This window comes from Pseudomonas sp. JC1203, assembly GCF_056175065.1.
Map to the genome: position 1 here is coordinate 1 of NZ_JBWCAM010000007.1, position 57671 is coordinate 57671.

At 66.9% G+C, this 57671-nt stretch carries 43 protein-coding genes (1 of these 43 running past the window's edge); 21 read left to right on the forward strand and 22 right to left on the reverse strand.

Annotated elements, in window-relative coordinates:
* Nucleotides 1–56 precede the first annotated feature (56 nt).
* The 4 genes from AC0SZ7_RS12165 to AC0SZ7_RS12180 all read right to left on the reverse strand — a co-directional run bounded on the left by AC0SZ7_RS12165 (nucleotide 57) and on the right by AC0SZ7_RS12180 (nucleotide 4756).
* Nucleotides 57–2261: a xanthine dehydrogenase family protein molybdopterin-binding subunit gene (locus AC0SZ7_RS12165; protein WP_475504631.1), complete on the reverse strand. Its 2205-nt coding sequence runs from the start codon at nucleotides 2259–2261 to the stop codon at nucleotides 57–59.
* A 9-nt stretch (nucleotides 2262–2270) separates the two neighbouring features.
* The gene (locus tag AC0SZ7_RS12170) at nucleotides 2271–3254 is read right to left on the reverse strand and encodes an FAD binding domain-containing protein (protein WP_475504632.1); all 984 of its coding nucleotides are present in this window, start codon (nucleotides 3252–3254) and stop codon (nucleotides 2271–2273) included.
* Nucleotides 3254–3925, reverse strand: a complete 672-nt coding sequence (locus AC0SZ7_RS12175; RefSeq protein ID WP_475504633.1) for a (2Fe-2S)-binding protein — start codon at nucleotides 3923–3925, stop codon at nucleotides 3254–3256. The genes AC0SZ7_RS12170 and AC0SZ7_RS12175 overlap by 1 nt, the downstream gene beginning before the upstream one ends.
* An 84-nt stretch (nucleotides 3926–4009) precedes the next feature.
* A complete protein-coding gene (locus AC0SZ7_RS12180; RefSeq protein ID WP_475504634.1) occupies nucleotides 4010–4756 on the reverse strand; it encodes an SDR family oxidoreductase in 747 nt (248 codons plus the stop codon).
* A gap of 107 nt (nucleotides 4757–4863) precedes the next feature.
* Between AC0SZ7_RS12180 and AC0SZ7_RS12185 the strand changes: the two genes are divergently transcribed.
* The 3 genes from AC0SZ7_RS12185 to AC0SZ7_RS12195 all read left to right on the forward strand — a co-directional run bounded on the left by AC0SZ7_RS12185 (nucleotide 4864) and on the right by AC0SZ7_RS12195 (nucleotide 9212).
* Nucleotides 4864–5778 carry a LysR family transcriptional regulator gene (locus AC0SZ7_RS12185; protein WP_475504635.1) on the forward strand — a complete coding sequence of 305 codons (915 nt, stop codon included), beginning with the start codon at nucleotides 4864–4866 and terminating at the stop codon, nucleotides 5776–5778.
* A 220-nt stretch (nucleotides 5779–5998) separates the two neighbouring features.
* Nucleotides 5999–7390 (forward strand): amino acid permease, encoded by a 1392-nt coding sequence (locus AC0SZ7_RS12190; RefSeq protein ID WP_475504636.1) that lies wholly within the window; start codon nucleotides 5999–6001, stop codon nucleotides 7388–7390.
* A gap of 553 nt (nucleotides 7391–7943) precedes the next feature.
* Nucleotides 7944–9212 (forward strand): MFS transporter, encoded by a 1269-nt coding sequence (locus AC0SZ7_RS12195; protein ID WP_475504637.1) that lies wholly within the window; start codon nucleotides 7944–7946, stop codon nucleotides 9210–9212.
* A 6-nt stretch (nucleotides 9213–9218) separates the two neighbouring features.
* On the opposite strand, the gene AC0SZ7_RS12200 is transcribed toward AC0SZ7_RS12195, so the two are convergent.
* The 3 genes from AC0SZ7_RS12200 to AC0SZ7_RS12210 are packed head-to-tail and all read right to left on the reverse strand — an operon-like array spanning nucleotide 9219 to nucleotide 11711.
* On the reverse strand, nucleotides 9219–9986 hold the full coding sequence (locus AC0SZ7_RS12200) for a PAS domain-containing protein (protein WP_475504638.1): 768 nt from the start codon (nucleotides 9984–9986) through the stop codon (nucleotides 9219–9221).
* Nucleotides 9953–10588, reverse strand: a complete 636-nt coding sequence (locus AC0SZ7_RS12205) for a response regulator (protein WP_475504639.1) — start codon at nucleotides 10586–10588, stop codon at nucleotides 9953–9955. The genes AC0SZ7_RS12200 and AC0SZ7_RS12205 overlap by 34 nt, the downstream gene beginning before the upstream one ends.
* On the reverse strand, nucleotides 10560–11711 hold the full coding sequence (locus AC0SZ7_RS12210; RefSeq protein WP_475504640.1) for an ATP-binding protein: 1152 nt from the start codon (nucleotides 11709–11711) through the stop codon (nucleotides 10560–10562). The genes AC0SZ7_RS12205 and AC0SZ7_RS12210 overlap by 29 nt, the downstream gene beginning before the upstream one ends.
* Before the next feature lie 168 nt (nucleotides 11712–11879).
* Here AC0SZ7_RS12210 and AC0SZ7_RS12215 point away from each other — a divergent pair, with 168 nt between their 5' ends.
* Genes AC0SZ7_RS12215 through folD form a run of 9 tightly spaced genes read left to right on the forward strand, consistent with a single transcriptional unit; the run spans nucleotide 11880 to nucleotide 22807 of the window.
* The gene (locus AC0SZ7_RS12215; protein ID WP_475504641.1) at nucleotides 11880–12383 is read left to right on the forward strand and encodes a dimethylamine monooxygenase subunit DmmA family protein; all 504 of its coding nucleotides are present in this window, start codon (nucleotides 11880–11882) and stop codon (nucleotides 12381–12383) included.
* Nucleotides 12380–13321, forward strand: coding sequence for a PDR/VanB family oxidoreductase (locus AC0SZ7_RS12220; protein WP_475504642.1), 942 nt, complete (start codon nucleotides 12380–12382; stop codon nucleotides 13319–13321). Before AC0SZ7_RS12215 ends, AC0SZ7_RS12220 begins: the two co-directional genes overlap by 4 nt.
* A 12-nt stretch (nucleotides 13322–13333) precedes the next feature.
* Complete coding sequence (locus AC0SZ7_RS12225) at nucleotides 13334–14350, forward strand: heme-dependent oxidative N-demethylase family protein (protein WP_475504643.1); 1017 nt, start codon at nucleotides 13334–13336, stop codon at nucleotides 14348–14350.
* A gap of 30 nt (nucleotides 14351–14380) precedes the next feature.
* Nucleotides 14381–15511, forward strand: a complete 1131-nt coding sequence (locus tag AC0SZ7_RS12230) for an aminomethyl transferase family protein (protein ID WP_475504644.1) — start codon at nucleotides 14381–14383, stop codon at nucleotides 15509–15511.
* A gap of 10 nt (nucleotides 15512–15521) precedes the next feature.
* Nucleotides 15522–16388, forward strand: coding sequence for a formyltetrahydrofolate deformylase (gene purU, locus AC0SZ7_RS12235; RefSeq protein ID WP_457362326.1), 867 nt, complete (start codon nucleotides 15522–15524; stop codon nucleotides 16386–16388).
* A gap of 24 nt (nucleotides 16389–16412) precedes the next feature.
* Nucleotides 16413–17780, forward strand: coding sequence for an NAD(P)-binding domain-containing protein (locus AC0SZ7_RS12240; RefSeq protein ID WP_475504645.1), 1368 nt, complete (start codon nucleotides 16413–16415; stop codon nucleotides 17778–17780).
* Nucleotides 17781–17784: 4 nt separating this feature from the next.
* Entirely contained in the window at nucleotides 17785–20124 is a 2340-nt protein-coding gene (locus tag AC0SZ7_RS12245; protein ID WP_475504646.1) for a DUF1989 domain-containing protein, read from the forward strand.
* 60 nt (nucleotides 20125–20184) lie between these two features.
* Complete coding sequence (locus AC0SZ7_RS12250; RefSeq protein ID WP_475504647.1) at nucleotides 20185–21864, forward strand: APC family permease; 1680 nt, start codon at nucleotides 20185–20187, stop codon at nucleotides 21862–21864.
* Between the two features lie 58 nt (nucleotides 21865–21922).
* Nucleotides 21923–22807, forward strand: coding sequence for a bifunctional methylenetetrahydrofolate dehydrogenase/methenyltetrahydrofolate cyclohydrolase FolD (gene folD / locus AC0SZ7_RS12255; RefSeq protein WP_475504648.1), 885 nt, complete (start codon nucleotides 21923–21925; stop codon nucleotides 22805–22807).
* Nucleotides 22808–22813: 6 nt separating this feature from the next.
* Here the strand turns inward: folD and AC0SZ7_RS12260 are convergent, their stop codons facing one another.
* The 5 genes from AC0SZ7_RS12260 to AC0SZ7_RS12280 form a co-directional block, all read right to left on the reverse strand.
* Nucleotides 22814–23410, reverse strand: a complete 597-nt coding sequence (locus AC0SZ7_RS12260; RefSeq protein ID WP_475504649.1) for an undecaprenyl-diphosphatase — start codon at nucleotides 23408–23410, stop codon at nucleotides 22814–22816.
* Between the two features lie 277 nt (nucleotides 23411–23687).
* A complete protein-coding gene (locus tag AC0SZ7_RS12265; protein WP_475504650.1) occupies nucleotides 23688–24953 on the reverse strand; it encodes a neutral/alkaline non-lysosomal ceramidase N-terminal domain-containing protein in 1266 nt (421 codons plus the stop codon).
* Nucleotides 24950–26512 (reverse strand): tannase/feruloyl esterase family alpha/beta hydrolase, encoded by a 1563-nt coding sequence (locus tag AC0SZ7_RS12270; protein WP_475504651.1) that lies wholly within the window; start codon nucleotides 26510–26512, stop codon nucleotides 24950–24952. Before AC0SZ7_RS12270 ends, AC0SZ7_RS12265 begins: the two co-directional genes overlap by 4 nt.
* Before the next feature lie 21 nt (nucleotides 26513–26533).
* Entirely contained in the window at nucleotides 26534–27832 is a 1299-nt protein-coding gene (locus AC0SZ7_RS12275; RefSeq protein ID WP_475504652.1) for an ATP-binding protein, read from the reverse strand.
* 166 nt (nucleotides 27833–27998) lie between these two features.
* Nucleotides 27999–28739 carry a GntR family transcriptional regulator gene (locus AC0SZ7_RS12280; protein ID WP_475504653.1) on the reverse strand — a complete coding sequence of 247 codons (741 nt, stop codon included), beginning with the start codon at nucleotides 28737–28739 and terminating at the stop codon, nucleotides 27999–28001.
* A gap of 115 nt (nucleotides 28740–28854) precedes the next feature.
* Here AC0SZ7_RS12280 and pcaB point away from each other — a divergent pair, with 115 nt between their 5' ends.
* From pcaB to AC0SZ7_RS12295, 3 genes are all read left to right on the forward strand, one after another.
* Nucleotides 28855–30210 carry a 3-carboxy-cis,cis-muconate cycloisomerase gene (gene pcaB / locus AC0SZ7_RS12285; protein ID WP_475504654.1) on the forward strand — a complete coding sequence of 452 codons (1356 nt, stop codon included), beginning with the start codon at nucleotides 28855–28857 and terminating at the stop codon, nucleotides 30208–30210.
* A gap of 69 nt (nucleotides 30211–30279) precedes the next feature.
* Nucleotides 30280–31578, forward strand: coding sequence for a cation:dicarboxylate symporter family transporter (locus AC0SZ7_RS12290; protein WP_475504655.1), 1299 nt, complete (start codon nucleotides 30280–30282; stop codon nucleotides 31576–31578).
* Between the two features lie 282 nt (nucleotides 31579–31860).
* Complete coding sequence (locus tag AC0SZ7_RS12295) at nucleotides 31861–32274, forward strand: PA0061/PA0062 family lipoprotein (RefSeq protein WP_475504656.1); 414 nt, start codon at nucleotides 31861–31863, stop codon at nucleotides 32272–32274.
* 13 nt (nucleotides 32275–32287) lie between these two features.
* Here the strand turns inward: AC0SZ7_RS12295 and bcsC are convergent, their stop codons facing one another.
* The 10 genes from bcsC to AC0SZ7_RS12345 all read right to left on the reverse strand — a co-directional run bounded on the left by bcsC (nucleotide 32288) and on the right by AC0SZ7_RS12345 (nucleotide 47272).
* Nucleotides 32288–35764: a cellulose synthase complex outer membrane protein BcsC gene (bcsC, locus tag AC0SZ7_RS12300; RefSeq protein WP_475504657.1), complete on the reverse strand. Its 3477-nt coding sequence runs from the start codon at nucleotides 35762–35764 to the stop codon at nucleotides 32288–32290.
* Complete coding sequence (gene bcsZ, locus AC0SZ7_RS12305) at nucleotides 35752–36867, reverse strand: cellulose synthase complex periplasmic endoglucanase BcsZ (protein WP_475504658.1); 1116 nt, start codon at nucleotides 36865–36867, stop codon at nucleotides 35752–35754. The genes bcsC and bcsZ (AC0SZ7_RS12305) overlap by 13 nt, the downstream gene beginning before the upstream one ends.
* Before the next feature lie 4 nt (nucleotides 36868–36871).
* Nucleotides 36872–39160 carry a cellulose biosynthesis cyclic di-GMP-binding regulatory protein BcsB gene (bcsB, locus tag AC0SZ7_RS12310; RefSeq protein ID WP_475504659.1) on the reverse strand — a complete coding sequence of 763 codons (2289 nt, stop codon included), beginning with the start codon at nucleotides 39158–39160 and terminating at the stop codon, nucleotides 36872–36874.
* Nucleotides 39157–41751 carry a UDP-forming cellulose synthase catalytic subunit gene (bcsA, locus tag AC0SZ7_RS12315; protein ID WP_475504660.1) on the reverse strand — a complete coding sequence of 865 codons (2595 nt, stop codon included), beginning with the start codon at nucleotides 41749–41751 and terminating at the stop codon, nucleotides 39157–39159. The genes bcsB (AC0SZ7_RS12310) and bcsA (AC0SZ7_RS12315) overlap by 4 nt, the downstream gene beginning before the upstream one ends.
* On the reverse strand, nucleotides 41748–42470 hold the full coding sequence (gene bcsQ, locus AC0SZ7_RS12320; protein ID WP_475504661.1) for a cellulose biosynthesis protein BcsQ: 723 nt from the start codon (nucleotides 42468–42470) through the stop codon (nucleotides 41748–41750). Before bcsQ (AC0SZ7_RS12320) ends, bcsA (AC0SZ7_RS12315) begins: the two co-directional genes overlap by 4 nt.
* Nucleotides 42467–42709, reverse strand: coding sequence for a cellulose biosynthesis protein BcsR (bcsR, locus tag AC0SZ7_RS12325; protein ID WP_475504662.1), 243 nt, complete (start codon nucleotides 42707–42709; stop codon nucleotides 42467–42469). The genes bcsQ (AC0SZ7_RS12320) and bcsR overlap by 4 nt, the downstream gene beginning before the upstream one ends.
* Nucleotides 42679–44304: a cellulose biosynthesis protein BcsG gene (gene bcsG, locus AC0SZ7_RS12330; RefSeq protein ID WP_475504663.1), complete on the reverse strand. Its 1626-nt coding sequence runs from the start codon at nucleotides 44302–44304 to the stop codon at nucleotides 42679–42681. The genes bcsR and bcsG overlap by 31 nt, the downstream gene beginning before the upstream one ends.
* The gene (gene bcsF, locus AC0SZ7_RS12335; RefSeq protein WP_475504664.1) at nucleotides 44291–44482 is read right to left on the reverse strand and encodes a cellulose biosynthesis protein BcsF; all 192 of its coding nucleotides are present in this window, start codon (nucleotides 44480–44482) and stop codon (nucleotides 44291–44293) included. The genes bcsG and bcsF overlap by 14 nt, the downstream gene beginning before the upstream one ends.
* Nucleotides 44479–46020 carry a BcsE family c-di-GMP-binding protein gene (locus AC0SZ7_RS12340; protein ID WP_475504665.1) on the reverse strand — a complete coding sequence of 514 codons (1542 nt, stop codon included), beginning with the start codon at nucleotides 46018–46020 and terminating at the stop codon, nucleotides 44479–44481. Before AC0SZ7_RS12340 ends, bcsF begins: the two co-directional genes overlap by 4 nt.
* Before the next feature lie 436 nt (nucleotides 46021–46456).
* Entirely contained in the window at nucleotides 46457–47272 is an 816-nt protein-coding gene (locus tag AC0SZ7_RS12345; protein WP_475504666.1) for a sugar phosphate isomerase/epimerase family protein, read from the reverse strand.
* Nucleotides 47273–47479: 207 nt separating this feature from the next.
* Between AC0SZ7_RS12345 and AC0SZ7_RS12350 the strand changes: the two genes are divergently transcribed.
* From AC0SZ7_RS12350 to AC0SZ7_RS12375, 6 genes are all read left to right on the forward strand, one after another.
* Nucleotides 47480–49216, forward strand: a complete 1737-nt coding sequence (locus AC0SZ7_RS12350) for an FAD-dependent oxidoreductase (RefSeq protein WP_475504667.1) — start codon at nucleotides 47480–47482, stop codon at nucleotides 49214–49216.
* A gap of 1030 nt (nucleotides 49217–50246) precedes the next feature.
* Entirely contained in the window at nucleotides 50247–51344 is a 1098-nt protein-coding gene (gene bcsQ / locus AC0SZ7_RS12355; protein ID WP_475504668.1) for a cellulose biosynthesis protein BcsQ, read from the forward strand.
* Nucleotides 51341–53578 carry a UDP-forming cellulose synthase catalytic subunit gene (bcsA, locus tag AC0SZ7_RS12360; RefSeq protein ID WP_475504669.1) on the forward strand — a complete coding sequence of 746 codons (2238 nt, stop codon included), beginning with the start codon at nucleotides 51341–51343 and terminating at the stop codon, nucleotides 53576–53578. The genes bcsQ (AC0SZ7_RS12355) and bcsA (AC0SZ7_RS12360) overlap by 4 nt, the downstream gene beginning before the upstream one ends.
* The gene (gene bcsB, locus AC0SZ7_RS12365; protein ID WP_475504670.1) at nucleotides 53575–55842 is read left to right on the forward strand and encodes a cellulose biosynthesis cyclic di-GMP-binding regulatory protein BcsB; all 2268 of its coding nucleotides are present in this window, start codon (nucleotides 53575–53577) and stop codon (nucleotides 55840–55842) included. The genes bcsA (AC0SZ7_RS12360) and bcsB (AC0SZ7_RS12365) overlap by 4 nt, the downstream gene beginning before the upstream one ends.
* Nucleotides 55839–57029, forward strand: coding sequence for a cellulose synthase complex periplasmic endoglucanase BcsZ (gene bcsZ / locus AC0SZ7_RS12370; protein ID WP_475504671.1), 1191 nt, complete (start codon nucleotides 55839–55841; stop codon nucleotides 57027–57029). The genes bcsB (AC0SZ7_RS12365) and bcsZ (AC0SZ7_RS12370) overlap by 4 nt, the downstream gene beginning before the upstream one ends.
* Nucleotides 57011–57671, forward strand: partial view of a cellulose synthase subunit BcsC-related outer membrane protein gene (locus tag AC0SZ7_RS12375; protein WP_475504672.1) — the start only. 3281 nt of this gene lie beyond the right edge of the window; only the first 661 of its 3942 coding nucleotides appear in the window; it begins with the start codon at nucleotides 57011–57013; its stop codon lies off the right edge, out of view. Before bcsZ (AC0SZ7_RS12370) ends, AC0SZ7_RS12375 begins: the two co-directional genes overlap by 19 nt.

Here is a 57671-nt window from a genome sequence, read left to right on the forward strand (position 1 = left end):
GGCCCCAACCGCTCGCTGGCAAGCCAGCTCCCACAAAGACAGTTGCTGCTACGGGGTTACACCGCCATCAGCTTTTCCTTGGTGATGGGCAGGCTGCGGATGCGCTTGCCGGTGGCGTGGAAGACCGCGTTGGCCACCGCCGCCGCCAGCCCGGTGACGCCGATCTCGCCGATGCCGCGGGCGCCGAACTCGCTCAGGTTCAAATCCGGGAAGTCCAGCAGGGTCACGTCAATGTCCGGCTGGTCGGCGTGCACCGGCACGACGTACTCGGCGTAGTTGTTGTTGGCCGGCAGGCCGGTGCGTGGGTCGAACTCGCCGGCTTCGAACAACGCCATGCCGATGGCCATGACAATCGCCCCCTCCACCTGATTGCGCGCGGCCAGCGGGTTGACCACCTTGCCGACGTCGATGGCGCTGACCACCCGCGCCACCCGCAGGCGCGAGATGCCCGGGTCCCAGCGCACCTCGACGAAATGTGCGCCAAAGGAGCGGAAGGAGAACTCGCCCGACTTGGCGCCGCTGTGGAAGAAGCCCTCGGCCCGGGCCAACCGCTGGCGCTCCAGCACCTGGGCGAAACTGGCGCGCTGTTCACCGTCGACCAGTTGCCCACCCTCAACCTGCAGGTGCTCGGCGTCGGCACCGGCAAACACCCCGCCCGGGGCCACCGCGTACTCGCGCAATTGCGTCAGGGCCTGGCGCGTGGCACCGGCCAGCGCCGGCATCAGGCTGGCCGTCAGCCAGGAGCCGCCCGACAGTGCGCCGGGCGGCAGTGCCGAACTGCCCAGCTCCACGTCGATGCGGTCAAGCGGCAGCCCCGTCAGTTGCGCCACGGTCTGCGCGGCAATGGTGTAGGTGCCGGTGCCAATGTCCTGCACGCCCGACTGCACCAGCGCGCGGCCATCGGCGCGCAGAATCACCCGCGCCTCGGTGGGCATCTGGAACGCCTCCCAGTTGCAGGCGCCCACGCCGTAGCCAATGATTTCATCGCCCTCACGCATCGAGCCGATTTCGCCATTGCGCCGCTCCCAACCAAAGCGCTGGGCCGCCTGCGCCAGCGCTTCGGGCAGGTGGTTGCCGGAAAATGGCAGGTTCAAGGCTTCATCGCGGGTGGCCAGGTTCAGCTTGCGGAACGCCACCGGGTCCATGCCCTGCAGCAAGGCCATCTCATCAATCGCCGACTCCAGCGCGAACAGCCCGGGCGCCGCACCCGGGGCGCGCATGGAGGTGGGCGTGCCACGGTTGAGTGGGCTGTTCTTGTGCGACACCAGCACGTTGGGGCATGAGTACAAGCTACTGGTGACCCCACCGCAGGCCTCGGTATAAGCATCCAGGGTGGAGGTGCTGTTGACAGACTCATGCCGGATGGACAGCAGCTTGCCGCTGGCATCGGTCGCCAGGCGAATACGCTGCTGCGTCTCGGGCCGGTGGCCGACTGTGGTGAACATCTGTGCGCGCGGCAGCATTAGCTGCACCGGCCGCTGGGTGGCCTTGGCGGCCATGCAGGCGGCCACCGAGTGCGGCCAGGGCCACAGCTTGCCGCCAAACCCCGAGCCTATGAACGGCGCGCGCACCTCGACCTTGTCCGGCGGCAGGTCAAACACGTTGGCAAGCATGTTGCGGTGGTTGACCACGCCCTGGGTGGCTTCGTACACGTATAGCCGGCCGTCCTGCCACCAGGCGGTGGTGGCGTGCATTTCCATCGGGTTGTGCACCTCCACCGGCGTCGTGTAGGTCTGGTCCAGTTGGTGCGCCGCGCCTTCATAATCGGCCTGCGGGTCGCCACGGCTGTGGCCGCGGCCACCGTCCTTGGCGCCATGCAGGCGCAGGGCGTCGGCCAGGCTCCTGGTCGCCTCGCCCTGCTCATAGTCGACCTTTACCTGGTAAGCCGCGGCGCGCGCATGCTCGAAGGTATCGGCCACCACCAGCGCCACGAACTGCCCCGGGTAATACACGCCGTCGTCCTCAAACGGCAGCCGGTGCTCGTCGACCTTGCTGGCGGTGAGCACGTCCTTGAGGGGCGTGTTCGGCGTGCGGTGCAAGGGCCCGACATTGCCGTGGTGCAGCACGCTGACCACGCCCGGCATGGCCTTGGCCCGTGCATCGTCGATGCGCAGCACGCGGCCGCAGGCAATGGTGCTGTACACGCCATAGGCAAACAGCAGCCCGGGCATGGGGTGGTCGGCAGCGTAACGCGCCGCGCCACTGACTTTCTGGCGGCCATCCACGCGGGGCGTGGCGGTACCGATGATGGTCTGGCTCATGAGCAGCTCCTAGGCGGTCAGGTCTCGCAGGTTGCGCACGATGGCCTGCTGGCCCAGCGGAATCTTGAAGGCGTTGTGTTCATAGGCGTGGGCATCCTTCATGGCGATTTGCGCCACGCGGGTGAAGGTGTCCAGCGTCGCCTGCTGCCCCACCAACGCCTGTTCGGCTTCCCGTGCCCGCCAGGGCTTGGTGCCCACCCCGCCCAGGGCGATGCGCGCCTGGGTAATGAGCTGGCCATCGAGCACCAGCACCACTGCGCTGGAGGCCAGGGCGAACTGGTACGAGGTACGGTCGCGCAGCTTCAAATACGCCGAGCGGCTGTTGGCCAACGGTGCATCCAGGGTCAGGTGGGTGATCAGCTCGTGCGGTTGCAGGGCATGTTCCTGCCAGGGCGTGTCGCCGGGCAGCAGGTGGAAGTCGGCAAAGTCGACCTCGCGTACCCCTGTCGCGCCCTGCACGGTGACGTGGGCGCCAATGGCCGCCACCGCCACGCACATGTCCGAGGGGTGCGTGGCAATGCAGTGCTCGCTGGTGCCCAGCACCGCGTGCACGCTGCGGTTCAGCCCGCCGATGGCCGCGCAGCCGCTGCCCGGCTGGCGCTTGTTGCAGGGCGAAATGCCGTCGCGAAAGTAGTTGCAGCGCACCCGCTGCATGATGTTGCCGGCGGTGGTGGCCTTGTTGCGCAACTGCGTCGAGGCACCGGCCAACAGCGCTTGCGACAGCACCGGGTAATGCAGGCGCACCCAGGGATGGCGGGCCAAATCGGTGTTGCTGACCAGCGCGCCGACCCGCAGGCGGCCGTCGGGCAACGGCTCGATCTGCTTGAGCGCCAGGCGGTTGATATCGACCAACTGGTCGGGTTGCATCACGTCCAGTTTCACCAGGTCGAGCAAAGTGGTGCCGCCGGCCAGGTACATCCGCTGGCCGGTGCCGGAGGCAGTGCGCACGGCGTTGGCCGCAGAATCGGCTCGGGAATAGTCGAAGGTACGCATCAGACCGCCCTCCCCATCTTCGCCCGCGCCGCCTGCACGGCCGCGAGGATGTTCTTGTAGGCGCCACAGCGGCAGATGTTGCCGCTCATGGCTTCGCGCACGCTGGCGTCGTCGGCGGGTAAGTTCGGGTCATCGAGAATGGCCACCGCGCTCATGATCTGCCCCGAGGTGCAGTAGCCGCACTGGTAGGCATCGTGCTCCCAGAACGCTTGCTGCACCGGGTGCAGCGCGCCGTCCTTGGCCAGCCCCTCGATGGTGGTGATGCTCTCGCCGTCGTGCTGCACGGCAATGGACAGGCAGGAATTGATCGCCACGCCGTTCACCAGCAACGTGCAGGCACCGCACTGGCCGTGGTCGCAGCCCTTCTTGCTGCCGGTCAGTTGCAGGCGGTCGCGCAGCACATCCAGCAATATCGCATTGGCCGGCACGTTGAGGCTGTGCCATTGGCCGTTCACCTGCAGCCTGATGCGTTGCTCGCCTGCCACCGGCGCATCGGGGTCGTTGACCTCGGCAGCCGGCGCCACACCGTGGGCCAGCGCTGGTGGTATCCAATGGGAAACGGTGGCGGCGGCGATGCCCGAGGCGCCGAACTTGAGAAAATTGCGCCGCGAGGCCTGTGGCGCCGCGTCGGTATGCAGGTCGGCCGGTGGCCTGTTCTTCTGGTCAGTCATCAGGTTCACCCTCACGTGGGTTGCATCACATTGCAGCTGACTACTGAAGGGCCAGCGGGTTCGATCCAGTGGCCCAGCGGTGCTTCAGAGCTCCTGGTGGGTCGGCCGGAACAGGATTTCGTTGATGTCGACCTCCGGCGGCTGGCTGATGGCGAACGCCACGGCCCGGGCGAACGACTCTGCAGGGATCGCGTACTCGTTGTAGAAATTCTGGATGTGCCCGGCGATATCGGCCTCGGTGATGCTGGCGGGCAGGTCGGTGTCGATCGCACCCGGGGAGATCACCGTGGTGCGGATGTCGTAGGGCTTGACCTCCTGGCGCAGGCCTTCGGAAATCATCAGCACGGCGCTCTTGGTCGCCGCATACACGGCGCTGCCCGGGCGCACCTTGTGGCCGGCCACCGAGGAGACGTTGATGATTTGCCCGGCTTTCTGCTGGATCATGTGCGGCAAGGCTGCGGCAATGCCATGCAGCACGCCCTTGATGTTGACGTCGATGGTCTGGTTCCAGTCCTCGATTTTCAGGCGCTCGAGCGGCGAGTGGGGCATGATCCCGGCGTTGTTGATCATCACGTCGATGCGGCCGAAGGCGCTCACGGCCTGGTCCACCAGGGCCTTCACGGCCACGGCGTCGGTGACGTCGGTGGCCACGGCCAGGGCTTCTGCGCCGCTGGCGCGCAGCGCCTGGGCCACGGCTTCGATACGCTCCAGGCGGCGCGCTGCCAGCACCACCCGCGCGCCCTGCGCGGCCAGGTGGCGGGCGGTGGCTTCGCCCAGGCCGCTGCTGGCGCCGGTGATGACCACGACCTTGGCGGAGATGTTGTTGCTCATGGAGTTGCCTCTGCGTGAGTGACGATAGGATGGTCATCAGCATAGGTTGATGGTAAAACCTCAACAATCCGTGCCATTGCGCACGATGTAATGAGGATTTTTCATCAATGCAACGCGCCGGCCTGTCCGAACTCAACGCCTTCGCGGCGATCGCCGAATTGAAGAGCTTCCGCGCCGCCGCCGCCAGGCTGGGCGTGTCGCCCTCGGCGCTGAGCCACACCATGCGCAACCTGGAGGCGCGCCTGGGTTTGCGCCTGCTGAACCGCACCACCCGCTCGGTGGCCTTGACCGAGGTGGGCGAGCGCCTGTTGCGCCGGATCATGCCGGCGCTGGCCGACCTGGATGAAGCGGTGACCGAGGTGGTGTCGACGAGCAACCGCCCTTCGGGCTCGGTACGCATCAGCGCCGCCGAAGCCGGCGCGCGGCCGATCATCCGCGAGGTACTGCCCGAGTTCCTGGCCACCTACCCGGACATTCATGTGGAATTCGTCATCGACACCCGCTTCGTCGACATCGTCGCCGATGGCTTCGACGCCGGCATCCGCGTGCACGAAGACATTCCCCTGGACATGGTCGCGGTGCCGTTCGGCGAGCCCCTGCGCTTCGCTGCCGTGGCCTCGCCCGCCTACGTGGCGCAATACGGCACGCCACGCGCGCCCCACGACCTCAAGCAGCACCGCTGCATTCGCTACCGCTTCGCCAGCGGCGCGATGTACCACTGGGGCATGGCGCGCGGCGCAGAGGTGGCAGTCATTGACGTGGATGGGCCGATGACCCTGGGCAACACCAACCTGATGGTGGACGCCGCCCTGGCCGGCATCGGCGTGGCCTGGATACCCCACTACCACGTCGACGCCCATGTGCAGGCGGGGCGGTTGCTGCACCTGCTGCCCGACTGGAGCCCGACGCTGCCGGGCCTGTGTTTCTATTACCCGGCCAACCGCCACCCGCCCATCGCGCTGAAGCTGTTCATGGACGCGGTGCGGGAATGGGAGAATCGGCGGCGCCTCGACCTGCCGTGAAACGTCGCCCGGCCGGCCGCCCATGTCGTTCCCTGAAAGCCTCGTGGCGCAACTGAAACAGCCTGCCGCTTGCACCCGGTTTAAGCTAGCGCCCCAGGAACGCCTGACAAAACAATAACATGCAAAGCGGCGTGGCCCTGGATTGGCGCTTCGAGCATCACTTGCCTCTTCATGTCACTGCCCTTCTCTGCCCCCCAAAACCCTCGAACAAGAGCAGAGTATGACGAGCCTGAATGAGCACAGCGGCGGACAGTTGTCCAACGGCTTCAAGCCCCGCCACGTAACCATGTTGTCCATCGCCGGCATCATTGGCGCCGGCCTGTTCGTCGGCTCCGGCCATGCGATCGCCGCCGCCGGCCCCGCCGTCATCCTCGCCTATCTTGCCGCCGGCACCCTGGTGGTGCTGGTGATGCGCATGCTCGGCGAGATGGCCGTCGCCAACCCCGACACGGGTTCTTTCTCCACTTACGCCGAAAAAGCCATCGGGCCCTGGGCCGGGTTCACCATCGGCTGGCTGTACTGGTGGTTCTGGGTGCTGGTAGTGCCGATCGAGGCGCTGGCGGCCGGGCATATCCTCAATCAGTGGTTTCCGTGGTGCGACACCTGGATCTACGCCCTGGCGTCGGTGGTGCTGTTGAGCTTCACCAACCTGTTCGGCGTCGACAAATATGGCGAGTTCGAATTCTGGTTCGCCCTGTTAAAGGTCACCGCCATCGTCGGCTTCATTGGCTTCGGCGCCGCCGCGCTGATGGGCTGGCTGCCGCTGCACGAAGGCCCCGGCGTATTCAGCCTGATGCGCGAACACGGCGGTTTCGCCCCCAATGGCCTGACGGCCGTGGTGGGTGCGTTCATCACCATCATGTTCAGTTTCATCGGCACCGAGTCGGTGACCATCGCCGCCGCAGAGTCGGGTGAGCCGTCGCGCAACATCGCCAAGGCTACGCGTTCGGTGATCTGGCGCATCGGCGTGTTCTACCTGCTGTCGATCATGGTGGTGATTTCCGTGGTGCCGTGGAGCGACCCGGCGCTGGCCAGCGTCGGCTCCTACCAGCGCGCCCTGGAGCTGCTGCAGGTGCCCCACGCCAAGCTGATCGTCGACCTGGTGGTGCTGGTGGCGGTGACCAGCTGCATGAACTCCTCGATTTATATTGCCTCGCGCATGCTCTATTCCCTGGCGCGCCGGGGCGATGCGCCTGCGGCGGCGGCCAAGACGTCGGGCAACGGCGTGCCACGCCGCGCCGTGCTGGGTACTGCCGCGGTGGGCGCGTTTATCGCCGCCCTCAACCACTTCGCCCCCGCCAGCCTGTTCGACTTCCTGCTGTCCAGCTCGGGCGCCGTGGCACTGCTGGTGTATTTGGCCATCGCCGTGTCGCAGCTGCGCATGCGCCGCACCCATGGCGACGCCCTGACGTTCAAGATGTGGCTGTTCCCGTGGGCCACCTATGCGGTGATTCTGTTCATCTCGGCCGCCATTGCGGTGCTGTTGTTCACCCCCGAGCACCGCGCCGAAGCCACCAGCACCCTGATCCTGGCGCTGGCGGTGTCGTTCGTGGGCATCATCACCTGCCGCCGACGCACCACCACCGCCGCAGCCACCCAGCCATCCGTGTAGCAGCTGCCGCAGGCGGCGTCTTGCACACAGTGCGCCAGCGCCTGGGACGCGGCCTGCGGGGGAGTTGGCGTGGCTGCAACTGTCTTGTGGGAGCTGGGGGTGCCCGCACCAAAACAAGTACCCCCCAGGGCGCGGCCCCCGGAGTGGGCGTGGCTGCAACTGTCTTGGGGGAGCTGGCTTGCCAGCGAGCTTTTATGGCCCCAACAGCTCGCTGGCAAGCCAGCTCCCACAGGATGTAGCAGCTGCCGCAGGCAGCGTCTTGCACACCGTGCGCCAGCCCCTGCGCAGCGTCTGGGACGCGGCCTGTGGCCGCTGCTACGGGGAGTTGGCGTGGCAGCTCCCACAGGATGTAGCAGCTGCCGCAGGCGGCGTCTGGCGCACACGCTGCGCCAGCGCTGGGACGCGGCCTGCGGCCATGCAACGCGCCCAACGGCACTAGCCAAACGCCGAAAAATGCTTAGAATCTGCGCGCCGCATCACCTGGCGGCCGCGTACTAAAGCCTTTTCGGCCACCCGAGCCGGTCGCGTCAGCGTTTTCACCCCCGAGGATTCAATGTCTCCACAATTACTGGCCATGGCGCTGGCGCCCCTGCTTGGGCTGTTCATCGTCAGCATGGGCAATGGCCTGCTGTCTTCCATCACCACCCTGCGCCTGGACGCCGCCGGCGCCTCCGCCCTGCAAGTGGGCCTGGTGTCATCCGCCTACTTCATCGGCCTGGCCCTGGGCTCGTTTTTCAACGACCGGCTGATCCTGCGCATCGGCCACATTCGCGCCTACAGCTGCTTCGCCTCGCTGATCGCCGTGACCGTGCTGGTGCAAGGGCTGTGCAGCAACACCTGGGCGTGGTTCGCGCTGCGGTTGATCAACGGCTGGGCGTGCGTGGGCGTGTACCTGGTGATCGAAAGCTGGCTGCTGCTGGCCTCCGACCCCAAGGCGCGCGGCCGCGTGCTGGCGGTGTACATGATCGCCCTGTACGGCTCGGGCATGTTCGGCCAGGCAGCCATCGGCCTGGTGTCGGGCCTGGGCGACAGCGCGCCGTTCCTGATCACCGGCATGCTGGCGTCGCTGTCGGTGATGCCAGTGGTGATGATCCCGCGCGTCACGCCGCTGGTGGAGCGGGTGGAAGCCCTGAGCCCGCGGCAACTGCTGCGCGTCACCCCCACCGGGGTGATGGGCTGCTTTGGCTCGGGCGTGGCCATCGCCGCGGTCTATACCCTGCTGCCGCTGTACCTGCAGCACCTGGGCATGGATTTCGGCCAGGTCGGCAACATGATGGCCTGCGTCATCCTCGGCGCCATGGTGCTGCAGTACCCGGTGGGGCGCTGGTCCGACCGCCAGGACCGCCAGTGGGTGCTGATCGTGCTGTGCGCCGCGTGCCTGGCGCTGTCCCTGGCCATCATGGTGCTGCGCCCCTCGGGGATGTTGCTGGGCGCGGCGCTGTTCCTGCTGGGCGGGGGCATCTTCGCCATCTACCCGGTAGCCGTCAGCCACTCCGCCGACCGCGCCCCGGCCGGCGCGGTGGTGCCGATGATCCAGGGCCTGCTGCTGATCAACTCGATCGGCTCGGCGGTCAGCCCCATGGCCATCGGCCAACTGATGGCCAAGGTCGGCGACAACGGGCTGTTCTGGGGCTTTGCCCTGCTCAACCTGCTGATGGTGGGGTACTTCACCTGGCGCCGCACCCAACGCTCCGCCCCCGAGAGCGCCGCACCGTTCGCCGCCGCCGCGCAAATGTCGCCGACCGGCGTCGAGCTGCGCGTGACCGAAGACCTGCAGGCGGCCATGGACGAAGCCTGCGAGGCTGACGCCAAGGCGGCGTGACCGCCCCTACCGCGGGGGGCCAGCCAGCACTTCATAAATGGCCCCCTCGATGCCCAGCACCTCGCCGGTATCGGCGTAGATGCCCACGCCCTTCTCCCACACCTGCTTGAGCGTGCCGTCGGCGCAGCGTATGCGGTACCACAGCTCGTAGGGCTGCCGGCGGGCCAGCGCGTACTGCACCTCGCGCCACACGTAGTCGCAATCGGCGTCGTGAATCAGCCGGCCATAGGTCAGGTCGCGGCTGTCGGTCAGCCGTTCAGCCGGGTAGCCGGTCAGCCCCAGGCAGCCGGCGCTGACGAACTCCATGCTCCAGTCACGGTTGTTGCGCCCGCGATAGACCATGCCCGGCAGGCTGTCGAGCAGGGTCGAGGCGCTGCGCTGGCTGGCTTGCAGCGCGAGTTCCCGGCGCCGGTGCGCGGTGACATCGTGAGCCGCCAGGTAGAACCCTTGCTGCCCACGGCTCAGGCACACCTCAAGCCAATACAGGTCGCCGGCCCCATGCACAAACCGCAGGCGCTGGCTGAACGCCTGCCCGGGTTGGCCGCGCAGGCGCTGCAAGGCCTTGGCCCACAACGGCCGATCTTCCTGGTGCACCCACGCCAGCAGCGCACCCCGCCCCGCCCCGGCCCCCATCAAGCGCTGCCAGGCAGCGTTGGCGTGACGAATACAGCCTTCATCGTCCAACCACAGCAACGCCACCGGGTAGCCATCCAGTGCGGCCCATTCATCGTTCGCCAGCATCAGTGGCGCCTCGGACTTACGCGGTGCACCCATGCCGCCAGTTCCAGCCGTGAATGCAGGTGCAGCTTCTGCAGCAGGCTCTTGACGTAGACCTTCACCGTGCCATCGCTGATGCCCAGCTCACGGCCGATCTGCTTATTGCTCATGCCCGAGGCGATCAGCGACAGCGTCTGCCCCTCGCGCTCGGTCAGGCTGCTGTCCGGCACCGGGGCCGGCACCGGCTGCTCGGACAGCAGCGCCACCAGGCTGTCATCGAGGATAACCGCGCCCTGGCCACAGTTGCGCACATGGCACAACAAGGCGTCGGGTTCGGTCTCCTTGAGCACATAGCCGTTGGCGCCCAGGCGCATGGCGGTCAACAGCTCGTCGCGGTCAATGGACGCCGTCAGCACCAGAATCTTGCAGCCAAGCTGCAACTGGCGCAGCTCATCCAGCACCTGCAGGCCGCTGAGCCCCGGCATGTGCAGGTCCAGCAGCACCAGCGCCGGCGCCAGGCTGACGGCCATGGCGATGCCTTCGCGGCCGCTGCCGGCCTGGCCCACCACGTCAAAATCGTCGCTGGCGGCGAACAACTGCGCCAGGCCGTTGCGAAACAGCGGGTGGTCATCAATCAGCAGTAGCCGGGTGCTGTCCATCGGCAGGTCTCCTTGAAAGTTGCGCGTGCAGTTGCGCCAGGCCCAGGCGCACCCGGGTGCCTTGGGGGGCCACGCGTTCCAGCGCCAGGCTAGCGCCGATGCTGGCGGCGCGTTCGCGAATGATCGCCAGGCCGAAATGGTTGTCCAGGTCGGCCACCGGCCCCAGGCCTATGCCGTCGTCTTCCACGCTGATGCTGGCGCCGCCCTCGCGGGTTTCGCGCAGCTCGATGCGCACGTGGCGGGCGTGGGAATGGCGCACGGCGTTGGTCAGCGCTTCACGAATGATCTGCAAAAGCTGCAATTCGGTTTCCGGGTTGAGCACGCCATCGGCCAGGCGGTTGTCCAGCTCGAAGGCGATGATGCAGCGCCGCGAGAACTCCGCCACCGAGTCGGCCAGGGCCTGGCGCAGCGAGCGCCCGTCCATGGTCAGGCGGGCGCTGGTGATCAGTTCGCGCACCTGGCGCTGCAGTTGGCTGAGGCCGCCGCGCAGCTCGGTCAGCATGGCCTCGGCCTGGCTACGATCGTGCAGGCGGCCGTGCAGCAACGTGGCCTGGAACGACAGATAGCCCAGCTGCTGGGCTACCGAATCGTGCAGCTCGCGGGCCAGCGCCCCCTGCTGGAAGTGCGCCGCGCGATGCTGCTGCGCACGCTGGTAGCGCAGCAGCTGCACCCCGCTGCTCAGGCCAGGCGCCAGTTCCGCCAGCAGTTTGAGCAACGGCCGGGCCGGCGCCGCTGGGGTGTCCACCAGCAACTGCGCATTGGCCTCGGCAGGCAGGCGCAACACCTGGCGCCGTACACCCTGCGCCAGGCAACCAGCACAACCGCCCAGCCCTGGCGTTGCCTCGGCCTGGCGCCAACGACACGTCGCGGTCAGCGGGCAATGCCGCAGCAGTTCGCGCCGCGCGGGGTTGGCCTCCTCACCTCCCAGCAGCAACACACAGCGCTGTACACCGGGCAGCGCTTCGACCTGGGCCAGCAGCCGCGGCAACGCCTCGTCCCCCAGGCACACCGCCACCGGCAGCTCCGCCACGGCTTGGCGCAGCCGTGCCTGCCCCAGCTGCCAGCCAGGCCCTGGCCGCCACCCACGCCAACCACTCAGCAGCCTGCGAGCGTTCAGTTCCATCCTCCTTTTCCCTTGGTTGTGGCACTGCGCAACAGGCAGCAACTTTCATGCCTTGCGCCTGCACTTTTGCCCACCTACCCCCAAGGAGGTATCTCCAAAACGGGATTGAGCCAACATTCCTTAGGGGAAATTATCTTCCTCAACAGGAAACAGCTCGTTGGAGGCAGCATGACACCCGCACCCCACCCGTACGCCGGCAGCGTGCCACGCTACACCCCCTTGGTGCCCTGCACCGGCGCAGTGCGGCACCTCATCGTGGCGCAATGCATTGGCGCAGCGGCTGAACTGGCCGCGCAACTGCCTGCCGCCGTGCTGCTTGAAGGCAGCGCGACGGGCATCGAAGCGCAACTGGCCGAGCACTTGCGCCACAGCCATGTGGGCAGCCACCTGTACCTGATCGGCGACGAGGCCTTCATCTGGCACCTGCATGCCCTGGCCTGCGACGTGGGCCTTGGCGCAGAGGAAATCAGCGCCTGGGCAGCCCCCACAGGCCTGCGCCGCCTGTACTGCGTGCATTGCGGCACGCTGCAGGAGGCTGCGCCGACCGCCCAGCTGACCTGCCAGCACTGCAGCGTGCGCCTGGCGGTGCGCGAGCACTTTTCCCGGCGCCTCGGCGCCTACCTGGCCGTGTGCGAAGACGCCGACCAGCCGTTCACCGAGGCCCGCACATGAGCGCCTGGATGGCCGTACGGGTCAGCGCTGCCCGGCTACTGACACCCCTGATCCGCGAGCTTACCCTGAGCCCCGTCAGCGGCAGCCTGCCGGCGTTCTCGGCGGGCAGCCACGTCCAGGTCCGCCTGCCGATAGGCCCGCGCACGTTGCGCAATGCCTACTCGCTGACCGGCGACCCTGCCGAGCTGCACCAATACCGCATTGCCGTGCGCCTGGAAGCGGATTCGCGCGGCGGCTCGCAGTACATCCACCAGCAGCTCGCGGTGGGCGATGAACTGAGCATCAGCGCTCCCGCCAACCTGTTTGCCCTGCATGCACCGGCACGCCATCACCTGCTGATCGCCGGCGGTATCGGCATCACCCCATTCATGGCCCACGTTGCCGCCCTGCAAGCGCGCGACGCCTCTTTCGAGCTGCATTTCGCCTACCGCGGCGGGCGCAGCGATGCCTACCTGGCGCCGCTGCGACAAGCCCTGGGCCAACGCCTGCACGGCTACGACGCAAGCCTTGGCCAGCGCCTGGACCTGGCCCGGCTGCTGGCAAGCCAACCCCTGGGCAGTCACTTGTACACCTGCGGCCCGCAACGCCTGCTCGACGCGGTGCGCGAGCAGGCCCAGCAGCTGGGCTGGCCACGCGCCAGGGTGCACTGGGAAGCCTTCAGCAGCGCCGCGCCCGGCCAGCCGTTCGCCGTGCACCTGGCGCGCAGCAACCGCCACCTGCAGGTGGCTGGCGAGCAAAGCCTGCTCGAAGCCCTGGAGGCCGCCGGGCTGGACATTCCCAACCTGTGCCGCGGCGGCGTCTGCGGCCAATGCGTCACCCGCCACCTGGGCGGTGACGTGGAACACCGTGACCTGTACCTGGCCTGCGACGAGCAGGCGCATTCACTCATGCCCTGCGTCTCGCGCGGCTGCGGCAAGCCCCTGGTACTGGACCTTTAAGGACACCTGCACATGACCATGCACTTCAATGCCCCGCATCGTTACCACCCGCCGTTCAACTTCCGCAACAGCCGCCAGGCCATCGAGCGCTTCCCGTTCCCCTTCACCGAGGACAGCTACCTGTACTCGGTGAACATCGAGCCCGCCCAGGCCGGCCAGCCCGGCACCATCCACGAACACTGGTTCGACATCGACGAACACTACCAGGCAGAAATGGCCGAGCGCGCCCGAGTGCTGGCGGCCGACCCCGCGCGCTGCCTGGTGATGCCGCACATGCAGGAAGCGGCCTGGGACACCCTGCAACTGCTGATGGAGCACCTGGCCGAGGACTACCCGCAGTGGTTCAGCCTGAACCGCGACGGCAACCGGTGGCACTGGCGTAACCAGGCCCTGGGCATCGAACAGCACTTCACCTTCGGCGATGCCGGCAGCCTGCCCTGCCCGCCGCTGGAATACATCGGCCGCCAGGTGCAAGGCGACTTCGCCCTGCTGGACCAGCGCGACAACGACCTGTACATGGACGCCGGCCTGGTCACCTGCCCGGCCGACTGGTCGCTGGCCTTCGACGCCGGCATGAGTTTCAAGCAGTGGCACGCGCCAGTGCCGATGGCCCACCAGATGGGCATCTTCGACCGCGCGCTGAAGTACCTGCTGAACGTGCAGGTGGGCCACCCGGTGCGCCGGCTCAACTGGACCCTGACCATCAACCCGCGCCTGGACTCTTCCCCTGAAACCTACCACCAATGGGGCGCCGACCGCGGCACCGTGACCGCCGACAACGCCGGGCGCCTGGTGCACCTGCGCGTCGAACTGCAGCACATGTCCCGGCTTGCGCGCAGCCACGCCATGTTGTTCAGCATCCGCACCTACCTGATCAGCCTCGACGAACTGGCCACCCAGCCCGGCTGGGGCTGCCGCCTGCACCGGGTGCTGCGCGACCTGCCCGATGCAATCGCCGACTACAAGGGCATGACCCGCTACCGCCAGGCACTGGTGCAGTGGCTCAGCCAATTCGACCCCCTGGCCTGAACGCCTTCCCCACTCACAAGGACTTCTGACATGACCCATTCATGGCGCATTTCCGCCCTCGCCGACCGTCACCGTGCCCTGGGCTCGCAACTGCAGGACTGGAACGGCATGGGCACCGCCTGGACCTACGACACGCCCCTGGCCGACCACCACGAAGCCATCCGCACCCGCGCAGGGCTGATGGACGTTTCGGGCCTGAAGAAGGTGCACTACGTGGGCCCCCACGCCGAAAGCCTGTTGCAGTGGGCCACCACCCGCGACATCGCCAAGCTGTACCCGGGCAAGTCGGTGTACGCCAGCATGCTCGATGCAGGCGGCAAGTTCGTCGACGACTGCATCGTCTACCACACCGGGCCCAACGCCTTCATGGTGGTGCACGGCGCCGGGCTTGGCCACGAGATGCTGGTGCGCTCGGCCCAGGGCCGCCAGGTGGCGGTGCTGTTCGACGATGACCTGCACGACCTGTCGCTGCAGGGGCCGCTGGCCGTGGATTTCCTCGCCGAGTACGTGCCCGGTATTCGCCAGCTGCCGTACTTCCACCACCTGCAAACCAGGCTGTTCGAGCGCCCGGTGATGATCTCGCGCACCGGCTACACCGGCGAGCGCGGCTACGAGATCTTCTGCAAGGCCGCCGACGCACCGTTCCTGTGGGACAGCATCCTTGCACAGGGCGCCGGCATGGGCATCATCCCCTGCGCCTTCACCGCCCTGGACTGGTTGCGGGTGGAAAGCTCGCTGATGTTCTTCCCCTACGACAACTCGCAGATGTACCCCTTCGCCGACGACAAGGCCGGCGACACCCTGTGGGAGTTGGGCCTGGACTTCACCGTATCGCCGGACAAGCGTGATTTTCGTGGCGCCGACGAGCACTTCCGCCTGCGCGGCCAGGAGCGCATCAAGATCGCCGGCGTGCTGCTGGACGGCGCCCGCGCCGCCGACGCCGGCGACACCCTGTGGGTGGGCGACCGCCAGGTGGGCACCATCACCTGCGGCATGTACTCACGCCTGACCCACCGTTCCATGGCCATTGCCCGTATCGCGCCCGCCTACGCCGAACCCGGCGTCGCCCTGCAAGTGCGCGGCAGCGTCGAGACCGGCGCCAGCACCCACGCACTGCCGTTCGACGACCCGCAGAAAAGCAAACGCACGGCGAAGAACTGAGGAGCCTGGCATGCACCCGAACCCTGAACATTACATTCTCAAGATCAGCTGCCCGGCCACCTCCGGCATCGTCGCCAGCGTCAGCACCTGGCTGGCCAGCCAGGGCTGCTACATCAGCGAACTGGCGCAGTTCGACGACGACCACACCGGCCAGTTCTTCATGCGCCTGGTGTTTCGCTTCAACCCCGGCGTCGATGGCCAGCTGGCGCCCCTGCGCCAGGGCCTGACCGACCTTGCCGGTGACTTCCAGCTGCAGTGGCAGCTGTTTTCCAGCAGCCAGCCCACCCGCGTGCTGCTGATGGTGAGCAAGTTCGACCATTGCCTCACCGACCTGCTGTACCGGCACCGCAAGGGCGAGATGGACATGCACATCACCGCCGTGGTCTCCAACCACCTGGACCTGCGGCCCATGGCCGAGCGCGAGGGCATCCGCTTCATCTACCTGCCGGTGACCAGGGACAACAAGGCCAGCCAGGAGGCCGAGCTGCTGCGCATCGTGCAGGAGACCGGCACCGAGCTTGTGGTGCTGGCGCGCTACATGCAGATCCTCAGCGATGAGCTGTGCCGTGAACTGAGCGGGCGGGCCATCAACATCCACCACTCGTTCCTGCCCGGTTTCAAAGGGGCCAAACCGTACCACCAGGCGTACGAGCGCGGGGTGAAGCTGATTGGCGCCACCGCCCACTACGTGACCTCGGACCTGGACGAGGGCCCGATCATCGAGCAGGAGATCCAGCGCGTAGACCACACCTACCTGCCCGAGCACCTGGTGGCCGTGGGCCGCGACACCGAGACCGTAGCCCTTTCCAAGGCGCTGAAATACCACCTGGAGCACCGGGTGTTCATCAACCACGACAAGACCGTGATCTTTTCCTGACCCTGACCAGCGAGAGCCAAGACCATGACCCTACGTGTGGCAATCATCGGCGCCGGCCCCTGCGGCCTGGCGCAACTGCGCGCCTTCCAGTCCGCCCGCGACCAGGGCGCCGCCATCCCCGAGCTGGTGTGCTTCGAGAAGCAGCGCGACTGGGGCGGCATGTGGAATTACACCTGGCGCACCGGCCTGGACGAACACGGCGAGCCGGTGCACGGCAGCATGTACCGCTACCTGTGGTCCAACGGCCCGAAAGAGTGCCTGGAGTTCGCCGACTACAGCTTCGAGGAACACTTCGGCCGCGCCATCGGTTCGTACCCGCCGCGCGAGGTGCTGTGGGACTACATCAAGGGCCGCGTGGAAAAGGCCGGGGTGCGCGACTACATCCGCTTCAGCCACGTGGTGCGCCAGGTGAGCTACGACGAGGCCAGCCAGCAATTCAGCGTCACCGTGCATGACCACGGCCAGGACCGCGTGTACAGCGAGGCCTTCGACTACGTGATCACCGCCTCCGGGCATTTCTCCACGCCCTCGGTGCCCCATTTCGAAGGCTTCGAGCGCTTCGGCGGGCGTATTCTCCACGCCCACGATTTTCGTGACGCACTGGAGTTCAAGGGCAAGGACCTGCTGATCATCGGCAGCAGCTACTCGGCCGAGGACATCGGCTCGCAGTGCTACAAATACGGCGCGCGCAGCATCACCAGCTGCTACCGCAGCGCGCCCATGGGCTATGCCTGGCCGGACAATTGGGAAGAAAAGCCGCTGCTCAAGCGCGTGGAGGGCAACCGTGCCTGGTTCATCGATGGCAGCCACAAGCACATCGACGCGATCATTCTGTGCACTGGCTACAAGCACCATTTCCCGTTCCTGCCCGATGCGCTGTGCCTCAAGACCGACAACCGCCTGTGGCCGCGCAACCTCTACCAGGGCATTTTCTGGGAGGCCAACCCGCGCCTGCTGTACCTGGGCATGCAGGACCAGTGGTACTCGTTCAACATGTTCGATGCCCAGGCCTGGTATGCCCGCGACGTGATCCTGGGGCGCATCGCCCTGCCCGCGCCGGCCGCCATGCACGCCCACGGCGAGGCCTGGCACCAGCGCGAGCAGGCGCTGGAAACCGCCCAGCAGATGTTCGAGTTCCAGGGCGCGTACATCCAACAGTTGGTGCAGGCCACCGATTACCCGGACTTCGACATTGCCGCGGTCAACCAGACGTTCCTGCACTGGAAGCACGACAAGGCCCGCGACATCATGGGCTACCGCGACAAATCCTACCGCTCGCTGATGACCGGCACCCAGTCGCCGCCCCACCACACGCCATGGCTGCTGGCGCTGGACGACTCCATGGCCGCCTACCTGGGCGAGCCGGCCGCGCCCATCAAGTCGGTGGGCTGAAACCATGAACGCACCGATCATCTCACGCCCCCACGAGCCGGGGCTGTTCGCCCGGGCGCCGAACCTGGAACGCTACCGGGTGGCGGCCGGCGGCCTGACGCTGGTAGCGTTGCAGGCCGGCGACACGCTGCAGATCATAGACCTCGAAGGCTTGCAGGCCTGCGAGTTGCTGGTGATTGATGGCCAGGGCCGCGACGCCCTGGCCCAGTGGGCCTTGGCCAGCGCCCCGGCCGGTGCCTTCATTCACCCGCGCCTGGCCGACGGCAGCCCCCAGGCCCGGCGCCTGCTGGCCGCCTTGCATAAACGCGGGGTGGCGCCCGGGCAACTGCCGGCCGCCGCGCAATTGTGGGCGGCCGAAACCCCGGCCGGGTTCAGCCGCCAGTTCATCGCCAGCGACGCGCTGCTGGTGCTGGTGGGCGCGCCGGCGCAGGCCGCAAGCGTGGCGCAGCAACTGCGCGGCAGCGAGCTGCGCCTGTGCATCGAGCGCGCGGCGCAACCGCTGCTGTGGGTACCGCCGCTGCCCGAGCCGCTGGGCGAGGTGCTGGACGAATTCACCCTGCGCCCCGGCACCGCGCACAGCTACACCCTGCAAAAAGGCCAGTACCTGCAGGTGCTGGACGTGGCGGGCCGGCAGTGCTCGGACATGGTCGCCCTGGACCGTCGCGCCCTGGACCGCGGGCAGTTGCTGGACCTGGACCAGACCGTCACGCGCACCCTCAACGGCACCGCCTACCCTGCGCCGGGGCTGTTCTCGCGGTTCTTCGACCGGCACATGCAGCCTATGCTGCAAGTGGTGCAGGACACCGTGGGCCGCCACGACGCCTTCGCCCTGGCGTGCGCCGCGCGCTATTACGAAAGCCAGGGCTATTTCGGGCACGACAACTGCAGCGACAACCTCAGCGCGGTGCTGCAGCCGTTCGGCGTGGAAGCGCAGCCGTGGCCGGCGATCAATTTTTTCTACAACACCCACATCGACGCCCACCAGCAGCTGACCCTGGACGAGCCGTGGTCGCGGCCCGGCGACTTCGTGCTGCTGCGCGCCATGACCGACCTGGTGTGCGCCAGCACCTCGTGCCCCGATGACATCGACCCGGCCAATGGCTGGAACCCCACGGACATTCATGTTCGCGTCTACAGCGACAAGGAGCGCTTCTCTATCGCCATGGCCAGCCGACCCACTGCCGACGCCGACCCCGTGATGACCCGCGAATCGGCCTTCCACCCGCGCACCAGCGCCCTCACCCGCCAGTTCAGCGACTACCGCAGCTGGTGGCAGCCGCTGCGCTACGACGGCTTCGGCGCCATCGACGAGTACTACGGCTGCCGCGAGCGGGTGGCGGTCATGGACCTTACCGCGCTGCGCAAATTCGAGATCATCGGCCCCGACGCCGAAGCCCTGCTGCAGTACTGCCTGCCCCGCGACGTGCGGCGCCTGGCAATCGGCCAGGTGGTGTATTCGGCGCTGTGCCACGAACACGGCGGCATGCTCGACGACGGCACCCTGCTGCGCCTGGGCCAGGACAATTTCCGCTGGATAGGCGGCGACGACTACGCCGGCACCTGGCTGCGCGAGCAGGCCCAGCGCCTGGGCATGAAGGTGTGGGTGAAAAGCGCCAGCGAGACCATCCACAACCTCTCGGTGCAAGGCCCGCGCAGCCGTGAGCTGCTGCGCCAGATGGTCTGGACCCCGGGCACCCAGCCCGCCCTGGAAGACCTGGGCTGGTTCCGCTTCCTGGTCGGGCGCCTGGATGGCCACGATGGCTGTCCATTGATGGTCTCGCGCACGGGATACACCGGCGAGCTGGGCTATGAACTGTGGTGCCAGCCCGAGCACGCCCTGCAGGTGTGGGACCGCCTCTGGCAACTTGGCGCGCCGCTGGGCCTGGTACCGCTGGGCCTGGAGGCGCTGGACATGCTGCGTATCGAGGCCGGGCTGATTTTCGCCGGCTTTGAATTCTGCGACCAGACCGACCCGTTCGAGGCCGGCATCGGCTTCAGCGTGCCGCTGAAAAGCAAGACCGACGATTTCATCGGCCGCGACGCCCTGCTGCGCCGCAGCGCCCACCCTACCCACAAGCTGGTCGGGCTGCTGCTCGATGGCAACGAGAGTGCCCACCACGGCGACCCGGTGTACCACGGCCGCGCCCAGGTGGGGGTGGTCACCAGCGCCTGCCGCTCGCCGCTGCTGGGCCGCTGCATTGCCCTGTGCCGGGTGGACGTGAGCTACAGCGCGCCGGGCCAGGCGCTGCAGGTGGGCAAGCTGGACGGTTTACAGAAGCGCCTGGACGCGCAAGTCACCGCACCGATCTTCTACGACCCGGAGAAACAGCGGGTACGCGCCTGATTCACTTTTCCCGGCACCTTTGCTGACTGCCCTCACTCAACCAGTTACGGGATCATCACCATGGAAGCGACAACGTTCCAAGACGTGCCGCAAGCCGACCAGACGGTCGGCAGCCTGCAGCGCAAGATTGATTGGCGAGGGGCCTTCTGGGTGGCCAGCGGCGTACCGGCGCTGGTGCTGTTTTCCATCGGCGCCATTGCCGCCACCGTGGGCAAGCCGGCCTGGATCGTGTGGATCGTGTCGATCCTGTTCGGCTTTATCCAGGCGTTCACCTACGCCGAGATCGCCGGGCTGTTCCCGCACAAGTCCGGCGGCGCCTCGGTGTACGGCGCGGTGGCCTGGGTGCGCTACAGCAAGCTGATCGCACCGGTGTCGGTGTGGTGCAACTGGCTGGCCTGGAGCCCGGTGCTGTCCATCGGTTCAGGCCTGGCGGCGGGGTATATCCTCACCGCGCTGTTCGCCCCCGACGCGGCCATCAACACCTGGCAACTGACGCTGGTGAACCTTGACTGGGTCAAGGCTGGCCTGGCCTTGCGGATCAACGCCACCTTCCTGATTGGCGCGGTGATTCTGCTGGGCGTGTTCGCCGTGCAGCACGGCGGCATCCTGCGCTCGGCGCGCCTGACCCTGGTGCTGGGCCTCACGTCGCTGATTCCGCTGTTGCTGGTGGGCGTGGTGCCGCTGGTCACCGGCGACGCCACCCAGGCCAACTTCCTGCCGCTGTTCCCGCTGGCCCATGACGCCGCCGGCAACGTGGTGGATGGCGCCTGGGACCTGTCGGGGTGGTCGCTGATGGCCGGCGGGCTGTTCATGGCCGCCTGGTCCACCTACGGTTTCGAGACGGCGGTGTGCTACACCCGCGAGTTCAAGGACCCCAAGCGCGACACTTTCAAGGCGATATTCTACGCCGGCCTGCTGTGCATACTGGTGTTTACCCTGGTGCCCATGGCGTTCCAGGGCAGCCTTGGCCTGGGCCAGTTGGTGACGCCGGCAGCGCTGGACGCCAGCGGCGCGGTGGTGACCCCGGCGGTGTACAGCGGCCTGCTGTCGCCCGCCATCTACAGCGGCATGGGCGTGGGCCAGGCCATGGCCGACAGCCTGGGCGGCGGCAAGCTGGTGGCCAACGTGGTGCTGATCATGCTGGTGCTGGCGACGCTGCTGGCGATCATGACCTCCATGTCCGGCTCCTCGCGCACCCTCTACCAGGCTTCGGTGGATGGCTGGCTGCCGCGCTACCTGGGGCGAACCAATGAACATGGCGCGCCCACCGCAGCCATGTGGACGGACCTGGGTTTCAACCTGCTGCTGTTGCTGATGTCCGATTACGTGTTCGTGCTGGCGGCGTCCAACGTCAGCTACATCATCTTCAACTTCCTCAACCTCAACGCCGGCTGGATTCACCGCCTCGACCGCCCCACGTGGTCGCGCCCCTACAAGGCCCCGGCGCTGCTGCTGGGCATGGGCGCGCTGCTGAGCTTCGTCAACCTGGCATGCATGGGCCTGGGCGCCGACATCTGGGGCAGCGGCACCTTGTTCACCGGCGTGCTGCTGGCGCTGCTGATCGTGCCGGTGTTCCTGTTCCGCCATTACGTGCAGGACAAGGGCCGGTTCCCGGCAGCCATGCTCAGTGACCTGCACCTGCAGGCCGACGATAGCGTGCGCCGCGCCGGGGTTCTGCCCTACGTGACGCTGATTGCCGGGGTACTGGTGGTTTACGCCTGCCACCGTTTGGTGGCATAACCTCACACGCTTAGGGGAGCCTGGCTCCCCCTTTTTTCCTCCTGCCAAGGAACACCCCATGAACAGTTCCCTGAAAATGGCCCGGGATATCGACGGCAAGGCCATGGCCGCCATCGTCCTCGACGAAGTCGCCGCCCAGGTGCGCGAACTGGCCGCGCAAGGCATTCACCCGGCGCTGGCCGTGGTGCTGGTGGGCGACGACCCAGCCAGCCACGTGTACGTGCGCAACAAGATTCTGCGCGCCGGCGAGGTGGGCATCCGCTCGGTGGAACGCCGCCTGCCGGCCGAGTGCAGCGAGGCGCAGCTGCTGGCGGTTATCGCCGAACTCAACGCCGACCCCACCGTGCACGGCATTCTGGTGCAGCTGCCGGTGCCGGCGCACATCAACGAACAGGCGGTGATCCACGCCATTGACCCGCGCAAGGACGTCGACGGTTTTCACCGCGAGAACGTCGGCGGCCTGGTGCAAGGCCATGAAGTGCTGACACCCTGCACCCCCAGCGGCTGCATGCGCCTGCTGGAGCAGACCTGCGGCGACCTCAGCGGCAAGCACGCGGTGGTCATCGGCCGCTCCAACATCGTCGGCAAGCCCATGGCCACTCTGTTGCTGCAGGCACACTGCTCGGTGAGCATCGTCCACTCGCGCAGCGTCGACGCCCCGGCCCTGTGCCGCCTGGCCGACATCGTGGTAGCCGCCGTGGGCAAGCCGCGCATGATCGACGCCAGTTGGTTGAAACCGGGCGCGGTGGTCATCGACGTCGGCATCAACCGCATCGACACCCCACAGGGGCCGCGCCTGGTGGGCGATGTCGACTACGACAGCGCGCGCCTGGTGGCCAGCGCCATCACCCCGGTGCCGGGCGGCGTGGGGCCGATGACCATTGCCTACCTGTTGAAGAACACCGTAGAGGCAGCAGGACGGCTAGGCGGCACTTCCCAGTAACGTTCTCTACCGGCACACCCATCCGCGGGCAATGGCCGGCGCGAATACGCGCCGGTGCATGGCCTCGAGCATATCCAGCAACCGGCGCTGCAAGGCCGCCGCGTGCAACACCGCCACCACCAGCCAATAGCAGGCCACGGCCACTACCAGCGAACCTGCGATGTCGAACGGAAAGTGCACGCCCAGGTAGATCCGCGCCAGCCCCACCAGCACCCCCAACGCCAACAGCAGGCCACCCAGGGCCTTCTCACAGGTGCACAGCGCCAGCCCCACGGCGAAGAACACCACCGCGTGGTCACTGGGGAAGGACGTCTCGGCGGCATGCGCCAAGTAGGTGTGCCCGAGGGGAATCATGAACGGTCGCGGGTGCATGAAGAGCAGGCCGATCAGCACGTTGCAGCACAGCGCCAGCCCTGTGGTCTGCGCGGCCATCAGCACCGCCGCACGCCGTTGGCGCGAGCCCCACAACCACAGCGCCAACAGCAACACGGCCACCCCGCCAATCAGCCACTGAGCGATGGCGGTCGCCACCATCAGCATGATTTCGGGCGGGTGTTCGCCGGCATTGAGCCACATGAACAGCGCGCGGTTGAGGCCTTCCATCGGTACGGCTCCAGCGAATAGGAAATGAGATGACACTTCGCCAGCATGATTGGACGGTAGTCAAAACGAGGTGAAGGCACCGTCAACAACGCGGTTTCTGTAGCGAGCCCGGACGCAGCCTGCGGCAGCTGCTACGGGGATGTGCGCACCCCCATCCCGGCAACACGGTTCCTGTAGCAGCGGCCGCAGGCCGCGTCCAAGGCAGCGACCGCAGCGAACCCGGACGCTGCCTGCGGCAGCTGCTACAGGGGTGTGTGCAACCCGCTGAAGACAGGCGTCAGTGCGACAGGGCTTTGAGCAACGCTTCGGCACCGCCCTTGGCATAAGGCGAACTCATGGCCTCGTAGGTGATGCGCTCGTAGCTGCCGGCATCCGGCAAGTATTTGGCGGCGCCATTGACCATGGTGGCCACCAGCGTGTGGGCGAAAGCAGACCGTTCGCGCAGGGCCACCCCGGTCTGGCTGGACAGTTCCACCTGCACGCCGATGATGCCGATGTCACCTACCCTGACCGTCCAATACGGCACCTGCACCGGCCCCGTGGCCTGGAACGCGTAGGTCTTGCTGGGGTGCTTGGACGCCGCCTGAGGGTTGGAGGCCTGGCCGGTAACGGCCACGCTGGCGGCGTTCACCGCCAGCACAGGGTTGGCTGGCAGGGTGCGTATTTGCTGGGCAACCCGCACGGCCTCGCTACCCAGGCGTTCACCCAGCAGGCGCACCAGCAGGAACCCGGCTTCGTGGGCATCGCCGCCCTGCCCCACGGCGCTCAGGTAAGGCGCCTGGTCGCCCGCCGCGCCCACCAGGAACAGCGCCACCGCCTGTTTGCCCAATTGCTGCTCGACGTGGGCCATGGCCGCACCGGCAAGGTCAGCGGTAATGGCCTTGCCGCCCGCCGCCAGGGTGGACTCGTTCATGATGGACGATTGCACCGCGTAGTTGACGATCACCGCGATTGGTTGATGGTTGGCGCCATCGAAGCGCACCACGCCCACGGTCTTGTCCGAGGGCCCGGCGTCGTTGGCACCCAGCCACCAGCCAGCGGCCGTGGGCAGGTCGCGGTTGACGTTGACGCTGCTGGTGCCGCTGCCATAACCCAGGGTGGCCGGCTGCAGGTTGGCGGAGGCCTGGGCGGCCGCCGCTGCCACCGCCTGCTGCAGCGCCTGGCCCATGCGCTGCTTGCGTGCCTGCTCGGCCGCATCCGCGCCTGGCCCCTGCAAGTGCGGGGTAGAGAACGTATGGCTGGCCGACACCAGCACATCGCTGGCCGCCACCTGCGCCTCACGGGCCACTGCGGCTTGCACCTGGGCAACCAGGTCGGCAGACATCGAGGTCATGTCCACGGTCACCAGCGCGATGCGCCGGGTGTCGTTGGCCAGGACGATGGCACGCACATACAGCGGGTCGTGCACACTGACAAAGCCATCCACCGGCAGGTCGGCGGCAATGATGGCAATCGCCGCCTTGCCGGCACCGGCACTCAGCCCCGCGGCGTGAGCACCGACGCTCAGCAGCAACGCCGCCAGCAAAAGCCAGCCGCGCTTCATGGCGTCACGCAGGCGAAGCTCTGCGCCTGGTCCATCGGGCCCTTGCCGTCGTAGCGCGCTACTTGTGGGTAGGCGCACAGCGGACGGGTACGCACCACTTTGCCTTCTTCCACCCGCGCGGCGACGATGCGCTGCGGCGCCACGCCGTGGCTGACCCAGGCGTCGAGGTTGCCCAGCTTGTCGAAGGTGTCGCAGCCTTCGCCGCCGTAACAGTGGCCCATGCCCGGCACGGTGAACAGGCGCGCCGAGGCGCGGGTCTGGTCACCGGCATCACGCAGCACCGCCTGGTAGTAGCCGGCGAGTTCCTCGGGGTTGTGGAAGTCATTCCAGCCCACGTACATCAACAGTTTGCCGCCATGGGCGAAGAAGGGTTTCAGGTCGCTGTCCACGTGCAGCAGCGGGCCCAGCTTCGCCACGGCGTCGTTGATGGTCTTGTCCCAGTCAAGCGTGCCCCAGTCCCAGTTCGGGTCCTGGAAGGCGGCGTACTGGAACAGGTCCAGGGCCACGGGGAACGGCTTGCCGTCGGCGAATTCGCCGAGTTGCGCTTCACTGCCCTTGGCCGGCCCCTGGAAAATCCTTTCGCCGGTGCGCGGGTTGACCGGCCCGGTGTACACCTGCTGCATCAGCTTGACCTGCGCGGTGGTCAGGCAGTCAGCGGTTTCAGCGCCCTTGCACTGCAGTTGCTCGGGGGTAAAGCTGCAGCGGTCCGGTTCCTCGATAAAGCCTTGCTGGCGGCCGACGGGTGTCGCGCAAGCCTGCCGGGCAGCCTTGCCGACCATTTCGAACTTGGCCTTGGTCATGTTCACGCCAGGGTTCTGCTTGATCAGCCAACTGGTCCAGAGTTGCGCGGCGTTGAACTTCACCAGCGGGTTGGGCGGCGCGCCCGCGACGATGCCGTCGTAGTCGTGCGGGAACCGCTTGGCCTCGATCAGCCCTTCCAGGCCGCCCAGCGAACAGCCCACCCAGTACGAGCGCGTCGGCTTGCGGCCGTAGTACGCCTGGATCAGCGCCTTGGCGTGCACGGTCATCAGGTGGTCGGCGCGCCAGCTGTAATCCACCAGCTTTTCCGGGTGGCCCAGGGCAAAGCGCCCGCCCTTGCCGGCTTCGGTAGTACCGTCGTGGCCGGTATCGTTGGCCGCCACCGCGTAGCCCTGCTCCAGGCCGCTGAGCATACCGGGGTACATCAACGCGCCGCCCCAGCCGAAGCTGCCGACGCCAAGGAACTTGCCGTTCCAGCCCTTCAGCGGCAGCCACACCTCCACCTTGATGTCGGAGTCACTGCTGGGCTTGAGCGTGGCCGCGATCTGGCAGAACGCCGGGTTGGGGCCATTGGTGATGCGCCCGGTGGGGCTCATGCCGGGCGCTTTCGCCAGCTGGGACAAGGGGTTCTGCGGCATCACGTAGGTGCCAGCGGCAACCACCTGCGCCCGGGTGATGGTGGCGTCGGGCAACGCCTGCGCCGCCAGGGCTGCACAGGTGTCGCTGGCATGGGCGCCAGCAGCCAGGGTCAGGCCCAGCAGGCCGGCAGCCAGTGCCGCGCCGCGAACGATGTAGGTCATGGGGCTAGCCTCGGGAAGAATTCAGCAGAAGACAATGCGTGCCACCAGGCCGTGGGGCACGCGGTTGAACAGGGTCAGGGTGCCGTTGTGCGCCTGGACGATGTCGTTGACGATGGACAGCCCCAGGCCGACGCTGCCGGGACGGTCACTGCGCGAGGGGTCCAGGCGGAAGAAAGGTTCGATGACGTCCTTGAGGCGCTCCGGCGCAATGCCCGGGCCGTTGTCGGCCACCTCGACGGTGATCACCCCCTCCACCACCGTGGCGCTGACCGCGACCTGGGTGGCGAAGCCCAGGGCGTTGTCGATGAGGTTGCACATCACCCGCTGGATGGCGTCCGGGCGGCATTGGAAGCGCAACTGCAGCGGGCCGTCGTAGGCGATGTGCGCCCCGGCATCCTCGTAGTCGTCGCACAGGGTGGACAGCAGCGCGCCCAGGTCCAGCCATTCCTTTTTCTCGGTCTGCGAGCTGCTGCTCAGGTACGCCAGCGCCGAGGACACCATGGTCTGCAGCAGGCTGATATCGCGGATCAGCTTTTCGCGGGAGATCTCCTTGCGGTCGGTTTCCAGCTGCAGGCGCATGCGCGTCAGCGGCGTGCGCAGGTCATGGCTGACCGCCGCGAGCATGCGCGTGCGGCCTTCGATGGAGGCGGTGATGCGCTGTTGCATCAGGTTGAAGGCATGGGCGGCACGGCGGATCTCCAGCGGCCCTTCTTCGACGATGGGCGCCACCACGATATCGCGGCCAAACGCCTCGGCCTGGTCGGACAGGCGCCGCAACGGCCGCACCACGCGCCAGGCGGCCCACGCCGACAGCGCGGCGACGCCTACGCACAGGAACAGCAAGGCGCCGAAGAACGGGAATGATAGCCGCGGCGGTTCGCGCTCGATCCGCAGGGTGCGCACCTCCAGGGTGTTGGCGCCCAACGGCATGAGTATCTGGATATCGGGCTCGCCCACGGCGCGCTTGCAGGCATGCGTGGTGATCGGCAGGCCGGGTCCCAGCTCGGCCTGCAACGTGGCCTGCAGGTCGCGGGAGTTGAGGTTGCTGTCCGGGCACGGCGTCACCGTCGGCTGCAACGTCATCCGCAGCCCCATGGCCTGGGCGGCGCCCAGCATCTGCTGGCGCTGGTCAGCGGGGGTCACGCGCAGCATCTGCACCATGCTGGCCACGCGGTAGGTGGTCTGCCAGGGCCACGGTGGGCTGGGCGGGCCGCCCGGTACGAACAGCAGGGTAATGAAAATCAGGAAAGTAACCACCGACGAGCCAGCGACAATCGCCAGGATCTGCCCGCGGATGGTGCCGAAGTGGCGCAGTATCATAGGTCCGTCATGGAAGGCTGGTTCAAAGGGCTGCTACCGTGAATGAGGTGGTTGAACGTCGGCAGCTGGAGTGTGCGCCACCTTGGCGGTGCCGCGCACCGCCATTGCATGTCAGGGTGGATACTTTCCCACTATAGACCGCCAGCCTGGCCAACCTTCAGCGCAATCACGCCTCCGGTGCCTTCTCCCGGCGCATTTGCGTCACCAGCGTGAAGCGATCCGCCGGGTGCAGGGTCTCCGAGACCGCCATGGTCACCCCCGCCTCGTCCCGGTACTGGCGCAGGATGTTCAACCCTGGCGAGCCTGGCTCGGCGTGCAGGTGCCGGGCGATGTCCGGCGCCAGCACCACGGCGCGCACCTGTTGATCGACCACACCGATGGGCCGGCCAAAATGCTGCTCGATCAGCCCGGCGATCAATTGCTCGGGGTATTTTTCCGCCAGCGCGATGACGGCGTCGTACTGCGCATGGGCGTACACGTCGGTCCAGCACAGCGGCGCCAAGGCATTGGCGCGGTCCACCCGAATGCTCGACACGCAGAAATAATGCTCGCCGGGCACCAGCCCCAGCCGCTGGGCCTGGGCAGTGTCGGCGACGAAGTGGGCCACCTGCTGAATGCTGCGCACATGGGTGTCGGCCAGGTGCGCCAGGTCCGCGACGGTAGCCAGGGACTGGGAGTAGCCGCCCTGGGGTGAGGCCGCCTCGACGCGGGTGCCGACCTTCTTGCGCCGCGAGACCATGCCCTGGGTCTGCAGTTGGGTGATAGCCGCACGCACCGTGTGGCGGCTGACCTCATACAGCTCGCACAGCTCGAACTCGGTGGGCAACAGCGTGCCTACCGGATAGCGCCCGTCCGCAATCGCATTCATCAAATCCTTTGCCACCACTGCGTAGCGCGTCCCGCTCATACCTTTTGTCAGCCCTGGCTGTTTTTCAAGTTGACAGTGTATCAGCCAGGGCGCAAGAATTATGTCCGGACATATCAGTTATGTCCGGTCAATAACAACATTTCAGGATCATCCCATGTCCACCACCGTTTTCGACTCCGCCCTGTTCCGCGACATGTTCGGCACCGCCGAAATGCGCAACGTGTTTTCTGACCAAGCCTTGATCGAACGCTACATCGAAGTGGAAGTGGCGCTGGCTCGCGCCGAGGCGCGCTGCGGGGTGATCCCGGCCGAGGCCGCCGAGCAGATCGCCGCGCGGTCCAGCTTCGCCGCCCTGGACATGGCGCTGATGCAGCACGAGACGGAGATCGTCGGCTACCCGATCCTGCCGCTGGTGGAGCAACTGTCGAAAATCTGCGGTGAGGCCGGCCGCTACGTGCACTGGGGCGCCACCACCCAGGACATCATGGACACCGCCGTGGTATTGCAGGTGCGCGCTGCGCTGGCCCTGGTGGAACGTGATATCCAGGCCGTGCGCGGGCTGCTGGCCGACCTGGCCAAGCGCTACCGCGACACGCCGATGGCCGGCCGCACCCACCTGCAACACGCCCTGCCGATCACGTTCGGCTACAAGTGCGCGGTGTGGCTGAGCATGTTCGACCGCCACGCCGAGCGCCTGGTGGAGCTGCGCCCGCGGGTAGAAGTGGGCCAGTTCGCCGGCGCCGCCGGCACCCTCGCCTCCCTGGGCGACAAGGGCCTGGAGGTGCAACAGGCATTGATGGCCGAACTGGGCCTGGGCGTGCCGCAGGCCACTTGGCACGTGGCGCGTGACGGCCTGGCGGAAACCCTGAATTTCCTCGGCCTGGTTACCGGCTCCCTGGGCAAGGTGGCGCTGGACGTGATGATGATGATGACCAGCGAGCTGGGCGAAGTGTATGAACCCTTCGTCAAGGGCCGTGGCGCCAGCAGCACCATGCCGCAGAAGCGCAACCCTATCTCCTGCGAGCTGATGTATGCCGCAGCCAAGGGCGTGCGCCAGCAGGCCGGGCTGATGCTGGACGCGATGATCCAGGACTTCGAACGCTCCACGGGGCCTTGGCAGGCGGAGTGGATCGCCATCCCCGAGGCCTTCGCCCTCAGCGCCGCCTCGCTGGGCCAAGCCAAGTTCATGCTGGCCGGCCTGGAGGTGCGCACCGAGCGCATGCGCAAGAACCTCGACATGACCCAGGGCCTGATCGTCGCCGAGGCGGTGATGATGGGCCTGGCGCCGGCGCTGGGCCGCCAGGTGGCCCACGACGTGGTGTACGCCGCATGCCGCATGGCCAACGAACAGGGCACCAGCCTGCTCGACGCCCTGCTGGCCCAGGGCGAAGCGACCGCCGAACTTGACGTCGAGGAGCTCAAGCGCCTGACCGACCCCGCCAACTACCTGGGACTGGCGCCGCAGATGGTCGACATTGCCCTGGCCCGCGAAGGCGCCGTCAAACGCTGAGCCCGCTGCACGGGCCTGCCCCGGGGTGGGCCCATCCTGCTATTCAATAAAAACAATGAGAGTGCAGACATGTCTACCTCCAGCAAGCCGTTCTACAAGGACCTCACGTTCCAGGTCGTCGCGGCCATGGCCCTGGGTATCGCCTTCGGTTTCATCGCCCCGGAGCTCGCCGCCAGCTTCAAGATACTCGGTGACATTTTCCTCAAGCTGATCAAGACCGCCGTTGCCCCACTGGTGTTCTTCACCGTGGTGCACGGTATTGCCTCGGCCGGCGACATCAAGCGCGTGGGCAAGGTCGGCCTGCGGGCGCTGATCTATTTCGAGCTGGTGTCCACCTTCGCCCTGGCGGTAGGCCTGCTGTGGGGCAACCTGTTGCAGATCGGCTCGGGCATGCACAACGCCCACGCCAGCAGCGCCACGGCGGCAGCCGCCAGCGCCGCCGTGGCCAAGGGGCATGCGCCGGCGTCGACCCTGGATTTTATCTACGGCATCTTCCCGGACAACTTCGTCGGCGCCTTTGCCGGCGGCCAATTGCTACAGGTGCTGGTCATCGCCGTGCTGTTCGGCTTCGCCTTGCTGGCGCTCAAGCCTGAGCGCCGCAGCGTGGTCGAGGACGGCCTGAGCCGCGTCTCGGAATGCTTCTTCGAGTTCATCAACCTGATCATGAAGTTCGCCCCGCTGGGCGCCTTCGGCTCGGTGGCCTATGCGGTGGGCAGCAACGGCACGGCGGTGCTGATGTCGCTGGCGAACCTGGTGCTGATGTTCTACGTGGGCGTGGCGTTCTTCATCTTCGTGGTGCTGGGCGCGGTGTGCCGGTTGTCCGGCTTCAGCCTGTGGCGCTTCCTGAAGTACATCAAGGACGAGGTGTTCATCGTGCTTGGCACGGCGTCTTCGGAAAGCGCCCTGCCCCGGCTGCTGCAGAAACTGGAGAAGTTCGGCTGCTCCAAGCAGAGCGTCGGGCTGGTGCTGCCCACCGGCTACGCTTTCAACCTGGACGGCACCTCGATCTACATGTCCATGTGCGTGCTGTTCATTGCCAACGCCTATGGCGTGCCCCTGACCTGGGAGCAGCAGCTGGGCATCATCGCCATCATGCTGGTGACCTCCAAGGGCGCGGCCGCGGTATCTGGCGGCAGCTTCGTGGTGTTCGCCGCCACCGTCACCGCCATCGGCCAACTACCGGTGGAAGGCCTGGCCTTGCTGTTCGGCGTGTACCGTTTCATGTCCATGGCCATCGCCACCTGCAACACCATCGGCAACAGCGTGGCGACGGTAGTGGTATCGAAATGGTCGGGGGAATTCACCGAGCAGGCGGCGAAAGCCGAGTACACCCGCGTGCTGGGACGCCTGCCAAACGCAGTGTTATGACGGCCCCGTAGCAGCTGCCGCAGGCTGCGTCTTGCATCTCTGGTGCATCAAGCTCACCGCAGCGCCCATGACGCGGCCTGCGGCCGCTGCTACAGGGGCCCTGCGTAGCAGCAACTGGCTGTTGGGCACCTGTAGGAGCGGGCCGTGCCCGCGAAGGTTTACGCAGTATGCCAGGCGATACGCGTTGGATTTGGACGCCGCCTGTGCCGACGCGGCGAGGGCTGCAAAGCGCCCCGCCACAGGCTACGCTACACCCATGACCCCGCCAGAAAGGAAAACCCTATGCCCAGCACCTCCAACGCCCTGAAAACGGCGCTGCCCGCCCTCGCGCTGCTGCTGGCTGCCTGCGCCGCGCCACCCCCGCCACCGGGGCCGGACTTCTCCGTGGTGCGCTTCAGCCACGACAACCCCGATGAAATCGTCGGGCAGAAACTCGATGGCAAGAACACCGAAGACGGAAAATCCTTCAAGGTGAAAGCCGGCTCGCACGACCTGGTCGTGGTGGTGCAGCGCCAGGACACCAACGGCAAGATGCAGTACTGCTTCGCCACCTTGCAGTACGCCAACTTCAAGGATGACGAGGTGTACAACATCCATGAGGACCGCCTGGGCCGCAAGGTGTTCCTGCAGTTGCGCCGCCACACCGAAGTGCTGGCGACCAACGACGGCCCGCTCAACTGCTCACCCGGTAGCTGATGCCCCGCAGGGCTCAGCGCATGTCGGCGTAGGGTGAGATCGGCTCCACTGGCAGCGGCAGGTTGCCCTGCCAGGGGTCGAAGCTGTAGCGCAGGTACAGCAGCGCACGGCTGGGCGCATAGCCCTCGCTGTGCTGCCAGGTTATGCCGCCACCCAGCACCAGGTTGTCCGACAGGCGCCGCTCCAGCAGGCCCTGCACGCGGAAGTTGACGCCATTGCTGCTACTGCCGCTTTTGCTCAGGGTGGGGTCATCCACCAGCGTGTGGCCAGACTGCGCCAACAGGCTTTCCAGGTCGCTGGCGCTGCTGTCCTTGGGGTACAGGTCGCTGCTGGCGATTTTGGCGAACGACCAGCCCACCGAGCTTTCCAGGAACGCCGACCAGTTGGCGTCGCGCCAGGCGAAGTTCACCGGCACGCTCACCGAATAGTACTGCTGCGGGCTGTAGTAGCCGCCCTGCCCCAGCGTCGACTCGCTCAGGTCCTTGTCGTAGCCCATGTACATCAGGGTCAGGCCGGTGCGCACGCGCTCGTCGGCGCGCTCTACCAAGCGGTAGTAGTAGCCGCCCATGGCGCTGCGCCGCTGGTTGTTCTCGACGTTCTCGCCCACCAGCCAATGGCTGCTCAGGCTTGCCCACACGCCGTCCTTGCCGCCCTCGTCGTGGCTCAGGCCCAGGGTGAAACCGTTGGCGGTGACGCCGCCGAACCTGGTGCCGGTGACAGGGTCAGTGGCGCCCGCGTAAGACACCAGCGAGTTGCTCAACGGCCGGCGCGAGGCGGTCAGGCGGTAGCCGACGCTGTCCCAGTCGCCGCTGTAGGTCACCCCGCCCACCCAGTTGGACACGGTGAATTCCTGCGGCGTATGGCCCAGGTCGAAGGCCCAGGTGTCGTCGTGCCAGCCCACGCCCAGCATGGTGCCGTTGACGCTTTGCGCGCCCTTGGCGCAGCCGCCCTGCACCACCGCACACAGGCCGAACTGGTCAGTGCTGGCGAAGCTGCTGACGTCCAGTTGCACCTCTTCGGCCTGCACGAAGCCCTGGCCCTGCGCCACCGGCGCGTCGATGCGCAGGATAGTGGTCTGGGTGCTCAGGTCGGACACGCCCGAGGCGCTGTTGTCGGTGCGCCAGGCGAAGTCGTGGTAGAGGTTCACCGTGGGGTTCTGCTTCTGGTACAGCGCGTCGACGTCGCTGCGAATGCTGCGCGGCAGCCAGTCGTCGCTGTCCTTGGCGCGGCTGGCGGCGGTCATCGCCACGTTGTCGCGCGGTGCCGCCTGCGCGGGGCTGATCAGGCTGGCTGCGGCCATGCTCTGGGCGTAGTAGTCCAGTGCCCGCTGCGGCTCGTCCCGGGCCAGCAGGCGCGCGGCATCACGGTAGGCCAGTGGGTCGGCGGGCCTGGCCTTGAGCAGTTCGGCGAACAGCTGATTGGCGCGCGCCTTGTCGCCCACCGCCGCCCAGGCGTTGGCCAGGCGGCGCTGGAAGGAGACGCTGGCCGGCACCGGCGTAACCACGGTGGCCAGGGTGCGCTTGGCCGCCAGCGGCTGGCCGCGGGCGATCAACACCTCGGCCAGGCCCAGCTGCGCGTCGGCGTTCTGCGGCTCGCTGGCCAGCACCTTGCGGTAGCGGCTTTCCGCCTGGGCCAGGTCTTTGCGCTGCTGCGCCCAGTCGGCCAGGGTCAGGTAGTCATCAAGGGTGGGCGCCTGCAACAGCAGCGCCTCGGCCTGGCTTTCATGCCCGGCGGTGCGCAGGGCCTCGGCCTTGGCCAGCAGTTGCCGGCGCTGCAGGCGCGCCCACAGCTGCTGCATGTTGTCGCTCCAGGCGCCGCGCGGAATCTGTTGCAGGCTGCCCATGGCGTCGCCGTCGCGGTCGGCATCGGCCAGGAACAGGCCATGGGCGTAGCGCGCCTCGGGGTTCTGGCCCTGGCGCTGCAGCAGCAGGCTGAAGCTGTCGTCTGCCTGGGCCGTTTGCCCCAGCGCGCGCTGGGCATTGGCCAGGCGGTACACCAGCCAAGGGTTGTCGGGGTCCAGCGCGCGGGCCTGGGTCAGGGTCTGCGCCACCTGCGCCCAGTCACTGCGGCGGGTGGCGTCGTCGGCCTGGGCGTTGAGGCGGTCCAGGGCCAGGCCCCGGCGCACGCTGAGGAATTCCTGCTGTTCGCGGGGCGGCAGGCTATCGAGGTACTGCTCGGCCTTTTCCGGTGACTGCGCCTGGTACAGCCGCACCAGGCCACGCACCACGCTGGCATTGCCGGGGTCAAGCTTGCGCGCCTGCAGCAGCAGTGCTTCGGCAGTGATGTCATCGGCCTCGCCACGCGCCACGTACGACAAGCCAATCAACGGGCCTGCATCCTTGGGTTGGGCCTGGCGCGCCTGCTGGTAGAAGCGCTTGGCCAGGGCGAACTGTTTGCGCTCCAGGGCCTCGTCGCCCTTCTGCAACAGCATCCACTGGTAGTTGGAGGTCTTCAGGTCCTGCCACTTGGCCATCCAGTAGGTGTCCTGCTCGATGGCCGAGGCTTTGCTGAAGGCGTTGTAGGCGCCCTCGTGCTTGCTCTGGCGCATCAGCGCGATACCCAGCGCGCCCAGCAGGCTGGAGTCCTGGGGGTAGCGCTTGAGGGCAACGCGCAGTTGCGCTTCGGCGCCCGTATTGTCGCCAGCGTCAAGCAACGCCTTGCCCTTGACCCCGGCCTGCCAGGCCGGGTCGGCCAGCAGGTGCTGCTGGTCGTGCAGCTGTTGGGTGGCGGCGGGACGGTACGGGGTGTCCGGGTAGACGTCGAGGAAGGTTTGCCAGGCCAGGGCGGTGTCACGCCCCACCGGCTGCTTGAGCAGGTAGTTGTACTCGCGCTCGGCGGCGTTGGCGGCGGCATTCGGGTCGCCGCCCAATTGGTGCAGCACGGCCAGTGCCTCGCCGTCGCGCTTCTCGGCGAACAGCAGGCCCACCAGCGTCTGGCGCAGGCCGGCGTTGCCGGGGTACAGGCTGTCCAGCGCCCGCAGTTGGTCAATGACCGCAGGGCGCTGTTCCTTGATGCCGCTGCGCACCGTCAGGTATTCCAGGGTGATGGCAAAGTCCGGCATGTCGGCGCCAAACAGCTGCTGGTAGGCCTGTTGGGCGTCCTCGTAGCGGCCGGCGGTGGCCAGCAGGCGTGCCTGCTGCAGGTCCTTCTGGCCGGCGCTGCTCTGCAGCTTCAACAGGTTTTCGGCCTGGTGCAGCGCGGCGGTGCCGGGGACCTGCTGGCGCAGCTGCGCCACCAGCCGCTCGGCGCCGGCCTGGTCCTTGTTCAGCAGTGCCTGGCGCACCTCGGCCACTTTCACTTGCGGGTTGTCCGGGGCAATCAGCTCCAGGCGCGCCAACGAGTCGTGCACCAGGTCTTCGCGGTACAGCGCCTCGCCAAGACGGATTTGCCCCAGCAACCACTGCTGCTGGTCGGGCGGGCTCAGCGGTTGGGCCAGGGCGACCCCATAGACGCTGCTGAGCAGCAGCCCCAAACCCGTCATTTTTTGCATGCGGCAGTCCAGTTCGGCACGAGGTGTCCGTCTTTGTCAAAGCGATAGCGTTGTTGGTCCCAGCCCTGGCCGAACAGCGTCAGCGACTGGTTGTAATAGGCGTCCGCCAGCGGCGGCTGTTGCTTGATGCGTTCGCGCTGGGCAGCCAGGGCGGCTGCGTCTGCGGGGCTGGCCGCCAGCAACGGCAGCAAGGCGGCGCTGAAGCCCACCGGGCCGGTGCCGCTGGCGATGCCGGTAGCGCTGTCGACCTGTTCCGGCACGAAACCCTGGGCGGCGGTCAACTGCACCATGGCGTGCAAGTGCTGCTGCAAGGCGGCGCGGCCCGGCGCATCCGCCGCCAGCATGCCGGCCCAGAGGTAGACGCGAATGGCGTCGTAGCTACCCGCCGCGCCTTTCTGGCTGTCCACCGCCCAACCCTGCCCCTGTTGCCAGCGCTGCCAGTCGGGCACCAGGCCCTTGGGCGCGCCTTCCAGCAGCAGGCGCTGGGTGTTGCCGGCAAGCTCGGCCCAGATCGGTGCCTCGCTGGCAAAGCGCGCCAGCACTTGCGGCGGCAGGTAGCTGGCGTTCAGGCGCCAACCTTCGGCGCTGTCGAAGCCGACATCGCCCGGCAGCAGCATCAGGCCCAGGCCCGGCAGCTTGCGCAGGCTCTGCGCGGCGGTACGCCAGAGCATGTTGCGGCCCAGCGCCAGGTACTCGGGCCGGTGCCACAGGCGCCCAGCTTCAAGCAGGCTGTAGGCCATCCACAGGTCGGCATCGGAGGCATTGTTGCTGTCCAGCACCTGCCAGTGGCCGGCCGGGTCGCGGCCCCATTGCCAGGCCGGCAGCTGGCGGTTGAGGTCGCCGCCAGCCAGGTTGTCCCGGGTCCAGTGCAGCACCTTGGCGAAGCTTGCCGGGTCGTTGCCCAGCAAGGCGAAAAACAGCGCGTAGCTTTGCCCTTCCGAGGTGCTCACCTGCTGCGCACTGGAATGGTCGACCACCCGGCCATCAGGGCTGAGCATGGCCTGGCGGTACTGCTCCCAGGCCGGCCAGGCGCACGCCCCGGCACTGGCGGCAGCGGGTGCTGCAAGGAACCCGGCCAGCGCCAGGGCGGCGAAGGCTTTCACCGGCTTACTCCTGGCCAGCCAGGCGGCGACGCGCCATCCAGCGCAGGCCACGCCACAGCAGGAAGGCGGTCAGCAGCACGCTGAGGGTAGCCATGCCGGCCAGCAGAATCGGGTGCTCGGACAGTTGGTACCACAGCAGCAGCCACCACGGCAGGTGGCCGACGAAGTACTGCTGGCCGACGAAGCTGCTGCTGACGCCGCTGCTGCGGATCAGCGCCACCGAACCTGCCACCGCTTCCATCTTGCCGCTGTCGGCCAGGGTGTCGCGCAGCAGTTGGTAGTCGGCGTCATCGCTGGCCAGCAAGGCAACGATGCTGCGCTGTTCGTGGTACGGCGACTGCATGCCGACGATGGCGGCGATCGGTGCCTGGGCGCTGACTTCCACACGGTTGGCACCCTGCTCGGGCGTGGTGTCGAAGTGGCCAGCACGCACTGCCTTGGCGCCGTCCGGGTTGCCCGGAACCAGCAGCCCGTCACGGGCCTTGGACAGCACCAGGTTGGCGTCGTCGCCATTGCCGACGGTGGCAGCCAGGCCGCCGAACACCAGCAGGTCGTTGTCGGCCTTGGCGTCGTTCCAGTCATCCGACAGGCGCAGGCCATAGGCCGGCAGGCCCGAGCGTGCGGAAATCCCGGCGATGGCTTCGAACAGCGTGCTCAACTGCACCGGCGTGCTGTGCGACGGCACCATCACCAGGGTTTCCGACAGGTCGGCCATGCGCGTGAACGGGAAGCCGCCACGGGAGAAGGCACGCAGGTCGGGCATGGCGATGTAGTGGTAGTAGCCGGACATGTCCAGCACCGACTCTTCATCGATCACCGCCTGGTTGTTCACCGGCAGTGTGGTCTGGCAGTGGTCGCGCTGGGCGCTGCCGTAGGTGGAGGCGAAGTTGAAGTCGAACCGCAGGGTATTGCGGTCGCCGATCTTCAGCGCCGGCACCAGCAGCTTGTCGGTCAGGTTCGCCGATTCATCGGCCATTACCGCCAGGCGCATCTGCTCCAGCTGGCTGTTGCTCTTGCTGTGCAGCGGCAGGCTGGTGATGAACTGGTTGTTGAGGCTGATGGTCAGGCTCGACGCATCGTTGTCGGCCGGCGGCGTGTAGCGGAACTTGGTCTGCAGCGGGATGCCCTGGTTGCGCCACACGAACAGGTCCGGCGGCAGGTTCACGTCCAGGGTGATGGAGCGCGGCAGCAGGCCGTTGGCTTGCAGCTGCTCGGGGTATTTGATCAGCTCGGCGAAGCGCACGGGGCCGTCGGTGCGCATCCAGTTAGGCGCGTCATAAGGCACGCGCGGCTTGACCTGCTGCACCTTGTCGATGGTCACGCGCGGCCCACGCAGCAGCTCGCCGCCGGTGGCCAGGGCGCGAGCGGCCACGGCCAGGTCGTCGTCGTTGCGGCCCAGCACCAGCAGCACTTTGCTGTACGGGTCCTGGGGGTTGTCGATGAGTTGCACGACGGGGGCGTCGACGTCCGGGAACTTCTGCTTGTCGGCCAGCAGCGCCGGGCGATGGGCGTTGGTGGCGAAGACGATGACCGGGCGCGCGCGGTGCTGCGGGTCAATGGCCGGCAACTGGTCGAACTGCACCGGGAAGCGTGTACCGCGCCAGCCCGCCAGGCTGCCGAAGTAGGAGGCCAGAATGCCTGCGGCGCGCTGCTCGCCCAGGGTCGGGGCGTCGGCCAGCACCAGGTCGATGGAGGGCTTGTCCTGGCCACGGGTGTCGAAGAACGGCATGGGGAAATACGCCAGGTCGTTCTTCAACGTCAGCGCCTGTTCCTGCAGCTGGATCTGGCTGTCACGCCCCAGGCTCAGCCACAGGGCGCTGTTGGCCGGGTCTTCGCAGACGTCGGCGTAGTGGCCGACGAACTCCATGCGCACGCGGTTGTAGTCGGCGATCAGGTGCGGGTCCAGGGCCACGCTCTGGGTCACGCGCTTGCCCAGTTGGTCCTTCTCGATCGGCACCACGCTCATCAATACGTCGTTGAGGTAGATGCGCAGGTGCGAGACCTGCGGCAGCAGCGACGGCGACGGGGTGTACTGCAGTTGCAGCCGGGCGTCACTGGCAATGCGGTCGCGGCGCAGGCTGAATTCCACCTGGTCGCTGGTGTGGATGCCCAGCAACAGCGTGTCGGCCGGGCGGCCCAGCTGCACGAAGCTGTTGGCGCTGCTCCAGGTGGGCACGTTGTTCGGCGCAGCCACCACAGGCGCCGCGGCATCGAGGCTGGCGGCGGCCTGGGCGCAGCTGATGGCCAGCAGCGCAAGGCTGGCAACGAGGGTTTTGCTGAAGACGCGGCTCATGGTGCGCTCACTGGTCGAGAAGTTGAAATAGAGGTGGCTGCAGGGCGGCGCGGCAGGAAACTGGCCAGCCAGCGCAGCAGGTGCAGGGGTGGGCCGGCGATGCGCCGCACCCAGTTGGGCAGGTATTCGTAGAGGCGGTAATAGCCCACCGCGCCCAACTTGAGGATGTCCATGAAGCTTTGCAGCGGACGGTCCGGGGTGAAGTTGTCGCCCCAGCCCAGCCAGGCGTCGGCGCGGGCAAAGGTGCATTGCACGAAGTCGATTTTCTGCTGGCCGCTGAGGCCGTGCAGGCGGATACCGATGAGGTTCTTGTGGCTGCGGCCCACGTGGCCGGGGAACAGGAACTCGCGGTCGCCGCGCTGCAGCAACAGGCCGATGCGCCCGCCAATCGGGAGCGACACCGGGGTGTCCAGCTCGATGCCGGCGCCGCCGTCGGAGTAGTCCACCAGCATGCCGGGGTAGCAGTGGCCGTCTTCCAGGCGCACCGCAGCCGGCAGCCGCACCTGCACGCGGTGGGTCTGGCGCACCTGGCGCACTTCGGCGGCCACGGCCACCGCGGCGCCGATGATCAGCATGTTGTAGACCACCCACAGGCTGCTCACCAACACCGTGAAAATCTCGGTCTGGGGCCCGTAGCGCAGGCGCCATAGGGCGAAACCCAGGCCGGCGACGTTGAGCAGCGCCAGCAGCAGGTACGGCTGGGCGATCTTCCAGTCGAACTGGTTGTCCTCCATCAGCCCGCCCTTGGCGGTGACGTTGAACTTGCCCTTCTTGGGGTTGAACAGCGCCACCGTGGTGGGCCGCGCGATGTACCAGGCCAGCACGGTCTCGTACACCTCGCCCCAGAACGTGTGGCGGTACTCGCCCTGCATGCGCGAGTTGGTGAGGCTGGCGTGAATCATGTGCGGCATCACGTACAGCAGAATCATCGCCGCCGGCGCGTAGATGATGTACGCATGCAGCAGCAGGAACGCCAGCGGCGCGGTCAGGAACACCAGGCGCGGCAGGCCGGCCAGGAAGTGGATCATGGCGTTGGCGTAGCACACCCGCTGGAAGAAGCTCAGGCCGCGGCCCAGCAGCGGGTTGTCGGTACGGAAGATCTGCGCCATGCCGCGCGCCCAGCGAATGCGCTGGCCGATGTGCGCCGACAGGCTCTCGGTGGCCAGGCCGGCGGCTTGCGGGATTTTGATGTAGGCCGAGTTCCAGCCCTGGCGGTGCAGGCGCAAGGCGGTGTGGGCGTCTTCGGTGACGGTTTCCACGGCGAAACCGCCGATGGCCTCGATGGCCGTGCGCCGCAGCACCGCGCACGAGCCGCAGAAGAACGCCGCGTTCCACATGTCGTTGCCGTCCTGCACCAGGCCGTAGAACAGCTCGCCCTCGTTGGGGCGCTGGCGGAACACATTGAGGTTGCGCTCGAACGGGTCCGGCGACAGGAAGTGGTGCGGGGTCTGCACCAGCGCCAGCTTCGGGTCGCTGAGGAAGCCGCCGGTGGTCAATTGCAGGAAGGAGCGCACCGGCACGTGGTCGCAGTCGAAAATCGCCACCAGGTCGCCGCTGATCAGCTTCAGCGCGTGGTTGAGGTTGCCGGCCTTGGCGTGGCGGTTATCAGTACGGGCTATGTAGCCCACGCCCGCTTCGGCGGCGAACAGGCGGAAGCTCTCGCGCTTGCCGTCGTCGAGGATGTAGATGTTGAGCTTGTCCGCCGGCCAGTCCAGGCCCATGGCCGCGTACACGGTGCCGCGAACGATGGACAGGTCTTCGTTGTAGGTGGGAATCAGCAGGTCCACGGTGGGCCACAGGCTGATGTCGCGCGGCAGCGGCTTGGGCTTGCGGTTCAACGGCCAGCAGGTCTGGATGTAACCCAGGATCAGCACCAGCCAGGAATAGGTCTCGGCCACCAGCAAAATGGTGCCGCACGCCAGGTCAAGCGGCTGGTTCCAGTTCAGCGTGGCGGTGTAGCGCCACCACAGGTAACGGCACGAGACAATCACCGACAGCACCACCATCAGCAGCGTCGGGAAACGCCCCGGCACCTTGCGCACCAGCATCGCCGAAGCCCACAGCAGCAGCACGAACACCGATTGCGCGGCGTAGCTGAACGGTTCGGTGATGCACAGCAGGGTCAGCAGCAGCGCGGCCGTGCCCACCACCAGGTTGAGGATGCGCTGCCGGCGGCGGCCCAGGCCTTTCCACCAGCGCGTGCTCTGGCGAATTTGCTCGCTGTTTTCCGCACGCTGCGGCAGTTCTTCCAGCGCCCCGCCTACCCGTGCCCACACCCGCAGGTACAGGCTGCCCAGCGCCTTGATCCAGCGCGGGGTGGTCAGCGTGCGCGCCCGCGGCCGTGCAGGTTTCACCAGCAGCAGCCACAGGCTTTGGACCAGGTAGCGCAGCGGGTCGCCCAGGCGCGGCGCGCGGTCGGCCACCTGCGGGTACCAGCGCTGGCGCTGCTCAAGCAGGTTGCGCCACGGCGCGGCTTCCAGGCGCAGGCACGCCCAGGCCAGCGCGGTCAGCAGCGCCAGCAGCAGCGCCACCGGCGGCGCGCAGTCGTAGCGCTGGCGCAGCTGGGTGTAAGGGAAAATGCGGGCGATCATGCCGCCTCCCTGCGTCGGGTCAGGCACCAGGTGGTCAGGCTGAGAATGTCCTGGGCCGCCAGGCTGGCGTGGGCGTAGGCCCCCACCGGCTTCTTGAAGGCCAGGGACTCGCGCAGCGCTTCGTCCAGGTGAATGTTCAGCGGCAGCAGGCGCTCGCCGTACTGCTTGCGCCAGATCAGCAGCAGGTCGCGCTGCAACTGGCTGCCGGCGTCGTAGCGGTTGATCAACAGGTGTTCTTGCGGGTCTTCCTGCTGTTGCAGCAGCACGTGGCAGGCGGCGTCGGCCTCGATCACCTGCAGGCGCAGCGCGCACGGGCCGACCCGGGTGTGCCCGGGCAGGCGCAGCGGCACGTCGAACAGAATCCAGTCGAACTGCGCCGCCAGCGCGGCCTGGCGCTTGCGCCACAACTCGGGCTCATTGCGCAGGCGCTGCTCGATGTGGTCCTGCTCGGCGTACTTCAGCCGGCCATAGGGCAGCAAGCTCAGCCCCGGCTGCACCTCCCACGCCTGGGCCTGCCACGGCTCGCCGTCGACCATGGCGCGCGCCCAGCCGGCGCGCTCACCGGCGCCGACGTTGAAATGCAGGCGCAGCAGGTTTTCCGGGCACATGTCCACCAGTAGCACGCGCTCACCCAGGCTGTGCAAGGCGTGGCCGGTGGCGGCCAGCAGCGAGGTGGTCCCTGCCCCGCCACGCAGCCCGCGCAGGCTCAAGGCTGTCACGAGAGCATCTCCAGTTCGGATTTGCGCGCCGGCGGCAGCACCCGTGGTTGCAGGCGCTCCATTTCGGCCAGCAGCGGCCAGCGGTGCAAGGCTTTCTGCAGTTCCAGCTGGGCCGAGATGTCGACGTAGTCCAGCTCCGGCAGTTCAAGCTCTTGCTTGAGGCGGGCGATGTCGTCGGCGCGGTCGGCCCGCGACTGCACTTTGGCCTTTACTTGAAGCGCTGTGGGTACGGCAGCCATTGGCCTTTCTCCTTGATGCGGACATAGGGTTTGCCGGCGTAGTCGACGACCACGGTGCCAGCGTTCTCGGAGACCGCCGCGGTTTGCGGCAGATCGGTCAACAGCGTCTGCCAGCTGGGCGCCAGGCCCTCGCCTTGCGGCTGGGCGGTGTACAGCCGGCTGATGATTTCCGACAGCGCCAGGAAGCTGCTTGGCGCGGTGATGTGCAGCGGCGCGGTGGACGGGTTGCTGCCCATGTTCACCAGCTTGATGCCCACCGGCACATGGGTGATGGACGGGCTGGGGATTTCACGCATGCCGGAAATCTGCATGCGGTCGCCGTGCAGCGCGGCGCCGTGCTCGGGCACGATCACCACCACCACGCGGCGGCCACTGGCCTGCAACTGCGCGATGAAGCCGTTGAGGTCGTCGATCAGGCCCTGGGCACGCGGCTTGTAATCGGCGCTCTTGGTGCCGCCGTCGGCGGTCAGCGCGCGGTTGCCGTCGTGCAGGGTGGTAGTGTTGTAGAACAGCGCCACGCGGTCGCCCTTCTCGTCCATGCGGTGTTTCCACCAACTGGACAGCACCTGGCCGTCGCGCAGAATCGGCGTGCCGTCGAAGCCCACCAGCGCCCGTGGCAGGTTGCTGGTGCTGATGGCCGGCGGCGGCAGCGCGCCCTGGGAGCGCACCTCGTCGAGGAAGCCTTCGAACTGGCCGGTGTGGTTGAGCATGACTTCGTCGGCGAAGCCCAGTTTCTTCAGGTCGTCCATCAGCAGGCACTGCTCGGGCGCGGTGCCGTAGAGCTTGCTGTGCGGGGTCTGGCCGCACGAGGCGCGCAGCAGGCGGATGGCCGCAGGCCCGCTGTAGGAGGTGGCCGAGTTGAAGTTGTCGAACACCACGTCCATCTGCTGGAACAGCGTGTTGTCGCGCAGGCCCACGGTTTCCAGGTCATCCCAGGCCATGGAGCAGATGTTGATCAGCAGCAGGTCGAACGGCTGCGCCGGCGAAGTCGACGGCTTGAACTCGACCTGGCGGGTGGCCTCGGTGCTGTAGAACTTCTGCAGGTAGTTTTCCAGGGTGGCGTTGTCCGGCTCGCCGGCGCTGGCCACGGCAGGCGTGCCAGGCGCTGCGGCCTGGGCCGGGGCGGCGCTGGGGTGCATGGCCAGCACGGTGGCGCTGGCCAGCCAGGCCAGGCCCACCACGGTGACGCTGGTCAGGCGCAGCCAGTGGCGCACGAAGGCATACACCACCACCAGCACCGCCAGCAGCGCGCACAGGTTCAGGTCAATGAAGCGTGCCATCAGTTCCAGCAGGTAGGCGCTGGTGAAATTCAGCACGTCGGGCTGGTCCAGCAGGCGGCTGAACGGCGGCAGCCAGGTGTCCTGGTACAGCAGCGCCACGCCCACGGGAATGGCGATGACGGTGCGCAGCACGCGCAGGTAGCGGTGCGGCAGCGGCACCAGCAAGGCGGCGGCGAACACCACGTTGGGCAGCACCTGGAAGTTCAGGTAGCCGGTCCACACCAGGGCAAACTTGATGATGAAATACAGGTTCCACAGGCCCAGGCCCTTCCAGGTGCGCACGCGCCGTTGGGGGATGGTTTCAAACTGGGTCATGGGGCTCGCTCTTGGCTGGGGCGCGCCGACGCACACCGCGGGTTTTCAGGTAACGCGCCGGCAGCAGCGCCTGGACCACAGCCGCCACGCGGCGGCCGAAGCGCCACAGGGTGACCACCAGGGCCAGGGTCAACAGGCTACTCAGGCCGATCGCCTGCATCAGTTGCAGATAACTCATGAACAGGTGTCCGTCAGGGCCAGCGTCGTGCGCTTGGGCGCGTAGGCGCCGCGTTCGGCGCTTTCCGCCGAACTGCCGGCGGTGCGCTCTTCAGCCAGGTGGAAGGTGGGCGGCAGCTCGGCGGCGCCAAGGAAGGTGGCGCGCGGCAAGGCGTCCACGCTGGGCAGAATCTCGAAGGCGCTGAACAGGTCGCGCCAGGCCAGCCGGCAGATGTTGCCGAGCGCCGGCTCCAGGCCGTCGGCGCGGCAGGCGAACAGGAACAGGTAGAAGTCGCCATCCACCACGCAGGCGATGTCGCCGAAGCGGCGCAGGCTGATCTGGTTCAGGTACTGTTCGATGCCCAGGCGGCCGCGCGGCGTGAGCTTGAGCAACTGATGGCTGATCTCGCCCGACGCGCCGCCGTAGATACGCGTGACCGTGGCCAAAAACTCGGCAGGCATCAGCAGGCCACGCTCGGCCGGTGGCCGCAGGCGCTCGAACAGCGACTGGAAGTCGGTGTTGCGGCTGTGCCGCCAGGTTTGCCCCTGCACGCTGTCGATGATGCTGAAGAAGTACGCCAGGGTGGTGCCGTAGGGCACGGTGATGTTGGCGCCGCAGGACACCAGCAGGCGCTCGTCGCGGTAGCGCAGGCACGGCTCGATTTCCCGCACGATGATCTTCAGGCCACTGCCGCAGCGTTCACGCAGCGCGTGCAGCTGGCGCGCCAGGCCCTCCACCTGCTGGTTGCTGTCGATGGCCACGATGACGCTGGCGGCACGCGCCTGGCGGGCCTGCAGCAGCAGGTCGTCGCGGTCTTCGAACAGCCGCCATTGATCGGACAGCGCTGGCGAGCCTTCGAGCACCGAGCGCTGGGTCAGGTAGATGCGCTGGTCGTCGGTGTGGGTCAGCTGCGGGCTGGCCTGTTCGCTGGCCGACAGCGCGAAGCCCTCCTCGCCCAGTTCCACTTCCAGTTCCTGGCCGCTGCACACGCCCAGCTCGCTGTGCCAGTAATGCAACTGGTAGCGGATGCCACCGTCACGGCGGTACAGCTGGGCCAAACCCGACAGGGTTTCGTTCAGGCGCAGCAGGCGGTCATGCAGCTGCGGCGCCTGGCCGTGGCTGATCACCAGCAGGGTCGACTGCCGGCGCGCCAGCCACTGGCTCAGGGTGTTGCACCAATGGCGCAGGCCGGGAGCGATGTCGCTCAACCAGGCGCTGGCCGGCAGCATCAGCACGATGAAATTGCCCGGTGCCTTGACGGTACGGGTCAGCTCGCCTGCCAGTGATTTGAGTGCAAGGCCGATGTCGGCCTCATTGATGTCGAACAGCGCCAGTTCGCCCGGCCCGGCGTCGGCCGCCAGCGCCCCGGCCAGTGCCTGGCTCTGGTGGCCACAGCACGCCAGCGTTGCCTGGGCCTGCGCCGGCATGGCGGCCAGGCACTGCACGGCCAGCGCCGCGGCGTCGGTGGCCTGGTCAGCCGCTACCCAGTAAAGGCCGCCCTGGCGCAACAGGATTTGTTCATCGCGCAGATGACGGATGGCTAAGGTAACGTGACTCAAATGATTCCCCGCACTTAAGGCAAGTGAAAAAAGGAGTCATTTTCTGGCGACATGCACAATCGCCCGCACACGAGCGGGGAAGGGTCAGGTAACTAGAGAAAACAGGCCAGTGCACTGCGGTGCCGAATCCCCGAGAATTCGGGGCGGGGGGCGTATCAATGCGAGATAGAGCGGTTGGCTGAAAAATGCGCCACGCTCGGCATTGCCGGACTCTCTTCTTCCTCGGCAATGCGCCACCATTATTTACAACCGGAAAAACATCGTCAATTGAATAGATGATGTACGCGAAAAATAAATGATGAAAAATCAACGGCTTCGTATCTTTCTCGATACACTTGGCCAGCGGCCGGCGCAACTTCGATACACGCAGAACAAACAACTTGCGGGCAAAATAAAGGCGTTGCCAGGCCATTGCGGCCTGGCACGCTCACCTTGCCTATTGGCCCATCACCGCACGCATTTTACCCAGCCCCGCCGCCGCGCGCTCGGCGCCGTCCAAGGGTGGTTCCTGCCGCGTTGGCGCCTCGATGCTGATCGGCACGTTGCGCGGCAGTGCCTGCAGCAGCCCACGCAGGTCGCAATCGCCGTCGCCGGGGAAACGCCGCTCGTTGCGCGCCTGGCGCAGAATCTCGTCCATGCTGTCGGGCACAGGCCCTGCCACGTCGCACATCTGCGTGTAGCGGAACCGCTGCGGGTTGGCCTGCACCGCCGCTGCCAGCTCAGCCAGCGAGGAGCGCGAACGGTTGAAATGGAAGGCATCCACCAGCACGCAGCCGTTGGCGCGCCCGGCGTTCTCGACGATGCGCAGCGCCTTGGTCAGGTCTGGCGCGTCGGTCCATGGCATGAACTCCAGGTGCGGATATATGCCGTAGGGCAGCGCCAGGTCGCACAGTTGCGCGAAGTTGTCGGTGAGCCGGGCTTCGTCCGGGTCGTTGCCGGCGATCAGCAGCTCGGTGGCACCGAACTCGGCCCCCACCTCCAGGAAAATCTCGAAGCTGCGCACGTGGGTGTCGGGTTTCAGGCGCAGAATCTCGATGTCCAGCACCTTGACACCCGTGTCACCCAAGGCCTTGGCGGTCTGCCGGCGCAGGCTCAGGTCGGCCACCAGCGGAAAATGGTATTCCTGTGGCGTCGCCGGTTCCAGGCGCAGGCCCACATGGCTGTAGCCGGCGCGGGCGGCGGCTTCGACCATGGCGGGCGGGGACAGCTCCAGTACGGTCAAGGCTGCCAGGGAAAAAATCTGTTCGCTCATGAGGGGCACTCGTTCGGCATGACGGACGGGCAATTGGGCCCGCGAAAGCATATTTAGAACTCAGTTCCATTTTTATGCAAGTCTACTTTTCGGCCAGGTTTCTGCCGCCTCTGAGGTGCTGAGCCCCCACATTGACAACGTGATATAAAAATGGAACCCTGTTCCAAAATAACTATTCTTCTCGTCCAGGCTTCCAGGTAATTGCTCATGACAACGCCCCTCCCCCAGCATTCCCGCCACATCGACTGCGACCTGCTGGTCATCGGCTCTGGCGCCTCGGGCCTGGCGGCGGCGGTCACTGCCGCGTGGCACGGATTGCGCGTGGTAGTGGTAGAAAAGCACGACAGCTTCGGCGGCGCCACGGCCTGGTCGGGCGGCTGGGCCTGGGTGCCGGGCAACCCACTGGCCAAGCGCGCCGGCATCCACGAAGACCCGCAACAGCCGCGCACCTACCTGAAGAACGAACTGGGCGAGCGCTATGACGCGGCGCGCGTGGATGCCTTCCTCGACAACGCCCCGCACATGGTGTCGTTCTTCGAACGACACACCGCGCTGCAATGGGTGGACGGCAATGGCATTCCCGACGTGCATGGCAAGGTGGCCGGCGCGGCTACCCAAGGCCACCAGGTAATTGCCGCGCCGTTCGACGGCCGGCAGATGGGCAAGCTGATCAAGCGCATGCGCAAGACCATGCGCGAGACCTCGTTCCTGGGCATGCCGATCATGGCGGGCGCCGACCTGGGCGCCTTCCTTACCATGACCCAATCGCTGAAATCCTTCATGCACGTGAGCAAGCGCTTTATCGCCCACCTGCGCGACCTGGCCGTGCATGGCCGCGCCATGCACCTGGTCAACGGCGTGGCGCTGACCGGCCGCCTGGCCAAGTCTGCCGACGACCTGGGCGTACTGCTGATCGAGTCGGCGCCGGCGCGCGAACTGCTGATGGAAGACGGCAAGGTGGTGGGCGCCCGGGTCGACACCGCGCAAGGGCCCATGACCATCCGCACCACCCGCGGCGTGGTGCTGGCCGCCGGCGGCTTCCCCAACGACCCGCAACGCCGCAAGGCGCTGTTCCCGCGCACCCCCACCGGCCAGGAACACCTGGCACTGCCGCCGCTGGCCTGCTCGGGCGACGGCATCAGCCTGGGCGAATCGGCCGGCGGCGTGCTGGAAACCAACGTCGCCTCCCCGGCCGCCTGGGCGCCGGTCTCGCAAGTGCCACACCGCGACGGCACCACCGGGCATTTCCCGCACATCATCGAGCGCGGCAAACCGGGCATCATCGGCGTGCTGTCCACCGGCAAGCGCTTCTGCAACGAGGCCGACGGCTACTACGACTACACCGCCGCCATGGTCGCGGGCGCCCCGGCCGGGGAAGAGGTGGCTTCGTGGCTGATCTGCGACCACCGTTTCCAGCGCCGCTTCGGCCTGGGCCACTCACGGCCCTTCCCGCTGCCGGTGGGCCCGGCGGTACGCAGCGGCTACCTTAAGCGCGCTGACACCCTGCACGCCCTGGCCGCCCAATGCGGCATCAACGGCGACGCCCTGGCGCAGACAGTCCAGCAGTTCAACGAACACGCCCGCCGTGGCGAAGACCCGGAATTCGGCCGTGGCTCCACCGCCTACAACCGCAAGATGGGCGACCCGCTGATCACGGATGGCAACCCCTGCGTGGCGCCTATCGAGACCGGGCCGTTCTACGCGGTAAAAGTGCGCCCGGGCAGCTTCGGCACCTTCGCCGGGCTGAAGACCAATGCTCATGCCCAGGTGCTGGACCAGGCTGGGGCGCCGGTTGGCGGGTTGTATGCGGTAGGTACCGACATGGCCAGTGTGATGGGTGGGTTTTACCCGTCCGGGGGGATTAACCTGGGGCCGGCGTTGACGTTTGGGTATGTGGCGGGACGGCATGCGGCGGGGGTTGAGGGGTATGAGGGTGAGGCGTAGGCGCTTGCGCCGCGCGGCCAGGGTTGAGCCGCCAAACGCGGCCAGCCTGCAACGCTGCGGTTGATGTTGCTGCTGTTTTTGATCTGCCTGTGACCTGCTTGTGATCTGGCTTGTGATCTGGCTTGTGATCTGCTGTTGATCTGGCTTTTGATCTTGATTGTATGCCCCGTAAAGCGCCCGGGCCGACTGGAGGTGTCGACCAGGCGGCAGCCCGCAGGGCCCTTCGGCGCAGCCGAAGGAAACGGCAACCCGCAGGCTTCTATAGCGGGGGCCGTTTGCCGCCTGGGCGACGCCGGAAGGAGGGGACCCGTAGCGCAGCGGAGGGCCCAAGCAGGGGCAAGCGTTTTTTGCTTACTTTTTTTGGCGTCTGAAAAAAAGTGAGTCGGCGTAAGGCCGAAACGGTCGGTAGTCGCACCACGAAAATGGATATATCCAGAAACGTCAGAAGCAGGATTCGACCATCGTGAACATATCCATTACCGAGGGTGAGCGCGCTTCAAAACAGTCTAAAACCCGAACTCAAAAACAACAGCAACCCCAGTCAAAAACCTGCCTCGCCAAACCACTGACACCCTTCCCTCTCCGTCCGTCGGCTACACATAGCGAATACCCACCAACGCTGTAATTATTCTCCGTCAAAACCCCATCAACTGTAGGTTTTTTGGCGTCAAACAACTAACACAAACAACAAGCGCGCAAATCAAAGTTGCCCATGTATTACCCCCCGCCCAGGGAATGGCGAAAAACTTAAGGGAACAGCGTCACTTCCCCAGCTTTTTTCAAGCCTGGCCCTGACGAAAAAACCCATCTAGATCAACGCTCACGGCATAAAAAGTCAATTTTATGACGATTTTTGGTAGACCCTGTACAAAAACGCGTTTGACAACAAAACATTGACGATGTCATATTGCCACAACTTAGGCAGCTAACGATGCACACTCCGATCCCTATCGGCTGGGCAACCTATTGCGCCTTTAACGCAATACCTAGTTAATTAAATTGCACATTACACAAGCAGGCACACCCTCACATGCACCGTTCCGATGATATTGCGAACCTGTTTGGCAGGTTCGGCGAAAGTGCGGGCGACTATCAAGAAATCGAACCGTTCTACGATTACAACGAAGAACTGATGGCCCCCGCGCACGCCCCATCGGAAGTGGCGTCGACGCAGCAACAACCCGCGCCAGCGGAACAACCCGCGCCAGCAGCGCCCAGCCAGCCGGCCGAGCCTGTGCTCGCCGAGCCCATGGCCAAACCCTTGAGCCGCCTGCTGCAGGAACTCGAACAGCAACGCCAGGCGCCGGTGGACGCCGGCCATGCTGCGCAAACGCCAGCCATGGCGCCACCAGCGAAGACCAAGGTCATCGCCGTGGTGTCGGCCCAAGGCGGTGTTGGCAAGAGCACCCTGGCAGGCGCCCTGGGCAATAGCCTCAAGCGTGCGGGCGGCCGTACCCTGGCGCTCGACCTGTCGCCACAGAACGCCCTGTGCCTGCACCTGGGCGGCGACCCGCAATGGCCGGGCATTGCCCAGGCGGCGGGTGGCCAGGGCCGCGAACTGCTGCGCGAAGGGCATGCCGGTGGCTACTGCCTGCCCTACGGCAGCGCCAGCGAAGCGCAGCGCGTTGAGTTCGAACGCCAGCTGGCCGCCAACCCGTTGTGGCTGGGCCAGTACCTGGCCGGCCTGGGCCTGCAGGCAAACGATACCGTGATCATCGACACCCCACCCGGCGCCACGGTGTACCTGGCACAAGCCCTGTCGGTCGCCGACGTAGTGCTGGTGGTGACCCTGCCCGACGCTGCTTCCTACGCAGCCCTGGGCCAGATGCAGCGTTTGCTGGCGCCCTGCCTGCAGCGGCCAGCCCCTGCGCAGTGCGCGCTGGTGATCAACCAGCTGGACACCTCGCGCCAGTTCAGCCTCGACATGTGCGCGGTGCTCAAGCAGAACACCGGCATTCCCCTGCTGGGGGTGATTCATCAGGATCACTTCATCAGCGAATCGCTGGCGTATGACCGCAACCCGCTGGCGCATACGCCCCGCACTCGGGGCTGCCAGGATACCCTCGAACTCATCAATTCACTGCGTGAACTGCTGACGCAAGGCACGCTAGAGCACCAGATGTCATGACCGACGATACCCACCCCACGTCTCGTGCCCCGGGGCGCGCCGAGGTGCGCCTGAACGGTTGGCTGGCGCGCTTCCAGCAACTGCGTGCCGGTGCCCGCTGGGCGCTGGTCATCGGCAGTTCGGCAGTGGCCTCGCTGCTGCTGGTCAGCATCATCAGCGCCCCCCTGGACCTGTACACGCAATGCCTGTTCGCGGCGCTGTGCTTCATCTCGGCGCTGGTGATCAAGCGGCTGCCGAGGCGCCTGCCGGTGCTGGCGCTGATCATGCTGTCGCTGGTGGCGTCGCTGCGCTATGCCTACTGGCGGCTGACCGACACCCTGGGCTTCGAAGGCTGGCTGGACAGTGTGTTCGGCTACGGCCTGATGGCGGCCGAGCTGTACGCGCTGGTGGTGCTGCTGTTCGGCTACATGCAGACCGCCTGGCCGCTGCGGCGCCAACCGGTGCTGCTGCCCGGCGCGCCCAGCGAGTGGCCGACGGTGGACGTGTTCATTCCCACCTACAACGAGGCGCTGAACATCGTCAAACTCAGCGTGTTCGCCGCCCAGGCGATGGACTGGCCACGGGACAAGCTGCGCATCCACGTGCTGGACGACGGCCGTCGCGATGAGTTCAAGCGCTTCTGCCACAGCATCGGCGTCAACTACATCACCCGCGCCGACAACAGCCACGCCAAGGCCGGCAACCTCAACGAGGCGCTCAAGGTCACCGACGGCGAGTACATCGCCATGTTCGACGCCGACCACGTGCCAACCCGCTCCTTCCTGCAGGTCGGCATGGGCTGGTTCCTCAAGGACCCTAAGCTTGCGATGTTGCAGACGCCGCACTTCTTCTTCTCGCCCGACCCGTTCGAGAAGAACCTCAACACTTTCCGCGCGGTGCCCAACGAAGGCGAGTTGTTCTACGGCCTGGTGCAGGACGGCAACGACCTGTGGAACGCTACGTTTTTCTGCGGCTCGTGCGCCATTCTGCGCCGCAAGCCCCTGGAAGAAGTGGGTGGCGTGGCCATCGAGACCGTCACCGAGGACGCCCACACCGCGCTCAAGCTCAACCGCGCCGGCTACAACACCGCCTACCTGGCCATTCCCCAGGCCGCTGGCCTTGCCACCGAGAGCCTGTCCCGGCACATCAGCCAGCGTATTCGCTGGGCGCGCGGCATGGCGCAGATTTTCCGGGTCGACAACCCGCTGGTGGGCAAGGGCCTGAAACTGGGCCAGCGGATCTGCTACGCGAACGCCATGCTGCACTTCTTCTACGGCCTGCCGCGCCTGGTGTTCCTGACGGCGCCGCTGGCGTACCTGATTTTCGGTGCGCAGATTTTCCACGCCTCGGCGCTAATGATCACCGCCTACGCCCTGCCCCACCTGTTCCATTCCAACCTCACCAACTCACGCATCCAGGGGCGCTTCCGGCATTCCTTCTGGAACGAGGTGTACGAGACCGTGCTGGCCTGGTACATCATGCCGCCGGTGCTGATGGCGCTGGTGAAACCCTCGTTCGGCGGCTTCAACGTCACCGACAAGGGCGGCATCATTGCCAAGGATTACTTCGAGTGGAAACTGGCACGCCCGTACATCGCGCTGCTGGTGCTGAACCTGATCGGCCTGGGCTTCGGCATCCACCAGCTGATCTGGGGCCCGGCGGACACCGCCATCACCGTGCTGATCAACGGCACCTGGACCCTGTACAACCTGATCATCATCAGCGCCGCGGTGGCGGTGGCCAGTGAAAGCCGCCAGGTGCGCGCCGAACCGCGCGTGCGGGCCGAACTGCCGGTGAAGGTGCAGTGGGCCGATGGCAGCCAGGTGGTGTGCACCACCCAGGACTTCTCGCAGCACGGCCTGGGCTTCAAATTGCCCGCCGGCACCACCGCCACTGCTGGCGAGCGGGTGCGCGTGACGCTGTTCCGCAACTCGCAGCTGCGCGCCACCCAGGCCGATTTTGACACCACCGTGGTGTTCAGCCGCGGCCAGTACGTGGGCGTGCGCTTCGACCCGCTGACCCTGCGCCAGCAGAGCGAACTGGTGCGCATGACCTTCTCGCGCGCCGACACCTGGGCCGCCAGCTGGGGCAGCGGCAAGCTCGACACGCCGCTGGCCGCCCTGCGCGAAGTCAGCGCCATCGGCCTGCTGGGCCTGGGCGCCCTGCTCAAGGCGCTGATCAGCCACGCCCCTGCGAAACCGGCGGCGCGGGTGACGCCCACGGTTGCCCCCGATTCCCTTCTGGACAAGTCATGACCATGAAAAACCAACCCTCGCGCCGGCCCTTCATGCGCCTGGCTTCGTCCGTGCTGTGCCTGGCGTCGCTGGTGCACAACGCCTTTGCCGACACTACCGACAACGCCCCGGCAGCGCCGGCCGGCAGCTACGTGCGGGACATGACCCTCAAGCAGCTGGGCCATCTGGAAACGATGAACCTGCAGGGCGTGGAATCGTCCGACAGCGTCGACTTCAGTGTGCGCGCCGATGAAGTGGTGAACGGTGCCTCGCTGGTGCTGGACTACAGCTACTCGCCAGCGCTGCTGGCCGACCTGTCGCAGATCAACGTGCTGGTCAACGACCAGGTGGCCGCCAGCCTGGCGCTGCCCAAGGACGGCGCGGGCAAGCCGCAGCAACAGGTGGTGCAGATCGCCCCGCAGCTGATCACCGAGTACAACCACCTGCGCCTGCAGTTCATCGGCCACTACACCATGGAGTGCGAAGACCCGCAGCACAGCAGCCTGTGGGCGAAGATCAACAGCAGCTCGCAGTTGCGCCTGAGCGTGTCGCCGGTGCAACTTAAAGACGACCTGTCTATATTGCCGATGCCGTTCTTCGACCGCCGTGACGCCAGCCAGGTCAACCTGCCGTTCGTGTTCGCCACCGCGCCGGACAACGCCACCCTGGAAGCCGCCGGCGCCCTGTCGTCGTGGATCGGTGCGCTGGCCGGCTACCGTGGCGCGCGCTTCAGCAGTGGCGTTGCGCAGTTGCCCGAGCACGGCAGCGCCATCGTCCTGGTGGAGGGCGAGGAAGCCGCGGCCAAGCTCGACAGCCTGCACCTGGCGCCATTGAAAGGCGCCACCGTGACGCTGGTGGCCAACCCCAACGACGCCCACGGCAAGCTGCTGATCGTGGCCGGCCGCAACGCCGCCGAACTGAAGCTCGCGGCCGCCGCCGTGGCCCTGGGCAACAAGACCCTGGTGGGCAACAGCGTGGTCATCGACCACCTCGACGCGCTCACCCCGCGCAAGCCCTACGATGCGCCGAACTGGCTGCCGTCCGACCGCCCGGTGCGCCTGGGCGAGCTGATCGACAACAAGAAGCTCAGCGTGTCGGGCTACAACCCCGGCTACATCACCGTGCCACTGCACCTGCCGCCCGACCTGTTCAACTGGCGCGAGGCCGGGGTGCCGCTGCACCTCAAGTACCGCTACACGCCGCAGCAGGAGTCGACCAATTCCTCGCTGCTGGTGAGCCTGAACGGCAACTTCATGAAGTCGATGCCGTTGCCGTCGCTGAAAAGCCTGGACGGCGGCGACAACCTGCTGGCCATGCTGAAAAAGGACGAGAGCCTGCCCCGCGAGGCCACCGTGCTGCTGCCCCTGGACCTGGCCTCGGCGCGCTCGCAGTTGCAACTGCGCTACATGTTCGATTACGTGAAGCAGGGCCAGTGCCGCGACATCATCATCGACAACATGCGCGGCCTGATCGACCCCGAATCCAGCCTCGACCTCTCCGGCTATAACCACTACATCGCCCTGCCCAACCTGGGCGTGTTCAACGACAGCGGCTTCCCGTTCACGCGCCTGGCCGACCTGTCGCAGAGCGCCGTGGTGATGCCCGACAACAGCGGCGCCGCCGAGTGGAGCGCGTACCTGACCGTGCTCGGCCGCTTCGGCCTGTCCACCGGCTACCCGGCCACCGCGGTCACCGTGGTGCAGGCCGGCGCCGTGCAGTCGGTCAGCGACAAGGACCTGCTGGTGCTGGCCTCGGGCGGCAACCAGCCGCTGCTGAACCAGTGGGCCGCACACCTGCCGGTAGACGGCGAAGGCAGCAGCCACCGATTCAACGTTTCGGACCTGAACCTGCGCCTGCGTGAATGGATCAGCCCGGACCCTGCCGCCAACCAGCGCAAGCCGCGCCTGACCGTGACCTACAGCGGCCCGCAGAGCAGCACCTACCTGGCCGGCTTCGAGTCGCCACTCAGCGCTGGCCGCAGCGTGGTGGTGGTGGCCAGTGGCGCCCCGGAAGGCCTGGCCGACGCCACCAACGCGCTGATCGGCGGCGAGCAGTACAAGGACACCCTGCAAGGCAGCCTGGCCGTGGTGCAAGGCACGCAGATCAACTCGCTGGTGGCCGACGAGCAGTACTACGTGGGCGACCTGAGCCTGTTCAAGCGGGTGCAATGGACCCTGTCGCAGAACCTGCACTGGATGCTGCTGGTGACCGTGTCCGGCATCCTGTTGGTCAGCGGCCTGCTGTACCTGTTCCTGCGCTCTCGCGCCCAGAAGCGCCTGTCATGAAATTGCGCGTATTGACCAGCCTGGCCCTGGCCACCCTGCTGCCGGGGCTTGCACACGCCCAGGCGCAGGCGTGCAGCGTGCAGAACTGGCCGCTGTGGAACGCCTACGTCGAGCGCTTCGTGCAGAAGGATGGGCGCATGCTGGGCTCCAGCATGAACCCCGACCAGAGCAGCTCCGAGGGGCAGTCCTACGGCATGTTCTTCGCCCTGGTGGCGAACGACCCGGTGACCTTCGACGCGCTGTGGCGCTGGAGCCGCGACAACCTCGCCGGCGCCAACCCGGCGCAGAACCTGCCGGGCTGGCTGTGGGGCGCCTCGGGCAGCGGCACCTGGAACCTGCTGGACAAGAACTCGGCCAGTGACGCCGACCTGTGGATGGCGTACGCGCTGCTGGAGGCCGACCGCCTGTGGCACAAGCCGCACTACCGCAGCGACGCCCTGCTGCTGTTGGGCAACGTCGAAAAGACCCTGGTGCGCGACATTCCCGGCCTGGGCAAGATGCTGCTGCCCGGCCCCGTGGGCTTCGAGCACCCTGACCAGCTGTGGCGCTTCAACGCCAGCTACCTGCCCATTCCGCTGCTGCGCCGCTTCAGCAAGGAGTCGCCGGCAAGCCCGTGGAAAGCCGTGGCCGACAGCACCGCGAAGATGATCGCCGACAAGAACATCAACCGCGCAGGCTTCGTGCCCGACTGGGTGGCCTACCGGGGCACCGACGTCAACAAGGGTATGTTCGTGGTGGACAAGTTTTCCAACGCCCTGGGCAGCTACGACGCCATCCGCACCTACCTGTGGGCCGGCCTGACGCCGCCTGCAGACCCGCTGGCCAAGCCGATGCTCGACCACCTGGACGGCATGGCCCAGGCCACCGCTTCCGCGGGCGTGCCGCCGGAAAAAGCCAACGTGCTCACCGGCGCCACCGAGGGCGTGGGCCCCTACGGCTACTCGGCCTCGCTGGTGCCATACCTGCGGGCCAAGGGCCTGCCGCAGCTGGCCGACCAGCAGCAGCGCATCGTCGACCAGGCCATCGCCCACTTCAGCGACCCGGCCGACCCCGCCTACCGCCAGCCGCAGTACTACCACGTGATGTTGAGCCTGTTCTCCCTGGGGTGGACCGAGCATCGCTACCAGTTCAATAAAGACGGCACACTGGCTGTGTCGTGGGAGGCCGCATGCGCCAGCAAACCCTAGCCCTGGCCATCTGCGCGGCCCTGGCGTCCACGCTTGGCGTGGCAGCCGAATTGCCTGCGCCAGCACCGGCGCCAGCACCGGAGAAAGTGCCTGCCGGCAGCCCCCAGGCCCTGCTCATCGAGCAAGGCTATTACTGGCAGGCGAAAAGCCAACCCGACCGCGCCCAGGAGGCCTGGACCAAGGTGCTGGGCCTGGTGCCCGAGCAGCCCGACGCCCTCTACGGCCTGGGCCTGATCGACCTGCAGCGCAAGCGCCTGGCCGGTGCCCAAAGCTACCTGGCGCGCCTGCAGGCGCTCAAGCCGCTGCCGCGTGAAGCCTTGCAGCTGGAGCAGGACATTGCCCTGAGCCCGGACGACCAGCAAAAGCTGCTGGAACAGGCCCGCGAACTGAGCGACGCCGACGAGCGCGACAAGGCCGTGGCCATTTACCGCCAGCTGTTCAACGGCCGCCAGCCCCAGGGCCTGATCGCCCGCGAGTACTACAACACCCTGGGCTTCGCGACCGGCGGCTGGCCCGAAGCCCGCGCCGGCCTTGAGCGCCTGCGCCGCGAGCGGCCCAACGACGAAATCCTCGACCTGTGGCTGGCCCTGCACCTGGCACGCAACCCCGCCAGCCGCCCGGAAGGCATCCGTGCCCTGGCGC

Excerpts from the sequence above, each read along its gene's own strand:
- AC0SZ7_RS12165 (WP_475504631.1), bottom strand. The coding sequence starts at position 2,261 with ATGAGCCAGACCATCATCGGTACCGCCACGCCCCGCGTGGATGGCCGC.
- AC0SZ7_RS12170 (WP_475504632.1), bottom strand. The coding sequence starts at position 3,254 with ATGCGTACCTTCGACTATTCCCGAGCCGATTCTGCGGCCAACGCCGTG.
- AC0SZ7_RS12175 (WP_475504633.1), bottom strand. The coding sequence starts at position 3,925 with ATGACTGACCAGAAGAACAGGCCACCGGCCGACCTGCATACCGACGCG.
- AC0SZ7_RS12180 (WP_475504634.1), bottom strand. The coding sequence starts at position 4,756 with ATGAGCAACAACATCTCCGCCAAGGTCGTGGTCATCACCGGCGCCAGC.
- AC0SZ7_RS12185 (WP_475504635.1), top strand. The coding sequence starts at position 4,864 with ATGCAACGCGCCGGCCTGTCCGAACTCAACGCCTTCGCGGCGATCGCC.
- AC0SZ7_RS12190 (WP_475504636.1), top strand. The coding sequence starts at position 5,999 with ATGACGAGCCTGAATGAGCACAGCGGCGGACAGTTGTCCAACGGCTTC.
- AC0SZ7_RS12195 (WP_475504637.1), top strand. The coding sequence starts at position 7,944 with ATGTCTCCACAATTACTGGCCATGGCGCTGGCGCCCCTGCTTGGGCTG.
- AC0SZ7_RS12200 (WP_475504638.1), bottom strand. The coding sequence starts at position 9,986 with ATGGGTGCACCGCGTAAGTCCGAGGCGCCACTGATGCTGGCGAACGAT.
- AC0SZ7_RS12205 (WP_475504639.1), bottom strand. The coding sequence starts at position 10,588 with ATGGACAGCACCCGGCTACTGCTGATTGATGACCACCCGCTGTTTCGC.
- AC0SZ7_RS12210 (WP_475504640.1), bottom strand. The coding sequence starts at position 11,711 with ATGGAACTGAACGCTCGCAGGCTGCTGAGTGGTTGGCGTGGGTGGCGG.
- AC0SZ7_RS12215 (WP_475504641.1), top strand. The coding sequence starts at position 11,880 with ATGACACCCGCACCCCACCCGTACGCCGGCAGCGTGCCACGCTACACC.
- AC0SZ7_RS12220 (WP_475504642.1), top strand. The coding sequence starts at position 12,380 with ATGAGCGCCTGGATGGCCGTACGGGTCAGCGCTGCCCGGCTACTGACA.
- AC0SZ7_RS12225 (WP_475504643.1), top strand. The coding sequence starts at position 13,334 with ATGACCATGCACTTCAATGCCCCGCATCGTTACCACCCGCCGTTCAAC.
- AC0SZ7_RS12230 (WP_475504644.1), top strand. The coding sequence starts at position 14,381 with ATGACCCATTCATGGCGCATTTCCGCCCTCGCCGACCGTCACCGTGCC.
- purU (WP_457362326.1), top strand. The coding sequence starts at position 15,522 with ATGCACCCGAACCCTGAACATTACATTCTCAAGATCAGCTGCCCGGCC.
- AC0SZ7_RS12240 (WP_475504645.1), top strand. The coding sequence starts at position 16,413 with ATGACCCTACGTGTGGCAATCATCGGCGCCGGCCCCTGCGGCCTGGCG.
- AC0SZ7_RS12245 (WP_475504646.1), top strand. The coding sequence starts at position 17,785 with ATGAACGCACCGATCATCTCACGCCCCCACGAGCCGGGGCTGTTCGCC.
- AC0SZ7_RS12250 (WP_475504647.1), top strand. The coding sequence starts at position 20,185 with ATGGAAGCGACAACGTTCCAAGACGTGCCGCAAGCCGACCAGACGGTC.
- folD (WP_475504648.1), top strand. The coding sequence starts at position 21,923 with ATGAACAGTTCCCTGAAAATGGCCCGGGATATCGACGGCAAGGCCATG.
- AC0SZ7_RS12260 (WP_475504649.1), bottom strand. The coding sequence starts at position 23,410 with ATGGAAGGCCTCAACCGCGCGCTGTTCATGTGGCTCAATGCCGGCGAA.
- AC0SZ7_RS12265 (WP_475504650.1), bottom strand. The coding sequence starts at position 24,953 with ATGAAGCGCGGCTGGCTTTTGCTGGCGGCGTTGCTGCTGAGCGTCGGT.
- AC0SZ7_RS12270 (WP_475504651.1), bottom strand. The coding sequence starts at position 26,512 with ATGACCTACATCGTTCGCGGCGCGGCACTGGCTGCCGGCCTGCTGGGC.
- AC0SZ7_RS12275 (WP_475504652.1), bottom strand. The coding sequence starts at position 27,832 with ATGATACTGCGCCACTTCGGCACCATCCGCGGGCAGATCCTGGCGATT.
- AC0SZ7_RS12280 (WP_475504653.1), bottom strand. The coding sequence starts at position 28,739 with ATGAGCGGGACGCGCTACGCAGTGGTGGCAAAGGATTTGATGAATGCG.
- pcaB (WP_475504654.1), top strand. The coding sequence starts at position 28,855 with ATGTCCACCACCGTTTTCGACTCCGCCCTGTTCCGCGACATGTTCGGC.
- AC0SZ7_RS12290 (WP_475504655.1), top strand. The coding sequence starts at position 30,280 with ATGTCTACCTCCAGCAAGCCGTTCTACAAGGACCTCACGTTCCAGGTC.
- AC0SZ7_RS12295 (WP_475504656.1), top strand. The coding sequence starts at position 31,861 with ATGCCCAGCACCTCCAACGCCCTGAAAACGGCGCTGCCCGCCCTCGCG.
- bcsC (WP_475504657.1), bottom strand. The coding sequence starts at position 35,764 with ATGCAAAAAATGACGGGTTTGGGGCTGCTGCTCAGCAGCGTCTATGGG.
- bcsB (WP_475504659.1), bottom strand. The coding sequence starts at position 39,160 with ATGAGCCGCGTCTTCAGCAAAACCCTCGTTGCCAGCCTTGCGCTGCTG.
- bcsA (WP_475504660.1), bottom strand. The coding sequence starts at position 41,751 with ATGATCGCCCGCATTTTCCCTTACACCCAGCTGCGCCAGCGCTACGAC.
- bcsR (WP_475504662.1), bottom strand. The coding sequence starts at position 42,709 with ATGGCTGCCGTACCCACAGCGCTTCAAGTAAAGGCCAAAGTGCAGTCG.
- bcsG (WP_475504663.1), bottom strand. The coding sequence starts at position 44,304 with ATGACCCAGTTTGAAACCATCCCCCAACGGCGCGTGCGCACCTGGAAG.
- bcsF (WP_475504664.1), bottom strand. The coding sequence starts at position 44,482 with ATGAGTTATCTGCAACTGATGCAGGCGATCGGCCTGAGTAGCCTGTTG.
- AC0SZ7_RS12345 (WP_475504666.1), bottom strand. The coding sequence starts at position 47,272 with ATGAGCGAACAGATTTTTTCCCTGGCAGCCTTGACCGTACTGGAGCTG.
- AC0SZ7_RS12350 (WP_475504667.1), top strand. The coding sequence starts at position 47,480 with ATGACAACGCCCCTCCCCCAGCATTCCCGCCACATCGACTGCGACCTG.
- bcsQ (WP_475504668.1), top strand. The coding sequence starts at position 50,247 with ATGCACCGTTCCGATGATATTGCGAACCTGTTTGGCAGGTTCGGCGAA.
- bcsA (WP_475504669.1), top strand. The coding sequence starts at position 51,341 with ATGACCGACGATACCCACCCCACGTCTCGTGCCCCGGGGCGCGCCGAG.
- bcsB (WP_475504670.1), top strand. The coding sequence starts at position 53,575 with ATGACCATGAAAAACCAACCCTCGCGCCGGCCCTTCATGCGCCTGGCT.
- bcsZ (WP_475504671.1), top strand. The coding sequence starts at position 55,839 with ATGAAATTGCGCGTATTGACCAGCCTGGCCCTGGCCACCCTGCTGCCG.